Consider the following 52,139-nt stretch of genomic DNA (forward strand, 5'->3'; position numbering starts at 1 on the left):
CCGACCCGTCAGGAACCGACCCGATCTGGTGATCCGTCAGCGAGCTCATCAGTGTCTCCCTTGATCAGGGTGTCCACCTGATTCATGACACTCCCTGACCTAGCCGCAATGCCGGTGACTTTGTGGTCGGTGTCTCGTTGGTTGTGGTGTGGCGAGGGTGGGGCAGGTCAAGGCGCCTGCGAGTGAGCGGATATCGGACCGGATCGCGATCGGGGTACTGACCCGGGCGTTCCCGCCGGGACTGGTCGATGAGGTGATCGCCGAGACCGGGCGGGGTGAGAAACGCAGTCGTCTGCTGCCGGCGCGGGTGGTTGTGTACTTCGTGCTGGCGATGTGCCTGTTCTTCGGGCAGGGCTACGAGGAGGTCGCCCGGCTGCTGGGTGAGGGGCTCGGGGACGGTCGGCGGTCGTGGCGGGTGCCCACGACCGCCGCGATCGGCCGGGCCCGCCGACGGCTGGGGGTCGAGCCGTTGAAGGTGCTGTTCGCGCGGGTCTGCCGCCCGCTGGCCGTGCCCGAAACGACGGGCGCCTGGTACCGGCGGTGGCGTGTGGTGGCAGTGGACGGCACCTGCCTGGACCTGGCGGACACCGACGCCAACACCGAGTTCTTCGGCCGGCACGTGTCCGGCCGTGGAGCGAGTGCGTTTCCGCAGGCCAGGGTGGTGGGGCTGGCCGAGTGCGGCACTCATGCGATGTTCGGCGCGGCCATTGGCCCGCTGTCGGTCAGTGAGCAGTCTTTGTCCCGGCGGCTGTTCCCCCTTCTGCGGGAGGGGATGCTGCTGCTGGCCGACCGGGGCTTCTACGGCTTCGAGCTGTGGCAGGCCGCACGGGCGAACGGCGCGGACCTGCTGTGGCGGGTCCGCACCAACGCCGCCCTGCCCGTGCTGCGGGTCCTTTCCGACGGCTCCTACCTCAGCACTGTCCACGCCGAACCGGACCGAAAGAGCCGCCGCAACCCGGTGACCGTGCGGGTCGTCGAGTACACCCTGACCACGACCGGCGACCAGAGCGTCTACCGGCTGGTCACCACCGTCCTCGACCCCGAGGCGGCACCGGCAGCCGAGCTGGCCGCGCTCTACGTCCAGCGGTGGGAGATCGAGACCACGCTGGACGAGATCAAGACCCACCAGCGCGGCCCCAAACTCGTCCTGCGCTCGAAGTACCCGTGGGGCGTCGAGCAGGAGGTGTACGGACTCCTCCTGGTCCACCACGCCATCCGGCAGCTGATGCACCAGGCCGCCCTCAGCGAGGGCCTGGACCCCGACCGCCTGTCCTTCACCCGCAGCCTGCGGGTCGTACGCCGCCAGGTCCCCGCCCAGGCGGGACTTTCCCCCCGGCACACTCGCCAGCGCGCTGACCCGCACCCTGGCTGAGATCACCGAACGGCTCCTGCCACCACGGCGCCGGCGATCCTGCCCCCGCGTCATCAAACGCAAGATGTCCAACTGGCCCCTCAAACGCTCCCAACACCGCAACTGGCCGCCACCAGAACCGGCGACAGTCACCATCACCCAGCCAGGAGCAACCTAAAGTCACCGGCATTGGACCTAGCCGGCCCGCTGCTCGCGAAACCGGCCCGCGTCCGGCTTGTCCAGAGCCGGGCGCGGGCCGCCGGTCCCCACCCGGTGCCGATGCCCTCGGCGGCGGGTGAAGCCTCGTGTGCGGTGCGGTCAGACCGCGACCGCCTCCTCCATCTCCTCCTCGGCCTCCACCGGGCTCTCCACCGCCCGGCGCCCGCGCCCCTCGTAGAGCGCGGCGGCCACCAGCGCGGCCCCGCCCAGCAGCAGCCAGACCACCAGGGTCACGACGTGCCCGCCGAGGCCCGCGCCGCCGTCGAAGTACAGGATGCTGCGCGCGCCCTCCAGGAAGCCGGCGCCGGTCCAGAAGCCGTGCAGGGCGCCGAAGAAACCGTTCTGCAGCTCGGGCCGGAAGACGCCGCCGGAGCTGGTGAAGTTCAGCATCACGAACAGCACCATCAGGGCCAGGGTGGTCCACTTCTTCAGGAAGCTGTGCAGGCCGATGCCGATCAGGACGACGCCCGCCGAGTAGAGCCAGCCGAGCGCCCACACCGCGGCCAGGTCGTGGTCGACCACGTGGAAGACCGGTCCGGCGGTGACGATCCCGATCACGCTCACCACCAGCGACACCGCCACGCCGACCAGTGCCCGGATCCGCATGCTCAGCCCGGCGCCGGCCGCGCCGATCACGGCGACGCTGGCGTAGGAGCCGATGCTCAGCGCGACCAGCAGGAAGAACAGGCCCTGGCCGGTCGGGTCGCCCTCGGTCGGGGTGGTGAGGTCGGTGACGTGCAGCGGGACGCCCTGCCGGTCGGTGACGTTGGTGAACACCGCCGTGACGGCCACCGCCGAGGTGTCCGAGTTCCCCTTGGCGACGAGCAGTTCGGGGCTCCTGGCGTCCGGGAGGAACGCCCCCACCAGGTCGCGGTCGCGCAGCTGCTGCTCGGCGGTCGCCCGGTCGGGCAGGGCACGGACGTCGACCGCCGCCCCGGCCTTGGCCTGGATCGCCTGCGCCAGGCCCTGCGCCTGCGCGGTGGTGCCGACCACGGCGACCTTCAGGTGGTGCGGCTCGGGCTGGTGGAAGGCGCCCTGGTAGGCGAGCGCCATGCCGAGGCACATCAGCAGCGGGGTGATCAGGTGGATGGCGAGGTGCTTGAGCGAGTGCCCCAGGGTGGGCGCTGCGGCGGGGGGCTGGGGTGTGCTCATGGCGTTCGTACCGTCCTCCGGTGGCGTCGAGTCGAGATGGATGGCAAATGCAACCAGAGTGGGTGGCAAATGCAACCATCTATGGATGTAGCTTACAACCATCCGACGCCGATCGAAAGCCGGCCGCCCTCGGCAGGGGGGCTCAGGACAGCTCGAACACCCCGTACGAGAAGCCGTCCGCCCGCACTTCCCCGTCCGCCACCCGCACGCCCCTCACCTCCAGCGGGCGCACCACGCCGCCGTGCTCCAGCCGCGCCGCCCCCGGCTCCCGGCCCGGGTTCACCGCCACCAGGTACCGCCCGGCCCGGGTGTACACCAGCGGGTACCCGGCGTGCCGGACCTCCACCCCGCCTGCCGCACCCAGCCCCGGATGCGCCCGGCGCAGCGCGATCAGCCGCCGGACGGTGTGCAGCAGCGAGGTCGGGTCGGCCCGCTGGGAGAGCACGTCCGGGCGCCGCGGGTCCGGGTCGACGGGCAGGTAGAGGCGCTCGGGCGGCGCGCCGGAGAAGCCCGCCGTCGGCCCGGGCTCCCACTGCATCGGGGTCCGCGAGCCGGCCCGGTTGTACCGCGGGCCGAGCACACTGCCCTCGACGTCGGGCAGTCCGGGCAGGTAGCGCATGCCGATCTCGTCGCCGTAGTAGACGGCCGGCAGGGTGGGCCAGGTGAGCAGGAACGCGAAGGCGGCGGCCAGTTGCCCGTCGGTGCGCGGGCCGGTGGCCAGCCGGGAGAAGTCGTGGTTGGCGGTGGGGAGGGCGATGTGGCCGACACCCCCGGTCGCTTCGGCGGCGGCGCGCCAGGCGTCCAGGAACACCTGCGGGGTGCCGCGCCCCTCGGCCTCGAAGTAGCACGGGCCCTGCTGCCAGAACTCCTCGACGGTGCCGGCGCCGTTGTTCCACAGCGAGCGCAGCGGCAGGCCGTGGTCGGCGCCGCCGAACTGCAGGAAGAAGTCCGCGTGGAAGCCCGCCGCGACGGCGGCCGCCGGATCGCCCCACTCGGCGAACAGCGCGGCCTGCGGGTGGGTGCGGTCCAGCCAGTCCCGCAGCCCGGTCCACAGCCTGGCCGTCTCCACCAGGCCCGGATCGTCCTTGACCAGCGAGGAGGCCATGTCGACCCGGAAGCCGGCCAGGCCGAGGCCGAGCCAGTGCTCCATGATGTCGCGCAGGGCCGCCCGGTTGGCGCGCGGGCCCTCGGCGTCCACCGGCTGGCGCCAGGGCTCCTCGGAACTGGGGCGCGCGTAGCCGAAGTTGAGCGCCGGCTGGCAGTCGAAGAAGTTCGGCCGGTACCAGCCGGGGCGACTGCCGGGCGAGGCGACGAAGCCGTCCACCTGCTGGTCGGACCAGATGTACCGGTGGTCGGCCGGGTCCTCGGCGGCGGCCAGGAACCAGGGGTGGCGGTCGGAGGTGTGGCCGGCGACCAGGTCGAGCAGGATCCGGATGCCCTTGCGGCGGGCGGCCTCGACCAGCGCGACCAGGTCCTCGGTGCCGCCGTAGCGCGGGGCCGGGGCGAGGTAGTCGGCGACGTCGTAGCCGGCGTCGCGGAACGGGGAGGCGAAGCAGGGGTTGAGCCAGACGGTGTCGACGCCGAGCCAGGCGAGGTGGTCGAGGTGCGCGGCGATGCCGGCGAAGTCGCCGATGCCGTCGCCGTCGGAGTCCGCGAAGCTCTGCGGGTAGATCTGGTACAGGACGGCGTCGGCCAGCCAGTCGGGGCCGGGGCGGGTCGAGGTCATGGGGTGGGTCCTCCTGCCGGATCCGGGGGCCGGGGCTGAGGGCGGGGGTTGGGGCTGGGGTTGGGGTTGGGCCGGGGAGCACGATTCTCGCCCATCCCCGGCCGTCCCGACAGCCCGCCGACCGCCGACCGCCGACCGCCGACCGCCGACCGCTCAGGCTCGGGCTCGGGCCACCGCGCACGCCTCGGTGAACGCCCGGGCCCGCCGGGTGATCTCCGCCCAGTCCCCCGCCGCGACCGCGTCCGGCGGCACCACGTCCGTGCCCGCGCAGACCGCGAGCGCGCCGTGCGCCAGGAAGTCGGCGGCGTTGCCCGCGTTCACCCCGCCGGAGGCCACCAGGGGCACGTCCGGGTACGGGCCGCGCAGGTCCTTGAAGTAACCGGGGCCGAACGCCCGGGCCGGGAAGATCTTCACGGCGGCGGCCCCGAGGTCCACCGCCCGGGCCACCTCGGTCGGGGTGAGCGCCCCGAGCACCACCGGCACCCCGAGGGCCCGGGCGGCCTCCGCCACCTCGGGCCGGCAGCCGGGGGTGACCAGGAAGGACGCCCCGCTCGCGACCCCGCTCTCGGCCTGCTCGGCGGTCAGCACGGTGCCCACGCCGACCCGCCAGCCCGCGCCTGCGGCACGTCGCAGATGTGTCGTCACCTCCGGTGTGGTGTAGGTGAATTCGGTCCAGTTGATGCCGCCGTCGGCGAGCGCGGCGCACAGCGCGGCCGCGTCCGGGATCCGGGGCGCGCGGACCACGGCGATCACCGGGTCGGCGTGCAGTTCGGCGAGGGGGTTCACGGAGGGGGGATTCACAGGGATCGGGTTCCTCGGTCGGTGCGGCGCAGGGCGCGCCCGGGCCGGGCGCCCGTGGTGCGGCCCTGCCGGACGACGGCGGTGCCGTTGACGTACACGTGCTGGACGCCCTCGGCGGGCAGCCGGGGGTGCTCGAAGGTGGCGGCGTCCCGGACCTTCTCGGGGTCGAGGAGCACTAGGTCGGCGTGGTGGCCGGGGGCGATCAGGCCGCGCCGGTGCAGCCCGAGCCGGGCGGCGGGCCGACCGGTCATCCGGGCGATGGCCTCCTCCAGTGTCAGCACGCCCAACTCCCGGCTGTAGTGGCCGAGGTAGCGGGGGAAGGTGCCCCAGGCGCGCGGGTGCGGCCGGGCGCCGACCAGTAGTCCGTCGCTGCCGACGGTGTGCGCCGGGTGGCGCATGATCGCCCGGACGTTCTCCTCGTGCCCGACGTGCTGGAGGATGGTGGTGGCCAGTTCGTCGCGGCGCAGCAGGTCGAGGAAGACCTCCGTGCCGCTGCGGCCCCGCTCGGCGGCGAGTTCGGCGACGGTCCGGCCGACCGTCCGGGCCAGCTCGGCCGTACGGACGCCGGAGATCTGGATCGTCGCCCAGTCGGTGACGACGCCGTGGCAGCCGTCGCTGCCCTTCTCCTCCACCTCGTACCGGATCCGCTCGCGGGCGGCCGGGTCGGCGAGCCGGGTGAGCGTCGCCGCCGGGCCGCCCTCGGTGGCCCAACTGGGCAGCAGGGCGGCCAGGGTGGTGGAGCCGGGCAGGTAGGGGTAGCTGTCCAGGGTGAGGTCGACGCCGTCGGCGAGCGCCTGGTCGACCAGTTCCAGCAGTTCGCCGGCCCGGCCCCGGTTGACGCCGAAGTTCATCGTGGCGTGGGTCAGGTGCAGCGCGCAGCCGGTCCGCCGGGCGATCTCCACCATTTCCGCGTAGCCTTCCAACGCCCCTGCGCCGTACGAGCGTTGGTGCGGGGCGTGGAAGCCTCCGTAGGCCGCGACCACGGTGCACAGCTCGACCAGTTCGGCGGTGTCCGCGTACATCCCGGGGGTGTAGCTGAGGCCGCTGGACATGCCGACCGCGCCGTCCAGCAGGCCCTGCGCCAACTCCTGGCGCATCCGGTCGAGTTCGGCCGGGGTGGGCGCGCGGTTCGCCCAGCCCATGGCGAGCATCCGCAGCGAGCCGTGCGGGACGAGGTAGCAGGCGTTGACGGCGACGCCGGTGCGGTCGATCCGGTCCAGGTAGCCGGCGACGCCGCGCCAGTCCCAGTCGAAGCCGTCCGGATCGCCGTTCCAGCCGGCCAGTTGGCGGCGCAGCGCGGGCAGGGTGGTGTCGTCCACCGGGGCGTAGGACAGGCCGTCCTGACCGAGGACCTCGCAGGTGACGCCCTGGGTGACCTTGGCCGGGTGCTCGGGTTCGAGCAGCAGGGCGAGGTCGGAGTGGGCGTGCATGTCGATGAAGCCGGGGGCGAGGACCAGCCCGTCGGCGTCCACCACCGTCGGCGCGTCGAGGCCGTGGCCGATCCCGGTGATCAGGCCGTCGGCGATCCGTACGTCCGCCCGGTAGCGGTCCGCGCCGGTGCCGTCGACGACGGTGGCGCCCCGGAAGACGGTGGCCCCCGGGAGGGCACCGCCCGGTGCTCTGCCGCCCGCCATCAGAAGAACGTCCTGACCAGCCCGGTGACCTTCGGCTCGGCCGCGTCGGCGGAGTCCAGCACCGGGATCGCGGTCCACTTGTCGAAGGCCGTGCACGGGTGCGAGACGCCGAGCCGCAGCACCGCGCCGACCGGGGCGAGGTCGCCCGCGTCGCGCAGGAAGGCGTGCTGGTCGTTGAGTGCGGTGATCCGGGCCGCCGTCCCGGTCAACTCGGCTCCGCCGCGCACGCGTTGCGGCTCGGGCAGGCCCTCGTCGTAGGGCAGGTCGCGCTTGCCGGCGTCCAGCAGGGCCAGTTGCGGCTCGGGCCGGGACACCACCCGGGCCCAACCGTGCAGCGCGCTGCGGAACGGCGTGGCGCCGGCGCCCCGGGCCAGCGGCGAGATGCCCCGGTAGAAGCCGTCGTCGTGGGCGATGTACGCGCCCGAGCGCAGTACCACGAGGGCCTCCGGCAGTCCTGCCAACTCCTCGACGACCAGGTCGAAGTAGGCGCTGCCGCCGGCCGTCACCACCGGCCGGGCGTCGTCCGGGTAGGCCCGGGCGAGTCGGCCGTGCAGGTCGGCGAGCGCCTTGAGGTAGCCGCGGACGGTGGCCAGCCCGTCGGCGGTGGCGTCGTGGGCGAGCGCGCCCTCGTACCCGCCGACGCCCGCGAGGCGCAGGGTGGGGGCGCGCAGCACGGCGGCGGCGATCTCGACGGCCGCGTCCACGCCGCGGGCGCCGGTGCGCCCGCCGGGGCCGCCGAGCTCGACCAGGACCTCGACCGGCCGCTGGGCCCCGGCGGCGCGCAGCGCCTCGTCCATCAGCCGGACGCTCTCGGTGGAGTCCACCCAGGAGACGAAGGCGAAGGCCGGGTCGGCGGCCAGTTCGGCGGCGAGCCAGGCCAGTCCGGCCGGGTCGAGCAGGGTGTTGGCGAGCAGGATCCGTTCGACCCCGAAGGCCCGGGCGACCCGTACCTGCGGCAGGTTGGCGAGGGTGATGCCGTGGCTGCCGGCGGCGAGCTGCGCCTGCCAGAGGGCGGGCGCCATGGTGGTCTTGCCGTGCGGCACGAGCGCGACCCCGGCCTTGGCGCACCAGTCGGCCATCGTGCGCAGGTTGTGGTCGAGCGCGGCGCCGTCCAGGGTGAGCAGCGGGGTGCCGAGCCCGGCGAGGGTGGGCCCGGTGGCCAGCCAGTCGCGGACGGAGTGCCCCCAGGCGTCCGGCGGGGCGGCCTTGAACCGCCAGTCGAGCGTCTCGTCGGCGAGGGCCGCCACCGCGCCGTCGTCGATGCCCGGCCCGGTGCCGATGCTTGCGAAGGTCTGCTCCACCGTCTTCCTCCATCTGCCATGTTGCAACATGTGCAATGAGGGTTGCACATGTTGGCATGACGGTTCTAGCATCGGCGCCGGATCACGGTCAACGGAACGGCCGCCGCAGACGGAGGAGCCCAGCAGATGCCGCGACAGGACACCCCGGGCCCGACCCGACCCGGTCCTTCCCCGACGGCCGTGTGCGTGGGCGAGTCCATGGCGGTGCTGCTGCCGGACCGGCCGGGCCCGCTGGAGGCGGTGGAGAACTTCCGGCTGTCGGTCGGCGGCGCGGAGTCCAACGTGGCCGGCGCCCTGGCCGCGCTCGGTGTGCCGACCGCCTGGATCAGCCGGGTCGGCGACGACGGCTTCGGCCGCCGGCTGCTCGCCGAGGTCGCCGCCCGCGGCGTGGACGTCTCGGCGGTCGCCGTCGACCCGCACCGCCCCACCGGCCTCTACCTCAAGGAGGTCGGCGGCGCCACCGGCCACCACCACGACCTCGGTCCCGGCCGCAGCCGGCTGCACTACCACCGGCGCGGTTCCGCGGCCGCCGCGCTCTCCCCCGCCCTGCTGGCCGACCCGGCGGCCGTCCGGCTGCTGTCCGGCGCCCGCCTGCTGCACCTGTCCGGCATCACCGCCGCGCTCTCCGACGACTGCCTGGCACTGCTGCGCGCCCTGCTCGCCGACCGCCGCCCGGGGCGGACCGTCAGCTTCGACCTCAACTGGCGCCCCGCGCTCTGGCACGACCGCGACCCGGCCGTCCTGCCGCCGCTGCTGGACGCCGCCGACCTGCTGCTGATCGGCGCCGACGAGGCCGAGGCCGCCTTCGGCACCGGGGAACCGGCCGCGCTGCGCCGCCGCTTCGCCTCCCCCGCCACCGTCGTGGTCAAGGACGCCGCCCGCCTGGTCACCGCCCTGGAGCGGGACGGCACGGCGGTGAGCGAACCGGCCCTGGCCGTCGAGGTGGTCGAGGCCACCGGCGCGGGCGACGCCTTCGCCGCCGGCTACCTGGCCGGCACCGTCCGCGGCCTGGACCAGCGCCGCCGGCTGCGGCTCGGCCACCTGAGCGCCGCCTGCGCGCTGACCGCCCACGGCGACCAGGCCGAACTGCCGCCCGCCGCCGTGGTCGCCGCGCTGCTCGACGCCTCACCCGCCGACTGGGCCGCCACCCGGGTCTCGGCGGAGGGCATCACCGGCCCGGCCGTCCCCGCGGACCGGGCCCGCGGCACCCGCTCGGCCCGGGCACAATGAGCACGAACCCGAGCCCGAACGACCCCGGCGGAGCCCGATGAGCCAGACCGTCACCCGCGCCCTGCGCATCCTCGCCGAGCTCGGCGAGGGCGAACGCTCCCTCGACCAGCTGGCCGAGGTGCTCGGCGTCCACAAGACGACCGTGCTCCGACTGCTCCAGAGCCTGGAGGAGGAACGGTTCGTCTACCGGGACGCCGCCTACCGCTACCACCTGGGTGCCGGCCTGTTCGCCCTCTCCGGCCTCGCCCTCGAACAGCGCGGCGTCCGCCGGATCGCCGCCCCGCACCTGGCCGAGCTGAACGCCGCCACCGGCCAGACCGTGCACCTGGCCGCGTACGAGGGCGGCGAGGTCGTCTACATCGACAAGTTCGACTCCCGGCACCCGGTCAGGATGTACTCCCGGATCGGCCTGCGCGCCGCCCTGCACAGCGCCGCCGTCTCCAAGGTGCTGCTCGCCGACCTGCCGTTGCCCGAACGCCGCCGGGTGGTCGCCGGGATCGACTTCACCCCGCACACCCCGCGCACCCTCGGCACGCCCGAGGCGCTGCTCGCCGAGCTGGAGAAGGTCGCCGTCCAGGGCTGGGCGCAGGACCACGCCGAGCACGAGGCGTTCATCAACTGCGTGGCCGCGCCGATCCGGGACGCCAGCGGCCGGGTCGTCGCCGCCGCCTCCATCTCCGTCCCGGACGTCGTCCTGCCCTACGAGCAGGTGCTGGACCTCCTCCCGCAGCTGCTCGCCGCCACCCGCGCCATCTCGGCCGACTGCGGCCGCCCGGACCACAACTGATCAACCGTCAGAACGTAAGGAACCCCATGAGCGAGCAGCACCCGACCAGCGAGAAGACCGAAGTCCGCACCGACGGCGCCCCCGCCCCCGCCTGGATGTTCTCCCAGGGCGTCCGCAAGGGCCCGATCCTCCAGGTCTCCGGCCAGGGCCCGCAGGACCCGGCGACCGGCGAGTACCTCTACCACGGCGACGTGAAGGCGCAGACCCGGCGCACGCTGGAGAACGTCAAGGCGATCGTCGAGGCCGGCGGCGCGACCATCGAGGACGTGGTGATGTTCCGCGTCTACCTCACCAAGCGGGCGGACTTCCCGCTGATGAACGAGGTGTACGCCGAGTTCATCGACGAGAACATCAAGCCCGGCGGCGTGAAGCCCTGCCGCACCACGATCTTCGTCGAGCTGCCGCAGGAGCCGATGCTGGTCGAGATCGACGCCCAGGCCGTCGTCGCCTGAGCGCCCTGCGCGCCGCTGAGCACTGTGATCGCCGCGATCGCCGCTGAGACCACTGAGACCGCTGAGCAGCGTGATCACCGTGACCGCCCCTGAGCACCCCTGAGCACCGCCAGGCGCCCTGATCGCCGCAAGGGCCCGGACGCACACCAGGCGTCCGGGCCCTTCGCCACCCCCGCGCTCACCGCCCCGCGGGCACGCCCTGCTCGACCGGGGCGCCCGAGCGCGCCAGGACCCGCCCCTCACCCGCCGCGCCGCGCCGGTCCAGCGCCGCCGCGAACACCGTCACGCCGAGGGCGACGGCGGTGAGCAGCCCGCCCACCCAGTTCGGCGCGTCGTAGCCGAGGCCGCCCGAGATGACCAGCCCGCCGAGCCAGGCGGCCAGCGCGTTGCCCAGGTTGAACGCGGCGATGTTGGCGGCCGAGGCCAGCGTCGGCGCACCGGCCGCCTGGTCCATGACCCGCTTCTGCAGCGGCGCGACGGTCGCGAAGCCGAACAGCCCGATCAGCGGGATGAGGACGATCGCGGCCGGCTTGCTGTGCGCGGCGAAGGTGAAGGCGAACAGCAGCACCGCGAGCACCGCGAGGACCACGGTGAGGCTGCGCATCAGCGCGCGGTCGGCGAACCAGCCGCCCAGCAGGTTGCCGACGAACAGGCCGACGCCGAACAGGAAGAGCAGCCAGGTGACGCCGCTCGGGGCGAAGCCGGCCAGCTCGGTCATCATCGGCGTGATGTAGGTGAACATCGCGAAGATGCCGCCCCAGCCGAGCACGGTCATGGCGAGCGCCAGCCAGAGCCGCAGGGTCCGGAAGGCGGCCAGCTCGGGGCCGAGCCGGGCGGCCCCGGCCCGCGGCTGGACGGGCACCAGCGCCGCGATCCCGGCGAGGCCGAGCAGGCCGAGCCCGGCGACGACGTAGAAGGTGGAGCGCCAGCCGAAGTGCTGGCCGAGCAGGGTGCCCATCGGGACGCCGAGCACGTTGGCGGCGGTGAGGCCGGTGAACATCAGGGCGATCGCGCCGGCCCGCTTGTGCGGGGCGACCAGGTCGGCGGCGACGACCGAGCCGATGCCGAAGAACGCGCCGTGCGCGAAGGCGCTGACGATCCGTCCGACCATCAGCAGCCCGAAGGCGGGGGCGACGGCCGCGACCAGGTTGCCCACCACGAACAGGCCCATCAGCGTCAGCAGCATGCCCTTGCGGGGGGCCCGGGTGCCGAGGATGGTGAGCAGCGGGCCGCCGACCACGACGCCGAGCGCGTAGCCGGAGATCAGCAGGCCAGCGGTGGGGATGGAGACCGAGAAGTCGCCGGCGACCTCGGGCAGCAGGCCCATGATCACGAACTCGGTGGTGCCGATACCGAAGGCGCTGATCGCCAGCGCCAGGAGCGCGAGGGGCATGAGGGACCGCTTTCCAGAGAGAACCGTTGCGCATGCAACTACCAGCGTCGACAATACGAGACATCCGCAGGTACTTGCAAGCGCCGCCTATCCTCGGCGGCAGCGACACCGACCACGGCCACGCCACTTGCCACGCCCCCAAGTGGACATTAGGTTAGGCTTACCTAACTAACTGGAGGTCCGCGATGAGCCTGCCCGCCGGCGACGCCGAGGTGCCCGAACCCACCACCGCCGAGCGGGTCCAGAGCCTGCTCAGCGCGACCTCCTCGCTCACCGTCCGCGCCTGCGGCGAGCACCACGACCTCGACACCCCGGTCTCCGTCCACGGCTCCCGGCTGCGCCTGCGCGCCCCGCTGGGCGACCCGCTCACCACCGCCGCCGCCCGCACCACCGACGGGCTCGCCGTCGTCCTGGACGTCACCGACGTCTCCCCCGTCGCCGTCCGCGACCGGATCCGCGCCCGCCTCACCCTGGCCGGCCGGCTGCACCTGGCCCACCTCGCCGACGACGGCCTCAGCGTCCACCTGCGCGTGGACATCGCCCACGCCGTCCTCGCCACCCCGTACGGCACCGGCGCGCTCACCGCCGCCGACCTCGCGCTCGCCGCACCCGACCCGCTGGCCCGCTACGAGGCCACCCTGCTCACCCACCTCGCCGACGACCACGCCGACGCCCTCGCCGTCCTCACCCGGCTGCTCGACCCGGCGCTGCTCGCCCAGCACCCGGACGTCCGCCCGCTCGCCCTGGACCGCCACGGCCTGGTCCTGCGCCTGGACCACCAGCACGGCCACCGCGACGTCCGCCTGGTCTTCCCCGAACCGGCCGCCGACACCGAGGACTTCGGCCAGCGGATGCACGAGCTGCTGACCGCCGCCCAGCACGGCCTGCCCGCCCACAGGATCTGAACCGGCCGACCAGCGAGCCTTCCTGACTGATCGTCAATTCGCCTTGGGCGCAACCCTCCCCGACATCAGCCGGAAACGACACCAACCGGAAACGACAGCGGCCGGCCCGGCTCGCGAGAGAAGTCTCGCGAGCCGGGCCGGCCTGGGCGTGTCCCGCGCCCATGTCCACTGCTGCGGCGATCACCCGGTCGAGCGGTCACCCGACATGACCATCCCGGGAGGTCGATTCGCCCCGTAGCAGCGGTGGTTCCTCATGCGGCACGGGTCAGAGCGCGACGCCGTGGGCCCGCAGGTAGGCGACCGGGTTGATGTCCGAGCCGTACTCCGAACCGTTGCGGATCTCGAAGTGCAGGTGCGGGCCGGTCACGTTGCCGGTCGCGCCGGAGCGGCCGATCTGCTGGCCGGCGGTGACGGTCTGACCGATCTTCACGCCGATCGAGGAGAGGTGCGCGTACTCGGCGAAGTGACCGTCGGCGAGCTTGATCTCGACCTCGTTGCCGTAGGCGCCACCGTTGCCGGCCTTCACCACGACGCCCTTGGCGACGGCGCGCAGCGGGGTGCCGGTGGAGGCGACGAAGTCCTGGCCGGTGTGGTGGCCGGAGGCCCACATCGAGCCGGCCACGCCGTAGGCGGTGCCGAGCTTCGGGCTGGCCAGCGGGGCGACGAAGGCGGAGCCCGCCGCGACCGGGACGGTGGTGACCGCGGCGGTCGGCGCGGCGGTCTGCACCTGGGTCTGGAGCTGGGCGGACGGCTTCGCCGCCTCGGTCTGGACCTCCAGCTGGGCCTGCGGCTTGGCGGCGGTGGTGGCCGACGCGGCCGGGGCGGCCGGCTGGGCGGGCTTGGCCGGAGCAGCGGGCGCGGCAGCGGCGGCCTGGCCGGCGATCACGAGCTGCTGACCGGGGAAGATCAGGTTCGGGTTGCCGCCGATGACCTCGCGGTTGTGGTCGTACAGCGCCTGCCAGCCACCGTCGACGTGCTTGGCGTCGGCGATCTGGGACAGGGTGTCACCGCTGACGACGCGGTAGTTCTCCGGCGACTGCGACGGGGCCTGGGCCTGGGCCTGGGCCTGGTCGGCGGAAGCGGCGGCCGGGGCGGTGGTGACCGCGGCGGCCGGCGCGGGGTGGGCCTGGGCGCTCATCGCGGTGACGAGCGGCAGGGCGAAGGAGACACCGGTGACGGCGGTGGCGATCCCGATGCGGGCGGCGCGGGGCAGGGCGATACGACGAGCCTGTGCAGGCATGGAATTTTCCTCTCCGACGCCTGCGAGGTGAGCTGTCGGGTTCGGGCTGGAGTTGCCCGGCCGCACATGCGGCTTCACCCCTAGCCGGCCCTGGATCCGGGTACGCGAAAGCGTGCCGTTTCCGGTCCGGCGACTTACCTGTGGGTCCCCCGCTCCTGCCGTACAGAGTTCGGTGCGAGCCACCGGGCAGCGGCAGGACTCGGCGTTCCACCCGGTGGATCCGTCCGGACTGGCCGGGCGGTCGCTGAACTAAAACCCATCCGTTCGGGTGAAGCAATGTCGATCACTTGAACCGGCAACAACCCCCGGGGACGCCGTGACCCTCCGAATGATCGGCTGCACCGTACGTGCACAATCCATTCACCCGGCGCCACTGATCCACGACGCTGCGCCGATCCCGCCACCGCTGCGCACCCGTCCGCTCACGCACCGCACACCCCCCGACACGCCCCCCGGTGACCCTTGTCACGCACGCCCCACGGGCGCAGGATCGGCCCGTGGCCACCTCCCAAGCAGGAACATTGCGCCTGGGCACCTCGCAGGGACGCTGGGTCCTCCTGGCGACGGTGCTCGGCTCCAGCATGGCGATGCTCGACGGCACCGTGGTGAACGTCGCGCTCCCCCGCATCGGCGCCGATCTCGGCGCCTCCCTCGCCTCCCTGCAATGGACGCTCAACGCCTATCTGCTCACCCTGGCCGGGCTGATCCTGCTCGGCGGCGCGCTCGGCGACCGGTACGGCCGGCGCCGGGTCTTCCTGATCGGCGTGCTCTGGTTCGCCGCCGCCTCCGCGGCCTGCGCCGCCGCCCCCACCATCCACGTGCTGATCGCCGCCCGCGCCGTCCAGGGCATCGGCGGGGCGCTGCTCACCCCCGGCTCGCTCGCCATGCTGCAAGCCGTCTTCCACCCGGACGACCGCTCGGCGGCGGTCGGCCTGTGGTCGGGCCTCGGCGGGGTGTCGGCCGCGGTCGGCCCCTTCCTCGGCGGCTGGCTGGTGGACGGCCCCGGCTGGCGGTGGATCTTCCTGCTGAACCTGCCGCTCGCGGCCGCCGTGGTCGCGGTCACCTCCCGGTTCGTCCCCGAGAGCCGGGACGAGAGCGCCGCCGGCCGCTTCGACGTCACGGGCGCGCTGCTCGCCGCGCTCGCCCTCGGCGCGATCACCTACGCGCTGACCGCCGCCGGGGAGGGCCTGTCCCCCGCGGTCTGGCTCACCGGCGCGATCGGCCTGCTGCTCGGCGCGGCCTTCATCGCGGTCGAGCGCCGCGCCGCCGAGCCGATGCTGCCGCTCGGCCTCTTCTCCTCCCGGCTGTTCACCGCCGTCAACCTGGTCACCCTGTGCGTCTACGCGGCGTTCAGCGGGGTGTTCTTCCTGCTGGTGGTGCAGTTGCAGATCGTCTCCGGCTTCTCCCCGCTGGTCTCCGGCCTCGCCCTGGTCCCGATCACCGTGCTGATGCTGACCCTGTCGGCGCGCGCCGGGCGGCTGGGCAAGCGGATCGGCCCCCGGATCCCGCTCACCGTCGGCCCGCTGCTGTGCGCCGCCGGGGTGCTGCTGATGCTGCGCACCGGCCCCGACTCCTCCTACTGGGCGGACGTGCTGCCCGCCGTCACGGTGATGGGTTGCGGGATGACCCTGCTGGTCGCACCGCTGACGGCGACGGTGCTGGCCGCCGTCGAGGTCCGGCACGCGGGGATCGCCAGCGGCGTCAACAACGCCGCCGCCCGCGCGGCCGGGCTGCTCGCGGTCGCCGCGCTGCCCTCGCTCGCCGGGCTGAGCGGCGACGCCTACCGGGTGCCGTCCGCGGTGGACTCCGCCTTCCACACCGCGATGCTGATCTGCGCCGGACTGCTGGTCGCCGGCGGGCTGACGGCCTTCACGACCGTCCGCGGCAACGTGCTGGCGCCGGTGGACCGCCCGGTGGCCGAGCCGGACTGCGCGTGGGCCTGCGGCACCACCCCGCCGCTCGACCCGGGCCACGTCCCCACGGACGAGGGCCCCGCCACCGGATCGGCGGCGGGGCCCTCGACTGGCTGACGAACCGTCGGAGACGACTGGCCCGTCAGGGGATACTGGCCGTCAGGGGATACTGGCCGTCAGGGGATACTGGCCGTCAGAGGATACCGACCGTCAGAGGATGTCGGCCGGCGCGTACTTGGCGGCCTCGGGGTAGGCGGCGGCGACGGCCTCCACCTGGCGGACCACCTCGGCGACCTGGGCACCGGCCGCACCGGTGAAGGACAGCCGGTCGGCCAGCAGCGCGTCCAGCCCGGCCCGGTCCAGCGGGATCCGCTCGTCGGCGGCCAGCCGGTCCAGCAGCTCGTTCTCCCGGGCGCCCGCGCGCATCGCCAGCGCGGAGGCGACGGCGTGCTCCTTGATGACCTCGTGCCCGGTCTCCCGGCCGACGCCCGCGCGCACCGCGCCCATCAGCACCTTGGTGGTGGCGAGGAACGGCAGGTAGCGGTCCAGCTCGGCCTCGATCACGGCCGGGAAGGCGCCGAACTCGTCGAGGACGGTCAGGAAGGTCTCCAGCAGGCCGTCGAAGGCGAAGAAGGCGTCCGGCAGCGCGACCCGGCGCACCACCGAGCAGGAGACGTCGCCCTCGTTCCACTGGTCGCCGGCCAGCTCGCCGGTCATCGAGGCGTAGCCGCGCAGGATGACGGCCAGGCCGTTGACGCGCTCGCAGGAGCGGGTGTTCATCTTGTGCGGCATCGCCGAGGAGCCGACCTGGCCCTCCTTGAAGCCCTCCGTGACCAGCTCGTGGCCGGCCATCAGGCGGATGGTCTTGGCCAGGCTGGACGGCGCGGCGGCCAGCTGGACGAGGGCGGTGAGCACCTCGAAGTCCAGCGAGCGCGGGTAGACCTGGCCGACGCTGGTCAGCACGTTCTCGAAGCCGAGGTGCCCGGCGACCCGGCGCTCCAGCTCGGCGAGCTTGTCGGTGTCGCCACCGAGCAGGTCCAGCATGTCCTGGGCGGTGCCGACCGGGCCCTTGATCCCGCGCAGCGGGTAGCGGGCGATCAGCTCCTCCAGGCGGCGGAAGGCGACCAGCAGTTCGTCGGTGATCGACGCGAAGCGCTTGCCCAGGGTGGTGGCCTGCGCGGCCACGTTGTGCGAGCGGCCGGCCATGACCAGGTCGGAGTGCTGGGCGGCCAGGCGGGCCAGCCGGACCAGCACGGCCACCGTGCGGTCGCGCACGTGCTCCAGCGACTGGCGGATCTGCAACTGCTCGACGTTCTCGGTCAGATCCCGGGAGGTCATGCCCTTGTGGATCTGCTCGTGGCCGGCGAGCTCGCTGAACTCCTCGATCCGGGCCTTCACATCGTGGCGGGTGACCCGCTCACGGGCGGCGATCGAGCCGAGGTCGACCTGGTCGATCACCCGCTCGTAGTCGGCGACGGCGCTCGCCGGCACCTCGACACCGAGGTCCTGCTGGGCCTTCAGGACGGCGAGCCACAGGTGGCGCTCAAGGACCACCTTGTGCTCGGGGGACCACAGCTGGGCCAGGGTCGCCGAGGCGTACCGGGAGGCCAGGACATTGGGGATCTGGGGCTTCGCGCTCACGCTTCGCAAGCCTAACAGCCGAGGTCAGCCGGAGCGGCGGCGCACCGGGTAGCTCCGACCGGGACCGCCCGACGGCTCCCGTCCGGCGCGGCGCGGCCCGCTACTGGGCGGCGCCCGCCCGGCCGGCCAGCACCGGCAGGACCTGCGCGCAGATCGAGTGCAGGGCGATCCGCTGCTCGTCGGTCATCGCCTCGAAGGCCTGGTGGGTGCGGGCCATCTCGCCGCGGATGCGGTTCAGGATCTCCCGGCCCTCGTCCGTGATCACGACGATCTTCACCCGGCGGTCACCGGCCGCCGCCTCCCGGTGGGCCAGGCGCAGCGACTCCAGCCGGTCCACGATCCCGGTGACGTTGGACGCGTCGCAGCCCAGCCGCCCGGCCAGCGCCCGCATCGGCACCGGCTCCTGCACCGCGCCGAGCGCCTTGGCCTGCGAGGAGGAGAGCCCGTGCCGGGCCGCGGCCGCCGCGAAGTCCTGGAAATACGCGGCACCGACGGCGGCCAACGCCTCCATCAACTCGGCGTTGGTCGGTACGGTCGTCGTCGCTGTCGAACCCATGGGGCCAGCGTACGGCCGAGTGCTTCAGTAACTCAAGCTTTGACCACGGCAACCGTCGGCGGCTCGACCGGAAACGGAGCACCGGCCGGTCGACAGAGCTTAGAGCACCAGCTGATCGAACAGGTGCCGCAGCTCCGCCTCCGGGTCCGCGGTCAGCCCGGTGTGCACCGGCCCCGGCTGGACGATCGCGCTGCGCGGAGCGGTCAGCCAGCGGAACCGCTGCCCGGGGCTGTCCCCCGCCGCCGGACCGGCCTGCGGGCCCCCGGCGCACACCGCCTCGATCCCGTGCAGCGCCCGCCGCACCCCGTTCACGTCCGCCACCGGGTCCAGCGCCAGCAGCCGGGCCTGGTCCAGGTGCGTGCGCGCGGCCAGGTGCGCGTTCTGCCGGCAGTACAGCAGCACCCCGACGTTGACGCACTCGCCGCGCTCCACCCGCGGCACCGCGCGGATCACGGCGTACTCGTAGTCGTGCAGTTCGACGGCGACCGGCAGCGCCGACGTCCTCGGCTCGGTCATGCGGGCACCTCCGGCAGCCAGTCGCGCGGACCGGCCAGTCGGCCGGTCAGCTGGGCGCGGTACGCGGCGCGCACCGCCTCGGGCGAGTCGAAGCCGGGCTCGTCCAGCAGCCAGACCTCCGGGATCCGCGCCACCGCGCCCTCGATCGCGGCCTCCGCGAGCGGCGCGAGCGCCTTGTCGGCGGCCGCCAGGTCCGGCCGGGCGGACAGCAGCGCGTGGTCGGAGGCGTCGTACGGGCGGCGCACCCAGGCGGCGGCGCCCGCCCAGTGGTGGTGGAAGATCAGGCTCGCACCGTGGTCGATCAGCCGCAGCCCGCCGGTCGCCACCAGCAGGTTGGGATTGCGCCAGGAGCGGTCGACGTTGCCGATCAGCGCGTCGAACCAGAGCACCTGACCGGCCAGATCCGGATCCACCTCGAAGCAGAGCGGGTCGAAGTTGAGCGCGCCGCTGACGAAGGCCATCCCGAGGTTGGTCCCGCCACTGGCCCGCATCTGGTCCTGGACCTGCTGGTCCGGCTCGCTGCGGGCCAGCACCGGATCCAGGTCGACCGTCACCAGCTCCGGCACCGGCAGCCCGAGCCGCCGGCCCAACTCCCCGGCCAGCACCTCCGCCACCAACGCCTTCCGGCCCTGCGCCGCGCCGACCCATTTCAGCGCGTACAGCCGCCGGTCGTCGGCTTCGACCAGGCCCGGCATCGAGCCGCCTTCTCGCAGTGGCGTCACATAACGGACCGCCGTCACCTCGGGGAGCACGCCCGACAGCCTATCGGTGCCGACCCGTCACCTCCTCCCCTCCGTTCGCCCGCCACCCCTCCTCCGCGTTCGCCCCGAATCCCCCCTCCGCCATCCGCCCCGCCCCGGTGGCAGTTGCCCGCAGCCCCACACCACACACACCCTCACCCCACCACCCCCGTCACCTGCACCCACCCCTCCACCATCCGCCCCACCCCGGTGGCAGCCCCCGCTGCTCCGTGCGAGTGTGGCGGACAGCAATGGGGACCTTCGCGGTTACGACCTGCACGGCAAAGGGATGAGCGATGGAACGACCTCGGATCCTGATCGTGGGCGGCGGCTTCGCCGGCCTGGAGTGCGCCCGCCGACTCGAACACAAGCTCGCGCCGTCGGAGGCCGAGATCTCGCTGGTCACACCGTTCAGCTACCAGCTCTACCTGCCCCTGCTGCCGCACGTCGCGGCCGGCGTGCTGACCCCGCAGTCGGTGGCGGTCTCCCTGCGCCGCACGCTGCGCCGCACCCACATCGTTCCGGGCGGCGCGATCGGCGTGGACCCGGCCTCCAAGGTGTGCGTGGTCCGCAAGATCACCGACGAGGTGGTGGCGCAGAGGTACGACTACCTGGTCCTCGCCCCCGGCAGTGTCACCCGCACCTTCGACATCCCCGGCCTGCCCGACTACGCCCGCGGGATGAAGACGCTCGCCGAGGCGACCTACGTCCGCGACCACGTGATCGCCCAACTCGACCTCGCCTCGGCGACCTTGGACCAGCGGGAGCGCGAGTCCCGGCTTCAGTTCGTGGTCGTCGGCGGCGGCTACGCGGGCACCGAGACGGCCGCCTGCCTGCAACGCCTGACCACCGCCGCGGCCCGCCGCTACCCACGCCTGGACGCCCGGCAGATCAAGTGGCACCTGATCGACATCGCCCCGAAGCTGATGCCGGAGCTGGGCGACGCGCTGGGCCTGGCCGCCCTGGAGGTGCTGCGCGGCCGCGGGATCGAGGTGTCGCTCGGTGTCTCGGTGGCCGAAGTCGGCGCCGAGTCGGTCAAGTTCACCGACGGCCGAGTACTGCCCTGCCGCACGCTGATCTGGACCGCCGGGGTGGCCGCGAGCCCGCTGATCGGCACGCTGGACGCGGAGACGGTCCGCGGTCGGCTCGCGGTGACGGCGGAGATGCGGGTGCCGCAGTTCGAGAGCGTGTTCGCGCTGGGCGACGCAGCCGCCGTACCGGACCTCGCGAAGGGCGACGGCGCGGTCTGCCCGCCGACCGCCCAGCACTCCGCCCGGCAGGGCCGTGCGGTGGCCAACAACGTGATCGCCGCGCTCCGCAACCAGCCTCTGGAGCCCTACTACCACAAGGACTTGGGCCTGGTGGTCGACCTCGGCGGCAAGGACGCGGTGTCCAAGCCGCTCGGCGTGGAGCTGCACGGGGTGCCGGCCCAGCTGGTGGCCCGCGGCTACCACCTGATGGCGATGCGCACCAACGCGGCCAAGTTCCGGGTGGGCGCCAACTGGCTGCTCAACGCCACCGCCGGGGACGACTTCGTCCGGACCGGCTTCCTCGCCCGCCAACCCGCCCGGCTGCGCGATTTCGAGTACACCGACTCCTACTTGACGAAGGATCAGGTCCGGGCGCACGCCCAGGCCCTGCTCGCCAAAGGCTGAGCCACCCGGCGCCCGACTCCGGAACCGGTCCGGAGCCGGGCGCCGGGCATCGCGCCACGACGTCACCACGTCACAGCGTCACCACGCCGCGACGTCACAGCGCCACGACGTCACCGCGCCGTCAGGTACATCCCGCTCGCGTCCTGCCCCGCCGTGTTGCGGCACGCGTAGTCGCCGCTGCTCTGCCCCCACAGCAGGGTCAGGCAGCGCCCGAGCGCCTGCTGCCCGTAGTAGTTGGGGTGCATCGACTCCTGCAGCACGCCCTGCGTGGTGTTGAGGCCGCCGTCCAGGAAGCGCGCCCATTCGCTGGTGGTCGCGGACGGTCCGGCGGTGGCGGTCGGCTGCCGGGTGGCCGTCGAGCAGACCTCGCGGCCCTGCAGCATGTCGGAGAGGTCGAGGAACTGGGCGCCCTTGCTCGCCGCGACCGTGGCCAGCGACTTGGAGATCTGCGGCACCATCGAGTCGCGCGCCCAGTCGGCGTCACCGTCCCAGAACGGGCAGCCGCCGGTGTTCGAGCGGGTCCAGCCGCTCTCCGGGTAGCGCATCTCGGCGCTGCGCGGGATCGGCGAGGGGTAGGACTGCAGGACGAGGCGGTAGTCGCCCTGCGCGTAGCCGGCGTCGGCCATCACCGCGCGGATCTCGTCGATCGCCTTGCCGACCCCGGCCATCGCGGTGGGCATCTTCGAGTCGATCGAGGACTGCGCGGAGTCGTGGCAGTAGGAGTACCAGATGAGGTAGTCCTGGACGCAGTTGGAGATGATGCCGCTGAAGCCGAGGTCGTTGCCGCCGATCGACAGCGTGATCAGCTTGACGTTGTTCTGCCGTGCCACGGTGGCGAGTTGGTCGGCCTGCGGGGCTTCGCCCTTGAGCGTCTGGCCGCCGTTGACGGCGCGGAAGATGTTCGCGGTGACGGCGCCGGAGCAGGCCAGGTTGATCTCGTTCTGCGCGCCGGTGGAGGCGCTGAGCACCTCGGCGACGTCGGAGCGGTCGCAGCCGCTCGCGGCCGTGGGCCCGTAGATCCGGGAGGGGTCGGCGGAACTGCCGTTCCAGGCGCGGTCGGTGCCGGCCCGGCTGCCGCTGGTGCCGGCGGCGTTGCCCGTCCAGCGGCCGGCCTCGCCGGAGATGTAGCTGTCGCCGAGCGTGACGCTGGCGGTGGGGCCGCCCGGCGCGGCGAGGGGCGCGGGGGCGGCGGCGGCCGGCGCGGCGGCGGCGAGGCCGCCGGCCATCAGGCCGCCGGCGGCCAGCGGGAGGGCGAGGGCCGCGGTGAGCAGCCGTCGGTGGAGTCGAGGGGCGCTGCGGGTGATGCTCGAACTGTTTTCGGGCACGGCGGAACTCCTGCGGCTCGGTCTCCCCGTGCGGTGGGGACGGGAAGACGCGTAGGTGAGGGTGGGCCGCCGGCCGGTGGCGCGATGAACATGACATGCCCGCGCTGGTTACCGCTAGGTATCTGCACCAGGTTTCCCGCTTTGTTACCGCCGGGTTCAGACCAGTGGGGCCCCGGGTTCAGACCATCGGAGCGCCGGGTTCGAACCGGACCGGCGGAGCCCGGTTCACACCAGCCGCGAACCGCCCCCGGCCGCCCCCAGCACGGCCGCCAGGTCCTCGGCCAGCCGCTGTGCGTCCGCCGGTTCCAGCTGGGCCACGGTGAGCCGCAGCCCGGGCGGGGACTGGATGCGGTAGCGCGCGCCGGGCGCCGCGACCCAGCCGCGCTGCACCAGCGCCGCCAGCGCGGAGGTCTCGTCCGGCACCGGTACCCAGACGTTCAGTCCGCTCTCGCCGTGCGCCTCGATGCCGCGCGCGGCGAGTTCGCCGAGCAGCGCGTCCCGGCGGGCCCGGTAGACGCCGGCCACCCGGGCGACCGGCACCGCGTCGGTGCGCCACAGTTCGGCGACGGCCCGCTGGAGCAGGTGGCTGACCCAGCCGGCGCCCAGGCGCAGCCGTCCGGTGACCCGCCCGATGGTGTCCTGGTCGCCGACCGCCACCGAGAGCCGCAGGTCCGGACCGTACGCCTTGGCCGCCGAGCGCACCACGGCCCAGTGCCGCGCGTCGGCGCCCACCAGTGGGTGGTAGGGCTGGTCGACCATGCCGTGCCCGTGGTCGTCCTCGATCAGCAGCACGCCGGGGTGCTCGGCCAGGACGGCCCGCAGTTCCTCGGCCCGGCGGGCGGTGAGCGCGGCGCCGGTCGGGTTCTGCGCCCGGCTGGTGACCACCACCGCGCGGGCGCCCTCGGCCAGCGCGGCGGCGAGCGAGTCGGGCAGCGGGCCCTCGTCGTCCAGCCGGACGGGCGCGGGCCGCAGGCCCAGCGCGGGCAGCAGGTCGAGCAGGCTGCCCCAGCCCGGGTCCTCGACGGCGACGGCGTCGCCGGGGCGCAGCCGGGTGGCGAGGATGCGCTCGATGGTGTCGAGCGAGCCGGAGGCGACGGCGATCGGGCCGCCGGGCAGGCCGTCGGCCTCGAAGGAGGCGCGGGCGAGCGCGAGCAGCCCGGGGTCGATGGCCGGGTGCCCGTACAGGACGGGCTCGGCGTGGGCGGCCCCGGCGGCGGCCGCGAGGACCGGGGCGAGGTCCGGCAGCAGCGCCGGGTCGGGGTTGCCGGCGGACAGGTCGCGGGCGTGCGGGGGGACGGGGACGCGGATCTGGTCGCGCGGGGTGAGCGCGGGCCTGGGCAGGATCCGGCTGCCCTTGCGGCCGGCGGTCTCGATCACTCCGCGGTCGCGGAGCAGCCGGTAGGCGGCGGCGACGGTGTTGGGGTTGACGCCGAGTTCGGCGGCGAGGTCGCGCAGCGGGGGCAGCGCGGTTCCGGGGGCGAGGCGTCCGGTGCTGACGCCCTGTTCGATGTGGGACGCGATTTCGCTGGCGCGTCGCCCTTTCAGCGGATAGTCTCCTAGCACAAAGTAAATTATGCACTAGTACATAGAGGTTGTCATGTCGGCTCCTTCAGAAGGCTCCGCCAGCTACTCCCGCACCCCCCGCACCACCCCCACCCGCTACAAGGACCGCGCCACCTGGGAGCAGGAGGCGATCCACGACATCCTCGACCACGCGTACCTCTGCCACCTCGGCTTCGTCGCCGACGGCGCCCCCGTCGTCCTGCCGACCATCTACGCCCGCGTCGGCGGCCGGCTGTACGTCCACGGCTCCACCGGCAGCCGTCCGCTGCGCAGCGCCTCCGGCGACCAGGGCCTGCCGGTCTGCCTCACCGTCACCCTGGTCGACGCGCTGGTGCTGACCAAGTCCGCGTTCAACCACTCGGTCAACTTCCGCTCGGTCATCGCGCACGGCACCGCCCACCAGGTCACCGACCCCGAGGAGCTGGACGTCGCGCTGGCCGCGCTGGTCGACCACGCGATCCCCGGCCGCTCCGCCGAGGTCCGCCCGCCCAACGCCAGGGAACTCGCCGCCACCGCCGTCCTCCGTCTCGACCTGGACGAGGTCTCGGCCAAGACCCGCGAGGACGGCGCCGACGACGACCCGGAGGACCTCGACCTGCCCCACTGGTCCGGCCTGATCCCGGTCACCACCGTGCACGGCACCCCCGAGCCGGCCGCCTCCACCACCGTCCCGCTGCCCGCGCACCTGCGCGGCTACCTCCGCTGACGGAGTCCCGCCGATGCTGATCAGATCCTGGGACCGCGGCGACGAACAGGAGTGGCGCGCCTGGCTGGCCGAGGGCCGCGACTTCGGCCTGCTCGCCGCCAACGGCGGACCGGGCGAGGGCCCGGTGCTCGTCCCGACACACTTCCTGCTGGACGCCGGGCGCGGCGAGATCCTGCTCCACCTCGCCGCGCCCAACCCGCTGCTGGCCGCCGTCCGGGCCGACCCTCAGGTCACCCTCGCGGTCACCGACGGCTACGCCTTCGCGCCCGGCCACTGGCGCGGCGAGCCGGGCACGCCCACCAGCTACTACGCCTCCGTCCACTTCCACTGCACCGCCGAGCTCGTCGAGTCCGCGGCGGGCAAGGCGGAGATCCTCAACCGCCAGCTGGCGCACTTCCAGCCGGAGACGCCGGACACCCGGGTGGTGCCCGGTGAGGGCGAGTTCTCCCGGCTGCTCCCCGGCCTGCGCGGGCTCCGTCTGACGGTCCGCGAGGTGCGCGCCAAGTTCAAGTACGACGACAAGAAGCCGGCCGACGCCCAGTACGCGATCGCCGACCGGCTGGCCGAGCGCGAGGCCGGCCGGGCGAGCGCCCCGCACCCCCGGCGCGACCAGGACGCCGCCGCCCGCACCCAGTTGCTGCGCCGCCACCAGCGGCGGGTCGACTGAACCGGGAGTGCGTCGGCCGGCCCCGGTACGGCAGCCGACCCTGGGACGCGTCAGCCGGCCCCGGGGGCGCACCGACTGACCCGAGGGCGCGCCAGTCAGCTCGCACGCCCGGCGTGAACTGCCCGACACGCCCCGAGTGACTGACCCCCGATCACCCGATCGGTCCCCAATTCGGGCAGGGCGGCCGCGCCGCTGCTCGAATGTGAGACGAGTCCTGCCCACTCGGCCGTCAGAGCGGGCCCGTCCACCTCGGGGAGCGCGCTTGTCCACAGTCAACGGCCATCGGGCGGGCGAGGCCCACCTCGGGCACGTCATCTTCATCTCCGCCGCCGCCGCGATGGGCGGGTTCCTGTTCGGCTACGACAGCGCGGTGATCAACGGCGCGGTGACGGGCATCCAGAGGCACTTCGCCGTGGGCAACGGCGAAACGGCCTTCGTGGTGGCCATCGCCCTGCTCGGCTCGGCGGCCGGCGCGGTGGCCGCCGGCCGGCTCGCCGACCACCTCGGCCGGGTCCGCACCATGCTGTTGGCCGCCACCCTGTTCGCGATCAGCGGCATCGGCTCGATGTTCCCGCCGAGCATCCAGGTGCTGGCCACCTGGCGCGTGGTCGGCGGCATCGCGATCGGCATCGCCTCGGTGATCGCGCCCACCTACATCGCCGAGGTGGCGCCGACCGCCTACCGCGGCCGGCTCGCCTCCTTCCAGCAGATGGCGATCGTGCTCGGCATCACCGTCTCCCAGCTCGCCAACTGGGCGATCAACCAGGCCGCCGGCGGCGAGTCCACCGGCCACCTGGGCGGCATCCAGGCCTGGCAGTGGATGCTCGGCGTGGAGACCATCCCGGCCCTGGTGTACGGGCTGATGGCGCTCGCCATCCCGGAGTCGCCGCGCTACCTGATCGCCGACCACCGGGAGGATCAGGCCCGCAAGGTCCTGCGCGAGGTGGAGGGCGAGGACGTCGACCTGGACGCCCGGGTCGCGGAGATCCGCGCCGTGCTGGAGTCCTCGCACAAGCCCCGGATCAAGGACCTGCTCGGCGGGCGGTTCGGCCTGCTGCCGATCGTCTGGGTCGGCATCGGGGCCTCGGTGTTCCAGCAGTTCGTCGGCATCAACGTGATCTTCTACTACTCCTCCTTCCTCTGGCAGTCGGTCGGCATCAACGAGTCCAACTCGCTGCTGATCAGCCTCTCCACCTCGATCATCAACGTGATCGGCACGGTGATCGCGATGGTGCTGGTGGACCGGATCGGCCGCAAGCCGCTCGCGCTGGCCGGCTCGATCGGCATGGCGCTCGCGCTGGCCACCGCCGCCTGGGCGTTCTCGTACCGGCACGGCACCGGCGACACCGCCACCCTCGACAACACCCACGCCACCGTCGCCCTGATCGCGGCGCACGTCTTCGTGCTCTGCTTCGCCTTCTCCTGGGGCGTGGTGGTCTGGGTCCTGCTCGGCGAGATGTTCCCCAACCGGATCCGCGCGCTCGCGCTGTCCGTCGCCGCCTCGGCCCAGTGGATCGCCAACTGGGCGATCACCGTCAGCTTCCCCGACCTCGCCGACTGGAACCTGTCGGCGACGTACGTCATCTACACGGCCTTCGCGCTGCTCTCCATCCCGTTCGTGGCCTTCTGCATCAGGGAGACCAAGGGCCGCGCCCTGGAGGAGATGGGCTGAGCCCGCCCCCCGTCCAGTCCCCGTCGAGTCCCCGCCGCATCCGGCCCGACCCCCCGCGAGGAACCCATGCCTGACCAGGGCGGCTCCCAGCAGAACGTCGCCTTCCCGAGCAACGGCCGTACCGCGCACGGGTACCTGGCCCGCCCGCCCCGGGGCCTCGGGCCGGGCCTGGTGGTGGTGCAGGAGTGGTGGGGCCTCACCTCGCACGTCGCGACGATGGCCGACCGCTTCGCCGCCGAGGGCTTCACCGTGCTGGCCCCCGACCTGTTCGGCGGCGCCACCACCCACGACCGCACCGAGGCGGCCCGGCTCACCCGCGAACTCCCGGTCGAGCGGGCCGTCGAGGACCTCTCCGGAGCCGTCGACCACCTGCTCGCACTGGACGGCGTGGTCGGCGACGCCGTCGGCGTGGTCGGCTTCTGCATGGGCGGCGGCTTCGCCCTGCTGCTGGCCGCCCGGGAGGGCGACCGGGTCGCCGCGGTGGTGCCCTTCTACGGCCTCCCGCCCGACCCGGACTTCGACTACCGGGGCCTGACCGCCCACGTCCTGGGGCACTTCGGCGAACTCGACGGCTCGATCCCGATGGCCGTCGTCGACGAGGCCGCGATCCGGATCGGCGAGGCCACCGACGTCCGCCCCGAGATCCACTTCTACCCGGCCGGCCACGCCTTCATGAACGACGAGAACCCGCTCGGCACCTACGACCCGTTCCAGGCCGCGACGGCCTGGCGCCGCACCCTCACCTTCCTCCGGGGCCACCTCGGCTAGGACCGGTCCAGTTGTGAAAACCCGATAGACACCTGTACGCACCGCGGCCATAGTCACCAGGTGCCGACCCGACCTCCACGCCCCAGCCGCCTCGCCTGGGCGAGCCGCAACTTCCGCATCCAGACCGCCGCCACCGTGGTCAGCGGCCTCGGCAATGCCGGCGCCCCCATCGCCACCGCCTTCGCCGTGCTCGGCCACGGCGGCACCACGTCCGAGGTCGGCTACGTCACCGCCGCCCGGCTGCTGCCCACCGTCCTGCTCCTGGTGGTCGGCGGCGCCCTCGCCGACCGGATGCCCCGGCACCACCTCATGGTCGCCGCCAACCTGTTCAGCGGCCTGTCCCAGGTCGTCCTGGCGGCACTGGTGCTGGCCGGGGACATCCGGCTCTGGCAGCTGATGCTGCTCTCCGCCGCCGGCGGCGCCGGGTACGCGCTCTACTCCCCCGCCTCCGGCGGCATGATGCTGCAGGCCGTCGCCCCGGAGCACGCCGCCCGGGCCTTCTCGGTGTTCCGGATGGGCCAGAACGCCTCCCAGATCGGCGGCGCCGCGCTCGGCGGCGCGCTCACCGCCGCCGTCGGCCCCGGCTGGGTGCTCGCCCTGGACGGCGCCTGCTTCCTGGTCGCCGCCTCGCTCCGGTTCTTCCTGGAGGCCGAGCAGGCGCCCGCCCCGCAGGGCCACAGCATGCTGCGCGATCTGCGGGAGGGCTGGCGGGAGTTCGCCTCCCGCCGCTGGCTCTGGGTGATCGTGGCGCAGTTCTCCGTCCTGGTCGCCTGCATCGGCGCCGTCGAGTCGGTGTACGGGCCGACGGTCGCCAAGGAGCGCCTCGGCGGGGCGTCCGACTGGGGCCTGGCGATGGCCGCCTACGGCGTCGGGCTGGTGGTCACCGGGGTGCTGATGGTCCGCTGGCGGCCCCGCCGGATCCTGCTGGTCGGCAACTGGGGGGTGTTCCTGTTCGGCGTACCCGCCCTGGCCTTGGCCGCGGGCGCGCCGCTGCCGCTGCTCGCGCTCGCGATGTTCCTGTCCGGGGTCGGCGTCACCGTCTTCGGCGTCAACTGGATGATCGCGCTCCAGCAGGAGATCCCCGAGGAGATGTTCTCCCGGGTCGCCGCGTACGACGAGCTCGGTTCCTTCTCGCTGTCCCCGATCGGCATCGCGCTGGCCGGCCCGGCGGCCACGGTGCTCGGCCTCTCGGGCGCGCTGTGGGCCTGCGCCGTGGTCTGCCTGGTGCTCAGCGCGGTCGTGCTGCTGGAACCTCAGGTCCGCCGGCTGGCCCGCAGGAGCACCGCCGACGCACCGGTGGCCGCCCCCGAGCCGGCGGCCGCGCCGTGAGCGCCCCGTGCGCCCCGCGTGCGCCCGGCCGTACGCAACCACCGGTACGCCCGGTTCGTCCGACCAGGTAAGTCCCACCACCGTCTCCGGAGGACCACTGGTGCCGAAGCCGCTGTTGTTCCTGGACGTCGACGGGGTGCTCAACCCGGTCTGCCCGCACCCGGACGCCGGGTTCGACACCCACACCCTGTTCGGCTACGCGGTGCTCCTCTCCGCCCGGCACGGCGCCTGGCTGCGCGAACTGGCCGGCACCTACGAACTTGTGTGGGCCACCAGCTGGGAGGAGCACGCCAATGCGCACATCGCCCCGGCGATCGGCCTGCCCACCCTCCCGCTGGTCCGCTTCACCGGCGACGTCCCGCAACCCGGTGACCCGCGTGTCCCGCTGATGGAGCTGTTCTCGGCCCGCAAGTGGGCCCCGCTGCTGCGCTACGCCGCAGGCCGCCCGTTCGCCTGGGTGGACGACGTCATCCCGCCGCGGCTGGTCCGCAACTCCCTCTGGCGCCGCGACCGCCTGCTGCTGCCGATCGACCCGGGCCAGGGCCTGGAGCGCCGGCACGTCGACCGCCTGCTCGCCCGGCCGCCACGCACCCCGGCCGGCGGCCTCCCGCTCAAGGGGTCGGCAGCCAGCTGACGTGCCCGGCGAGCAGCGCGTACCCGACGAAGGCCACCGTGTCGATCAGCGCGTGCGCCGCGACCAGCGGCATCACCCGCCCCCAGCGCCGGTACAGCAGGCAGAACACCGCCCCCATCACCATGTTGCCGACCAGCCCGCCGACCCCCTGGTACAGGTGGTACGAGCCGCGCAGCACCGAGCTCGCCACCACCGCCGCCGGCCACGACCAGCCCGACTGCCCGAGCCGGCGCAGCAGGTAGCCGAGGACGACGACCTCCTCCAGGGCGGCGTTCTGCCACGCGGAGAGCACCAGCACGGGGACCCGCCACCACACGTCCGGCAGCCCGGACGGCGCCACCGTCAGGTTGTAGCCGGCCGCCTGCGAGGCCAGGTACAGCACCAGCCCGGAGCCGCCGATCGCGGCCGCCACGGCGGCGCCCCGGCCGAGGTCGCGCAGCTTCTGCCCGAGGTCGAAACCGAGCACCCGCAGCGCGGCGCCCTCGCGCACCAGCAGGTACCCGACCAGCACCACCGGCATCAGGCCGCGCCCGATGTAGTACAGCTGCCACACCAGGTCCAGCCAGGGCCGCCCGGGCGCGCGCGAGCCGTTCAACGTGGCGACCTGCTGGCCGAGTCGGACCGGTTCGGTGAGCGAGGCCGCGAAGCTGATCAGCGCGCTGACGCCGCTGGCCCCGAGGGAGAGGCCGAGGACGATCAGCAGTTCCACGCCGAGCAGCCGGCGCGTGGGCTTCGCGGTCTCCGGTGCGGTCGGGACGGTGGTCACGGGGGCTCCAGCGGGGCGGGCGTCGCTCCGGCCGTCGGCCGACCGCCGGAGCGATCATCCTGACACAGCGGTCCGGCTACCCGACCGGCCAGGTGTGCACCGGTTCGCCGGTGCGCATGTGCTCGATGTAGCGCCTGGTCATCGCGGCGAGCGCGGCCGGGCGGTCCATCCCGTACTGCTCGCGCAGCCGGTGGAAGGTCGCGCTCTGCCAGGCCGCGCCGTTGGTGCGGCGCAGGCAGCGCTGTTCGATGATCCCCAGGTAGCGGTCCCGGTCGGCGGGCTCCACGCCCCACTCGTCCAGTCCCTGGTGGGCCATCGGCAGCAGTTCGTTGAGCACCAGGTCGACGGCGGACACGGTGGTCAGCCCGCCGCCGCGGCCCGCCCGGCCCGGGCGCGGCCACTGGAACACCGCGTCGATGCCGTAGCGGGCGCCCTGCCGGAAGTTCTCGTCGGCCCGCTCGAACGGCAGCCGGGTCCAGACCGGTCGGGGCTGCCCGGCGAGCACCCGGACCAGCCCGTAGTAGAAGGCGGCGTTCGCCAGCGTGTCGGCCACCGTCGGCCCGGCCGGCAGCGCCCGGTTCTCCACCCGCAGGTGCGCGATCCCGCCCGCGATGTCGTACACCGGCCGGTTCCAGCGGTAGATCGTGCCGTTGTGGAGCCGCATCTCGGCGAGCCGGGGCGCGCCGCCGGAGGCGAGCACCTTCATCGGGTCCTCGTCGTCGCAGATCGGCAGCAGCGCGGGGAAGTACCGCAGGTTCTCCTCGAACAGGTCGTACGCCGAGTCCACCCAGCGCTCGCCGAACCAGGTGATCGGCCGCACGCCCTGCGCCTTGAGCTCCGCCGTACGGGTGTCACAGGCCTGCTGGAACAGCACCGGACGGGTCTCCCGCCACAGCTCCCGCCCGAACAGGAACGGCGAGTTGGCGCCGAGCGCGAGCTGCGCCCCGCAGATCGCCTGGGCCGCGTTCCACACCGAGGAGAAGCGTTCCGGGGTCACCTGCAGGTGCAGTTGCAGGGAGGTCGCGGCGGCCTCGGCCACCATGGTGATCGTCTCCAGCTGGAGGTGTTCGACCCCCTCGATGTCCAGCGCGATGTCCTCGCCGCGGGCGGCCAGGATCTGGTCGCTGAGCAGGCTGTAGCGCGGGTTGTGGGAGATCGCGTCCAGGCCGGTGTGGCCGTGTTCCAGGGTCGGCAGGATCCCCACCATGACGATCCGGGCGCCGGCCTCGGCCGCCCGGCGGTCGGCGTAGCGCAGCCCGGTGTCGATCTCCTCGCGCAGGTCCTCGAAGACGTGCCCGCACAGCCGGTGCGGCACGATGTTCACCTCGACGTTGAACCGGCCCAGTTCGGTCTGGAAGTCACTGGAGCCGATCGCGCTCAGCACCTGCGCGTTGCGCAGCGCCGGCAGGCCGTCCTCGTCGGCCAGGTTGAGCTCGATCTCCAGGCCCATGACCGCCCGCGGCCGGTCGAACCGGTCCTCGCGCAGCATCCGCCCGAGCGCGTCGAGGCAGGCCTGGAGCTTGCGCCGGTACAGCTGCCGGTCCGCCAGGTCAGCCCGAGTCGCCACGACCTTCTCGCCCACGGTCCCCTCCTCCTGAGACACCGGCCGACTCGACCGTGCAAGCATCATGCCCACCTCGAAGATCGATACCCGAATGCTTGTACTGGCTTGCAATGCAAGGAAACTGACGGAGAATCAGCACATCTGCCGACTTGCCCGACGCCACCGCCTGTGATAAACAGGTCACCCTGCGCACCTGTTCGATAGAATTCGCACTGCGCTCCGGCCGGCCCGCTCCGCCTCGAAGCCCTCGTCGACGGCGGCGACCGCGCCGGCACCGCGATCATGCACAACCGGACACGGCCAGGTCCCGTCACCGATGACACACCGCGCCACGCCGGTATGCCGCACTCGCACGCCGATCTCGCACGGAGAGGCGGACCCCGCCATGACTCTGCAGACCCCCCAGCCCCCGCCGAGCGCCCTGCGCGCCGTCCTGGCCGCACTCGACTCGGAGACCGCGCTGCGCCAACCCGCCGCCGCAGCACTGCGCCATCCGATCGGCCCACTGCTCCCCGCGCACCCGCTCGCCGTCCACGTCCTGGACGGGCCGCGCCCGGAGCTCCCCGCCGCCCGCCGGACGGGCTGGCGCTTCCTGATCAAGGACGGCACCGAGGTCGCCGCCGCCGCAGAGGTGGTCCAGGCCGTCGAGGGCCACACCTTCTCGCACTTCACCGCCGGCCCCTACCTCGACTCGACGGTCCGGGCGCTGCGCCATGCCTGGCAGCTCGCCCAGGGCTCCCGGTCCCGCCAGCAGCCCCGGCTACTGACCTTCCCCGGGCAGTACGCGACGGCGCTGTGGCTGCACAGCCCCGACGCCGGCCCGGGCGCCGACCAGCTGATCCCGCTGGCCCCGGCCCCGCTCGGCGTCACCGCGCACCGCGCCTACCCGGCCGGAGAGCTGCTGCCGCTGCTCGCCCGGGCGCCGCTCGCCAAGCCGCTGCTGCTCGGCTCCTCCTGAGTCGGCCCCACGCCGCCGGGCCACCGGGTCGCCACCCGGCGGCCCGGCGGCGTGCGCGTCGCCTTCACCCGCCCGAGCCATCCGGACGGGCCATCCGCCATGACCTCCTCGGGCCATGCCGCAGCTGACCCATCGGTGCGCCTTTTCCCGCCGGACCCACCTGAACGGGTGATCTCTGCCCGGGAGTTGTGGCGCATGTCACGAAATCCCTGCGCGCGCGTCCGCAGATGCCGACACTGGGAACCAGCGTGGAAGGACCCCCTGTCCTACCCACTTGAGCGCCGGTCCACACCTGGTCGGCGCGCGGACAGGATCCGGCTACCGCGGCGGCTCCCGGCGGCTCCGCCGGCGGCCGCACCACGGGGGAGGATCGCAGAGCGAAGCGAGGGTACGCGTATGTGCCAGCACCGTCCTGAGTGCCCGTCGGCCGAGTCCGAGGACCGCGAGGCGGCCGTCACGGTGGCCTGCCACCCGGAGCAGGGCTGGAGCCTGCTCTGCAACGGCGTCGTGATGTTCGAGGACACCGGAGAACTGCTGCCCGACGGCCGGGTGATCGCGCCGCGCCGCCCCGTCGCCCGCGCGGCCTGACCGCACCGGCGGGGGCAGCCGCCGTACGACGACGACGCACGGCAGGGCCCCGACGGTCCGTACCGTCGGGGCCCTGCCGTGCGTCCGGTCCGGCTCAGACGCCGTACTCCTCCAGCGGCGGGCAGGAGCAGACCAGGTTGCGGTCGCCGTACGCGCCGTCGATCCGGCTCACCGGCGGCCAGTACTTGTCCGCCGGGTTCACGCCCGCCGGGAAGACCGCCTCCTGCCGCGAGTAGCCGTGCGCCCAGTCGCCGGCCAGCGCGGCGGCGGTGTGCGGGGCGTTGCGCAGCGGGTTGTCCGCGGCCGCCCACTCGCCCGAGCCGACCTTGTCGATCTCGGCCCGGATCTCGATCATCGCGTCGCAGAACCGGTCGATCTCGTGCAGGTCCTCGGACTCGGTCGGCTCGATCATCAGCGTGCCGGCCACCGGGAAGGACATCGTCGGCGCGTGGAAGCCGTAGTCGATCAGGCGCTTGGCGATGTCGTCCACCGTCACGCCCGTCTCCTTGGTCAGCGGGCGCAGGTCGATGATGCACTCGTGCGCGACCAGCCCGCCGGGGCCGGTGTAGAGCACCGGGAAGTGCGGCGCCAGCCGCTTGGCGATGTAGTTGGCGTTCAGCACCGCGACCTGGGTCGCGCGCTTGAGGCCCTCGCCGCCCATCAGCCGGACGTACGCCCAGGAGATCGGCAGGATGGCCGCCGAGCCCCACGGCGCCGCCGAGATCGGGCCGACCCCGGTGGCCGGGCCGGCCTCCGGCTGCAGCGGGTGGTTCGGCAGGTACGGCGCCAGGTGGGCGCGCACCGCGACCGGGCCGACGCCCGGGCCGCCGCCGCCGTGCGGGATGCAGAAGGTCTTGTGCAGGTTCAGGTGCGAGACGTCCGCGCCGAACTTGCCCGGCTTGGCGAGGCCGACCAGGGCGTTCAGGTTGGCGCCGTCCACGTACACCTGGCCGCCGGCCTCGTGCACCAGGGCGCAGATGTCGGTGATCTGGGTCTCGTACACGCCGTGGGTGGACGGGTAGGTGACCATCAGCACCGAGAGGCTGTCACGGTGCTGCTCGATCTTGGCCTTCAGGTCCTCGACGTCCACGTCGCCGTCGACCAGGGTCTTCACCACGACCACGCGCATGCCGGCCATCACCGCGGAGGCCGCGTTGGTGCCGTGCGCGGAGGACGGGATCAGGCAGATGTCGCGCTGGGTGTCGCCGTTGGCGTGGTGGTAGGCGCGGACGGCCAGCAGGCCGGCCAGCTCGCCCTGCGAGCCCGCGTTCGGCTGGATCGAGACGGCGTCGTAGCCGGTCACCTCGACCAGCTGGCGCTCCAGCTCGCGGATCAGGGTGAGGTAGCCCTGGGCCTGCTCGATCGGGGCGAAGGGGTGCAGCTGGCCGAACTCCGGCCAGGTGACGGCCTCCATCTCGGTGGTCGCGTTGAGCTTCATGGTGCAGGAGCCCAGCGGGATCATGCCGCGGTCCAGCGCGTAGTCCCGGTCCGACAGGCGGCGCAGGTAGCGCAGCATGGCGGTCTCCGAGCGGTGGCTGTGGAAGACCGGGTGGGTCAGGTACTCGTCCTGGCGCAGCAGCGCGCCGGGCAGCGCGTCGGCGGCCTCGGCGACCTCGACCGCGGGGACGCCGAACGCGGCCCAGACGGCGGCCAGGTGCTCGCGGGTGGTGGTCTCGTCGGTGGAGACCGAGATCCGGTCCGCGCCGTCCTCGTGGACGTTGACGCCGTTGGCGCGGGCGGCGGACGCGATCTCGGCGGCGCGGCCCGGGACGACGGCGGTGACGGTGTCGAAGAACTCGCCGTGCAGCAGCTCGACGCCGCCGGCCCGCAGGCCCTCGGCGAGGGCGGCGGCGTAGCGGTGGGTGCGGCGGGCGATGTCGGCCAGACCGTCCGGACCGTGGTACACGGCGTACATCGAGGCCATGACGGCGAGCAGCACCTGGGCGGTGCAGATGTTGCTGGTGGCCTTCTCCCGGCGGATGTGCTGCTCGCGGGTCTGCAGCGCCAGGCGGTAGGCGCGGTTGCCGTCGGCGTCGACCGAGACGCCGACCAGGCGGCCGGGCAGCGAGCGGGCGTACTCGGCGCGCACCGACAGGTAGCCGGCGTGCGGGCCGCCGAAGCCCATCGGCACGCCGAAGCGCTGCGAGGTGCCGCAGGCGATGTCGGCGCCGAGCGAGCCCGGCGAGGCGAGCAGGGTCAGCGCCAGCAGGTCGGCGGCGACCGCGACGATCGCGCCGAGGCCGTGCGCCTGCTCGATGACCGGGGTGAGGTCGCGGACCACACCGGTGGCGCCCGGGTACTGGAGCAGCACGCCGAAGACGCCGCGCTCGGCGATCTCGGCCGGGATGCCCTCGGACAGGTCGGCGACGACGACCTCGACACCGGTCGGCACCGCGCGGGTGTTGATCACCGCGATGGTCTGCGGCAGGGTCTCGACGTCGACCAGGAAGACGCCGCCCTTGACCTTGGTGACGCGGCGGGCGAGCGCCATCGCCTCGGCGGCCGCGGTGCCCTCGTCGAGCAGCGAGGAGCCGGAGGTCGGCAGGCCGGTCAGGTCGGAGACCAGGGTCTGGAAGTTGAGCAGCGCCTCCAGGCGGCCCTGGGAGATCTCCGGCTGGTACGGCGTGTAGGCGGTGTACCAGGCCGGGTTCTCCATGACGTTGCGCAGGATCACCGGCGGGGTGAAGGTGCCGTAGTAGCCCAGGCCGATCATCGGCTGGAGCACCTGGTTGCGGCTCGCCAGCTCGCGGAGTTCGGCGAGCACCTGCGCCTCGCTGCGGCCGCCGGGCAGGTCCAGGCCGGTGATGGAGCGGATCGCCTCGGGAACGGCGGTGGCGGCGAGTTCGTCCAGCGAGCCGTAGCCGATGGACGCCAGCATCTTCTGCTGCGCGGCGTCGTCGGGGCCGATGTGGCGGTTCTCGAAGGGGCTGGCCAGCTCAAGCTCGGTGAGGGTCGAGGCGCCGGTGGGGCGTCCCGCGTTCGGCTGGGCGTTCATGGTGGTCGAGGCCTCCTGGTCACGGACCGGCGGGGGTACGCACGCCGTCCGGCCGGAGCCGCTGCGGACAGCGGTTCGACCCGGGCGGGCGAACCCGACAGGCCTCCCCCTCTGTCATCGGGACCTGAGAGCTTCACCCGCACGGTGCGCTGTGGGCGCGCCGCCGGCTTGCACCGTCGGTGAGGGTGGTGGCCGTCGGCTCCCTCGCCGACGGTCCTGCCCTGCTTTCCAGAGTGACCTACCCCACACGGTACGGATGCCTGAGAGATTCCGGGGAGGAGTTGCTCCTTCGGCGCCCCGACCAGTGCTTTCCGTGGTCGGGGACTCTCCCGAGCGGGCTCGGCGGTCGCGGCCCAGGGTACCAGCGGGAGGCCGTCCGAACACGGGTGCGTCAGGACACTGACCCGGTTCGGTCGTGACCGGCACGTGACCCGGACGGCCCAGCCCCCGGCCCGTCCGGCCCCACCCCGGTCGCGGCCGTCCGATTCATGGCTTTTGGTGTGAAGTGGCGGACGGAACGGGTGCTCCGACCGCCTTCCTGCGGGAGTTCCGCAGGCGCAGCGCACTGGAGGAAAGAGTGCAAACCGATATCGACCCCCGGGACCTCATCGGCCACAAGGCGGTCGACCGCAACGGAGACAAGATCGGCACGGTCGACGAGGTCTACCTGGACGACGCCACCGGCCGGCCGGAGTGGGCCGCCGTCCGGACCGGCATCTTCGGCCGGGACGCCTTCGTCCCGCTCACCACGAGCGAGTTCTCCGGTGACGAGCTCCGGGTGCCGTACGACAAGTCGCTGGTGAAGGAGTCGCCGGACTTCGGCGTGGGCCAGCACCTGTCGCCCGCCCAGGAACTCCAGCTCTACCGCTACTACGGCCTGGACACCCCGGTGGACGGCCGGCCGGTCGGCCCCGACGGCGACCAGCCCGCGCGGCCCGACCTCGACTTCGGCACCACCTCGGCGGCCGGGCCCGTGAAGCCCATCGCCTTCCACTCCCTCGACCCCGTCCCGACCACCACTCCTGCCAGCACCGCCACGGAGGCCGACGTGCGGACCCTCGGCACCCCCGCGCCCGCGCCCGCAGCCGCCGCCACGGCGACCGAGCCCAAGCCCCAGCCCGCCCCGGCCGTGACGCCCACCGCGACCCCGGCCACGGGCTCGCCCGTCCCGGGGCACTCGACCGGCCCGGCCTCTTCGCCCCCCAACGGCCCGGTGGAGATCACCTGCCGCGAGGAGCGCCTGGACATCACCACGGACTGGCACGCCGTGGGCACCGCGAAGCTGCGCAAGTACGTGACCAGCGAGCAGGTCGAGCGCCGCGTCCCGGTGGTCCGCGAGCGCGTCCGGGTGGAGCGGATGCCGGTGAGCGAGGCCGAGCGCGCCTCCCTGACCGAGAAGGAGATCGCCGAGGCGGTGGAGGAGGTCACCCTGCGCGAGGAGCGCCCGGTGGTCCGCAAGTACCTCGCCCCGGTCGAACGGGTCCGCCTGGTGGTGGAGCGCTACACCGCCGAGGAGGTGATCCGGGAGGAGTTGCGCCGCGAGCACGTCGAGATCCACGACAACACCACCGCCGCCGTCCCGACGCCCCCGGTGGCCAACCGGGCAGCCGAGGCCCCCCGCCCGGCCGTGCTGCGCCCGCTCGCCTGACCCCTCGCCCGAGGACCCCGGACCCCATCGGTCCGGGGTCCTCGGCATGCCCCGCCCCGTTCGCCGCCCGGCCGGAATCCTTCGATTTTGCCAAAGCGTCACCACTGGATATTTGACACTCTGAAGTATCTCCCGGCATGGTTACTTCAGTTCATTCACTATGTACGGGAGGAAGCAACCGTGAGTGAGGCACCACAGCCCACCACCGCGGCCGAGAAGCAGAGCAGCGCCCGGGTCCTGCCGGCCCTCATCCTGGCGATGCTGTCGTTCAGCGTGGTGCAGACCGCGGTCGTCCCGATCCTGCCCTCGCTGGCCAAGGAACTGAGCGTCTCCGCGTCCAGCATCACCTGGCTGATGACCGCCAACCTGCTCTCCGCCGCCGTGCTGACTCCCCTGCTGGGCCGCTTCGGCGACCTCCGGGGCCGTAAGCCGATGCTGCTGATCTCGCTGGCCGGTCTGGTCGCCGGTTCGGCGCTGGCGGTCAGCACCCACTCCTTCACCTGGCTGGTCGTCGCCCGTGTCCTGCAGGGCGCCGGCGGTGGCGTGCTCCCGCTGGCGATCAGCATCGTCCGCGACGAGCTGCCCAAGCGGAAGGTGACCGGCGGCGTCGCCGCCATCAGCGCCTCGATGGGTGTCGGCTCCGGCCTCGGCCTGGTCGCGACCGGTCTCCTGCTGGAGCACTGGAGCTACAAGTCGATCTTCTGGATGGGCCTGGTCTTCGGTCTGATCGCGATCGCCCTGGTCGCGTTCCGCGTCCCGTCCGACCCGGTCACCGACAAGGAGGGCGGCGCCGACCCGCTCGGCGCCCTCACCCTGGCCGGCTGGCTCTCCGCCCTGCTCGTCGCGGTCAGCCAGGGCAACCACTGGGGCTGGACCTCGACCAAGACCCTCGGCCTGTTCGCCGTGGCCGCCGTCGTCGCCCTGATCTGGGGGGTCATCGAGACCAAGGTCGCGCACCCCCTGGTGGACATGAAGATGATGTCCCGTCCGGCCGTCGCCTTCACCAACCTGGCCGGCCTGCTGATCGGCTTCGGCATGTACGGCTCGTTCATGGTGATCAGCAACTTCGCCCAGACCCCGGAGAAGCTCACCCACTACGGCTTCACCGCGACCGTCCTGCACGCCGGTCTGCTGCTGCTGCCGTCCGCGATCGGCTCGATGGTGGCGGCCCCGGTCGGCGCGATCCTGATCGCCCGCCGCGGCCCGCGCCTGCCGCTGGTCCTCGGTGGCGTCCTGGGTGCCGTCGCGATGGCCTACCTGGCCGTGCGGCACAGCCACGAGGGCGACATCTACATCTCCTCGGCGATCTTCGGTCTGGGCATCGGCCTGGCGTTCTCCGCGATGCCGGCCTACATCAACGGCGCCGTCCCGGTGGAGCAGAGCGGCATCGCCAACGGCATGAACGCCGTGCTGCGCACCGTCGGTGGCGCGATCGGCACCGCCGTGATGGCCGCCATCCTGACCGGCGACACCATGAAGCTGCCGCCGCAGATCCCGCTGGTGCTGCCCACCCTGGACGCCTACAAGCACGCGTTCTGGGCCGCGGCCGTCGTCTGCGCCGTCGCCGGCGTCGTCCCGTTCCTGATCCGCGGCGTCAAGCCGGCCGCCACCGTCGTCGCCTCGGGCAACGCGGAAGACCGGAACTCCAGCCCCGCGCTGGCCAAGACCGACGCCTGACCAGGCGTCCGGCCGCCGCGCTCAGGGACAGGGCGCGGCGACCCGGCCTTCGGACGGTCATGAGGGCATCACGACCGCACGAAGTCCGGCACGGTATGCGGCCCCAACCGGTACTCCCCCCACCGGTTGGGGCCGCTTCGCGTTTCACGGCCCCGTCTCCCCCGTCTCCCCCGTCTCGCCCGGACCCTCGGCCCCACGCAGCGGCAGCGGACGGGCCGGTTCCAGCGCCGGATCGTCCACCGCGAAGGTCCGGATGCGCCCCGGCCCGCTCCACGGCGTCTCGAACCGCACGGTGACCCGCCCGACACCGCTGCCCTGCACCCACCCGGGCCCGAGCTCGGCGTGGCGGACGTCCTGCCCGGGCATCCAGCGGCGCGGCGCGGCCGCCTCCGGCTCCTCCTCGGCCTCTTCGTCCTCCGCCTCCGCGTGCTCGGCCGCCTCCTCCCGGAGGGCCTGCGCGAACAGGTCCTCCTGGGTGTAGTCGGCCAGTTGGGCGACACCCACCCCGAGCAGCCGCACCCCGCCGGTGATGTCCACCTGGGCGGCCAGCCGGCGCGCCGTCTCGATGACCACCGCCTCGTCGTCGGTGGGTCCGCGCAGCGTCTCCGAGCGGGTCAGCGTCGAGAAGTCGAACCGCCGGACCTTGAGCACCACCGTCCGCCCCGAACGCCCGGCCGCGCGCAGCCGCCGCACGCACCGGGCGGCCAACACCTCCACCTCGCGCAGCACCCGCTCCCGGTCGGCGAGGTCCACCTCGAAGGTGTCCTCCACCGAGACCGACTTGGCGTCCTGATCGGCCACCACCGGCCGGTCGTCCAGCCCTATCGACATCTGGTGCACGCCAGCGCCGTGCGCCCGCCCGAGCAACTGCACCAGTTCGCCCTCCCCCGCCTCGGCGAGGTCGGCCACGGTGTTCAGCCCGGCCCGCCGCAGCACCTGTTCGGTGGCCGGCCCGATCCCGGGCAGCGCCCGGACCGGCATCGGGCCGAGCACGGCCCGCTCCTGCCCGGGCTCGATCAGCACCAGCCCGTCCGGTTTGGCCTGCTCGGAGGCGATCTTCGCCATCAGCTTGGACCCGGCGGCCCCGACCGACCCGGTCAGCCCGGTGCGCCGCTGGATGTCCGCCCGCAGGTCCTCCGCCAGGGCGATCACCAGCCGCTCCCCGGTCTCGTGGTCGGCCTCCGCCAGCACCGGACCGTAGGGGCCGGCCTCCAGGTCGACGAAGGCCTCGTCCAGGCTGAGCGGCTGCACCAGCGGCGACAGCTCGCGCAGCAGGCGCATCACGATCTCGCTGACCTGCCGGTAGGCCTCGAAGCGGCCGCTCAGAAAGGCCGCGTTGGGGCAGAGCCGGCGCGCCTGCGCCATCGGCATCGCCGAGTGCACCCCGAACTTCCGCGCCTCGTACGAGGCGGTGGAGACCACCCCGCGCCCGCCGAGCCCGCCGACGACCACCGGCTTGCCGCGCAGGCTCGGCTTGGCCGCCTGCTCCACCGCCGCGAAGAAGGCGTCCATGTCGAGGTGGATGATGCTCGGCAGTGATCGCACCCGCCGATCATCGCGCACGGGTCCGACAATGCGGACGAACCCGGGGAGCGCCGGACAGGCCCTAGCGCCTCGCGGCGTCCGCCAGGGCCTTCGGGATGCCGTCCTCCTCGGGGCCGAGGAACAGCGGGTCCGGCCGCAGCCAGGCGTTGACCGCCGCCTTGCCCGCCCCGGGGATCTCCCGCAGCCCGCCGTACAACCAGGTACTGTCGTGCAGCTCCGGCACCCCGACCGCGTACGCGTCGATGCCCGCCGCCTCGCACAGGGCCAGCGCCCGGCGGACGTGGAAGTCCTGGCTGACCAGCACCGCCCGCTCCACCCCGAAGACCCGCCGGGCCCGGGTGCAGGAGTTCCAGGTGTCGAAGCCCGCGTAGTCGCCCACCACCCGGACCGCCGGCACCCCGTGCTCGATCAGGTAGGTCCGCATCGCGTCCGGCTCGTCATAGCTGTCCCGACCGTTGTCGCCGGTCACCAGGATCGCCTGCACCTTCCCCGCCCGGTACAGGTCCAGCGCCGCGACCAGCCGGTGCTCCAGGTACGGCGACGGCTTGCCCTGGTCCAGCCCGGCGCCGAAGACCACCGCGACCGGCGCGGACGGCACGCTGGCGACCGTGCCGATCCGGTCCCCGGCCGAGCACCACAACCAGGCACTCGGCGCCAGCGCCAACGAGCAGAGCACCGTCGCCGCTTGGAAGGCCCTGCGCTGCACGGGCCGCCGCCGAAGCCGGACCTTCAGCAGCCCGCCCCGACGCCGCAGCAGCTCCGCTATCCCGGTGCCGAACCTCACGTGCCCTCCCTCGATCGCCCCTCACCAGGCGCAACGACGAGGCCGCGGGGCCCGCCCGGTGCCCCCCCCGGCCCCCCGCCCCCCCCCCCCCCCCCCCGCCCCCCCGCGGGGGCGGGGGCCCGGGCGGGTCCCCGGCCGGGCCCCGCGGCCTCGTCAGTTCTGCGTTCAGACCGCCCGGTTGCGCCGCTGGGCCAGCTCGTCCGACGGGTCGTGGCCGACCAGCGTCTCGCCGGTGTCGGTGCGCTCCCCGTGCAGCCGCCCGAGCGTGAGCTCCAGCTCCTGCCAGACCGCTCCCACCGCGATGCCGAACACCCCCTGACCACCCTTCAGCAGGTTCATCACCTGTTGCGGCGTGGTGCACTCGTACACCGTCGCGCCGTCGCACATCAGCGTCATCCCGGCCAGGTCGCCCTGCTCGGCGGCCTGCAGATGGGCGACGGCCACCCGGATGTTCTGCAACGAGACGCCCGCGTCGAGCAGCCGCTTCACGATCTTCAGCAGCAGGATGTCGCGGAAGCTGTAGAGCCGCTGGCTGGTGGCCGGGTACGCCGAACGGACGCTGGGCTCCAGCAGTCCGGTCCGGGCCCAGTAGTCCAGCTGGCGGTACGTGATGCCGGCCGCCGCGCAGGCCGTCGGACCGCGGTAGCCGATCAGTTCGGACGTCGGGGCCAGCCGCTCGATCGCGGGCTGACCCGGCTGCACGGCCGGGAACCTGCCCACCCGGGGCAGGTCCGTCACGGTGCGAGCGGTGCGCGGCAGGTGCACGGCGCACAGGCCTCCCACGGCCGCGTCATCGCCGGTGCTGCTCATGCCTACCTCCGTCCACTGGTGCTGCGGGCAACCCGAACTGCGGGCATCGGTCACCCGGACAGCCACTCCTGACGGTAGGCAGTCCCCTATGACCCGTCAACGATCGCCACGCCGGGCCAGACAAACCACATCACTCAGGAGAGTGGTTTTTCGTGCCCCTAGTGTGGGTAGGTCGACGGTTTTTGGCAAAACGGCAAGCCAAACAACGGCCCGACCTGTACGGAAATCCGGTCCGCGCTACTGCGGACCGCTGCCCCCGAAGTCCTCGGGCGACACCTGGTCGAGGAACTCGCGGAACTTCTCGACCTCGTCCTCCTGCTCGTCCGGGATCGCGATGCCCGCCTCGGCGAGCACCTCCTCGCTCCCGTAGATCGGCGTGCCGGTGCGCAGGGCCAGCGCTATCGCGTCGGACGGCCGGGCGCTCACCTCGACCCCGCCGGTGAAGACCAGCTCGGCGTAGAAGACGCCCTCCCGCAGGTCGGTGATCCGGACCTCGGTGAGCTGCTGCCCGAGCGCCTCCAGGACGTCCTTGAAGAGGTCGTGCGTCAGCGGGCGGACCGGCGTCATGCCCTGCTGGGCGAAGGCGATCGCGGTCGCCTCGCCGGGACCGATCCAGATCGGCAGGTACCGATCGCCCCCGACCTCCCGCAGCAGCACGATCGGCTGGTTGGAAGGCATCTCCACTCGGACACCCACGACGTCGAGCTCATTCACACAGGCAACCCTATGGCTCAGGCCCCGGATATGAAAGCGCAGGGCCGACGCCGCTGGTCAGCGCGGTGCACCCCGGCCGCCCGGGGTCTGGACGGCCACCCCGCAGGAGCCCCGCGGGAATCCCACGGGGACGCTATCCGCGGCTGCGCAGACCGGCCTGGACCATCGCCGCGTGCAGCCGCACGGACAGTGTCGCCAGCTCCCGAGCGGTAGCCTCGGCATGGGCCCTGGTCTGCGGGTTCCGGTGTCGGCGCAGTGGCGCCACCACCTGTTCCACCAGCGCGATCTCCCGATCCGCCGCGGCCTTCATCGCCCGCAGGTGCCGCGGTTCCAGCCCGTACCGGCCGAGTTCCGCGACCAGCCGGGCCACCTGCAGCGCCTCGCCGTCGTACCCGCCGTCCGGACCGGGCGCGACCAGCCCGTAGGCCTCCCACTCGGACAGCTCGCGCTCCCCGGACTCGGCGGCCGCCAGCAGTTCGGCACGCCCCAGCCGGACTCCGGACGGGACGTCGGCCGAGGCGACCAGCTCCCGGTCCGCCTCCTCCAGCGGCCCGGGCCGGGTGTCGGCGGAGGGGGGCAGCGCGGGCGGTGCCTCACCGCGCTCGATGGCGTCGAGGTGCTCGCGGATCACCCGCAGCGGCAGGTAGTGGTCACGCTGCATCCGCAGGACGTAGGCCAGCCGCTCGACGTCGGCCGGGCTGAACTTGCGGTACCCCGAGGGCGTGCGCTGCGGCTCGACCAGCCCCTCCGCCTCCAGGAACCTGATCTTGGAGATGGTGACCTCGGGGAAGTCGTCGCGCAGGAAGGTCAGCACCGCGCCGATGCTCAGCAGTTCGTCGCCGCGCCGCCGCCCACCCGGCCGGTCCGGACGGACCGGCTGCCTGGGGCCCGCGACCACCCCGCGCCCGCCGCGGCCCGCCTGCGGACCGGACGGTGCGGGGGTGGCCGCCCCGAGAGAAGATGAAGGGGTATTCGTACTCACTCGGGCTCCTACCGACGTTGGGTTCAGTACCCCCGGTTGTGGCCGGCGAAGAACACCAGCCGGTACTTCCCGATCTGCACCTCGTCGCCGTTGTTCAGCGACACCTCGTCGATCCGCTCCCGGTTGACGTAGGTGCCGTTGAGGCTGCCGACGTCCGCGACGCTGAACCCGGCCGGCGTCCGGCGGAACTCCACGTGACGCCGCGAGACCGTGACGTCGTCCAGGAAGATGTCGCCCTGCGGGTGACGGCCGGCCGTGGTGACGTCGGAGTCCAGCAGGAAGCGGCTGCCCGAGTTCGGACCGCGCTGGACGATCAGCAGGGCCGAGCCCGGCGGCAGTGCGTCGATCGCCGACAGCACCTCGGCCGACAGGGCCGGCGTGGCGCCGGTGCCCGTCGTGGTGTTGGGGTCGTACGACTCCAGGCCGGAGATGGAGATGGTCGACGTGGTCTCCGCCGCCCCCTCCGGAAGCAGGCCGCCGCGCAGCGCCGTACCGCAGTTGGAACAGAACCGGGCCGAGGCCGGGTTCTGGTTACCGCACCTGGGGCACGGAGTGGGGCCAGCCATGTTCACAGCCTCCTGGCGCGGCACACCCGACGGGTTGTGCCCGGCGTACGGGTCGGGGGCAAACCCTCCACCAGAGGTTGAGGGTCCTGACGGGAAACCTATGCGCGGGTCGCCGGAAGGGTCAACCGACGCGCCGTAGCCCGCCGGATTCCCGGCGTACTGGGCGGCGCCGCCGCCCCGGAACAGCTGCTGCTCGGCGTACGGCGCCGCCTCGGGGGCGGGGCGCATGCCCGGCACGGCGGCCTCGTCCTCGGGCCTGCGGTGCCGCGCGGTGGGCGCCTCGACGCCGGCCGCGCCACGACCCTTGTTACGACCGAACAACTTCGAGAAGAAACTCACGGGCGAATCCCCTTGCGTGTGACAGACCCGCCCGCGGGGCAGGGTGAGAACCTCGGACAGGTCGCGGGCCCGGTTGCGGATCGGGCCTGCTGGAGTGGTACTCCGATGGTTGGTACTGCGGTTGGTGCTCCGGTGCGTACTGGTACGACCCAGTCTCGCCCACGCGACGGCGGCGCCCCGCACCGGGTGCCGCCCGCAGGTGACGGGCCGTTCGTCGGGCGCCCCGTCACTTCGAAGCCGGCTTGGCGTACTGCGGCGTCTTCAGATCCACGAGGGCGTCCACGACCACCTTCTGCTGCTGGGTGATCGTCGCCCGCGCCTGGTGGCTCTCCAGGGTGCGGACGACACCTCCCGGGATGTTCAGCGCGGGTGTCAGATCCTGCGGGTTCCCCACGACGGTGAACCGATAGGGCTGCGAGACCTTCTTCCCGTCGATCTGCACCCCGCCGCCCGACACGTCGGTGAAGTAGGTGTTGACCACCACGCGCACATCGTTGATCTGAATCGCCTCCGCCCCCGCCGCTCGAAGTTCCTGCAGGGTGTCCAGCAGCATATCTGCCTTCACCTGCCCTTGGGGATCATCGACCGTGAGTACGATGCCCGGACCAGTGGCTTTGACGGTGCCGGCGAGCACGCCGAGCTCCGTCGCCTTCTTCCTGGTCTGCTCCTGGGCCTCCTTGGCCTGGTTGGAACTGTTCTCCAACTTGGCCAGGGACTGCTCCAACTCCGCCTTCTCCTGCTGAAGACGCTGCTGACGGCTGTCCAGTTCGTCGAGGATGCGCACCAGGTCCTCCTGGCGGGCTCCGCGGAGCTGGCTGTGGTGGTCGTTGGTCGACCGCACCTGGATCGCCAGCCCCAGGCCCAGCGAGAACAGCAGTAGCGCCACCACCAGCTGCCCGCGCGACATCCGCGGCGGCCACAGGGCTGCCTTGAGGCGCCGCCGCCCCGCGCTGCGGTCCACCGCGACCGGCTCCACAGCGGGCTCGGGCTCAGGCTCAGGCTCGCACTCCGGCTCCACGGCCTTCGCGAGCCGCACCACGGGCTCGGGCGCCGCCTCGGCCTCAAGCTCAGGCTTAGCATCAGACTTCGCCGCAGCCCGCTCCTCGGGCTCCTCCGCCGCCGCAGCGGGCCCCTCGGCCTTCTCGGGCTTCTCCGGCTTCCCGGCGTCCTGGACCTCCCCGGCGCCGTCCGCCGGCTCGACGGGGCCCGCCTCGACCACCGGCTCCGGCCCTGGCACCTCGGTAGCCCGCTCCAGCGCCTTCCCGCCGCCGTCCGCGCGCTCCTCCGCCGCCCCGCGGCCCGACTCAGGCGCGGAAGACATGGCGCCGGATCGCGGCCGCGTTGGAGAAGATGCGGATGCCGAGGACGACGACGACACCCGTGGACAGCTGCGAGCCGACGCCCAGCTGGTCACCGAGGAAGACGATCAGTGCCGCGACCACCACGTTCGACAGGAACGAGACGATGAACACCTTGTCGTTGAAGATCCCGTCCAGCATCGCCCGGACGCCGCCGAACACGGCGTCCAGCGCCGCCACCACCGCGATCGGCAGGTACGGCACGACGGCGTCCGGCACCTCGGGCTGGACGAAGAGTCCGACGACCACCCCGATCACGAGACCCAGTACGGCAATCACGGTCTAGCTGCTCCTGTCCCTGCGGACGACGACCCGGTCGGGGCCGTCGTGGACGAGTGGGCTGTCGTGGTCTTCGCGGATCCGCTCGGCGTGCGCCGCCCGGTGCCCGCGGACGGTGAAACGGACGCGCTCGGGCTCCCGGAGGTTCCGGCCGTGGGTGACGGCGTCGGGGTCGGGGTGACCTGGACCGCCGCCGGGGACGCCGAGGACGAGGCCTCCGGTGTGACCGGCTGGGCGGTCCGCAGCGTCACGCCCACCGCGGCCGGCAGCGTCAGGGTCTTCTGCGCGGACATGGTCGACTTGATGCCGTACTTCTCCTGGAGCAACCGCAGGTACTGCCCGGCCATGTCGCTCTCGAAGGCGGTGAGGAGCTTCGGCCCGTCCCCGATCGCCTGGATGTTGTACGGCGGGACGAGCGGCCGGTTGTCCACCAGCACCGCCTCGCCCGCGGCCCGGATCGCGGAGAGCGCGGTGAGCCGCTGACCGTTGATCGCCACGGCCTCCGCGCCGGATCCCCACAGGCCGTTCACCACCAGTTGCAGGTCGCGGTCCCGCAGCCGGCCACTGTTGGAGAAGCCCTGCCCGGCCCGCGGGTCGACGTTCCCCCCGCTGCCGGTCCCCGCCGCGTCCTCCAGGACCAGCTTGACGCCCGGCCCCGTGACCTCCCCCAGGCCCACCGCGCCGGTCAGGTCGCCCTGGTCTCCGTCACCCGTGGCGAGCGCCTGCTGCTGCGTGCTCTCCACCCTGCGCCGCAGCTCCTGGACCTCCTGCTGGAGGCGGTCGGCCGAGCCGTTGGTGTCATTGATCCGGTGGATCAGCGCGTCCCGCTCCTTGGCCAGCGTCGGCTCCGCCTTGTGCGCGTTCACCGCGCCGACCGTCACCACGGCCCCGGCCAGGGCCAGCCCGGCGCCCAGCGTGAGCAGACCGCGGGCCGTCCTGGGTATCCGGCTGTCGTGGTCTCCGCCCCGCGCCGCGGCCGCCTCCGCGTAGCCCTCGTCCAGGCTGTGGTCCATCACGTTGGTCAGCAGGGACATCGAGGCGTCCGGGCGGTCGTACCGTCCGTTCGGGGCACTCGGCGTCGGCGTCGCTGGCATGCGGACCATCGTCCCACGTCGGCGAAGGGGCCCGCGCACACCCCTTGAGCTGCACACACGACACAAAGTGACGGATCACTGCGAACAGTGTGAAAACGGACAGCGGGGCGCGCGGACCACACCGCGCGCCCCGACCGTCAGCACCGTCGGACGATCAGGCCGGTGTCATCACCGCCCGGCCCCGTCGACCACCGCCGCCCACTCGTCCAGCAGTGCCTCGGTGGCCTCGTCGTCCGGGCCCTCCGCCCACAGGTGGGTGGTCGCCTCGGCCGGGTCCGGCAGCACCAGCGTCCAACGCCCGTCCGCCTCGACGACCCGGACGCCGTCGGTGGTGTCCAGCCGCCGGCTGCCGGCCGCCTCGACCACCGAGCGCATCACCATCCCCTTGGCCGCCCACGGCGTCGCGAGGTCCCGGCGACGGATGTGCGCCTGCGGGATGCGCGCGTCGATCTGGCTCAGCGTGAGCTGGGTCCGCGCCACCAGGCCGACCAGCCGCACGAAGGCGGCGGCCCCGTCCAGCACCCCGCTGAACTCCGGCACCACGAAACCGCCGCGTCCGTCCCCGCCGAACACCGTGCCCTCGGTGGCGGCCGCCTTCGCCAGGTCGTCCGGCGTCGTCGTGGTCCAGATGACCTGGGTGCCGTGGTACGCGGCGACCTGTTCGGCGATCCGGGTCGTGGTCACCGGCAGCGCCACCTGCCCGCTGCGCCGCTCGGCCGCGACCAGGTCCAGCAGCACCAGCAGCGCCCGGTCGTCGTCGATCACCCGGCCCAGTTCGTCGACGAACGCAACCCGCTCGCCGACCGGGTCGAAGCGGACGCCGAAGGCCGCCCTGGAGGAGGCCACCAGCTCACCGAGCCTGGCCAGCCCGGCCCGCCGCTCCTCCGCGTCCTCCGTCGGCCGCGCCTCGTCCAGCCCGCTGGAGACGGTCAGCGCCTCCACCCCGAGCCGCCCGAGGATGCTCGGCAGAACCAGGCCGGCGCTGCCGTGCGCGGTGTCCACGACCACCTTCAGCCCGGCCTCCCGGACCCCGGTGGTGTCGACGGCCCGCAGCAGGTTGCCCGCGTAGGAGTCGAAGACGCTGGACGGGAAGGTCAGGTCCCCGATCTCACCGGGGAAGGCCCGCCGGTACTCCTGGCGCGCGTACACGCGGTCCAGCTTGCGCTGCCCGGCCTGCGAGAGGTCGGCCCCGCGCTCGTCGAAGAAGAGGATGTCCAGCGAGTCCGGCACCCCCGGCGTGGTCCGCAGGAAGATCCCTCCCGCGCTCCCCCGCGCGGTGTGCTGCCGGGCCACCGGCATCGGCACGTTCTCCAGGTCGCGGACGTCTATGGCGGACGTCTGCAGCGCCGAAATCATCGCCCGTTTGAGCGCACGCGCACCACGCGAGTGGTCACGCGCAATGGTGACGGTCGCCCCCTTCTTCAACGTCGTGGCGTACGCGCCGGCCAGCCGAACGGCCAGCTCCGGGGTGATCTCGACGTTCAGGATCCCCGACACGCCGCGGACACCGAACAGGTGCTCCTGGCCGCGGGACTCCCAGATCACCGACGTGTTGACGACGGCGCCGGCCTCGATGGTCTTGAACGGGTAGACGCGGACGTTCGCCCCGATGATCGACTCCTCGCCGATCAGGCACTCGTCCCCGATCACCGCACCGTCCTCGATCCGGGCCGCCCGCATCACGTCGGTGTTCTTGCCGACCACGCAGCCGCGCAGATTGCTCTGCGGCCCGATGTACACGTTGTCGTGCACGACCGCCTTGTGGAGGAACGCACCACGCTTGACCACCACGTTGCTGCCGAGCACGGTGTGCTCACGGATCTCGACGCCGGCCTCGACCTTGGCGTAGTCCCCGATGTACAGCGGCCCGCGGAGCACGGCCTCCGGGTCCACCTCCGCGCCCTCGGCCACCCAGACGCCCGGCGAGATCTCGAATCCGTCGATCTCGACGTCGACCTTGCCCTCCAGGACGTCCGCCTGGGCCTTGCCGTAGCTCTCGTGGGTGCCCACGTCCTCCCAGTAACCCTCGGCGACGTAGCCGTAGACCCGCTTGCCCTCCTTCAACAATTGCGGGAAGACGTCACTCGACCAGTCGACGGACTCACCCGCTGCGACGTAGTCGAAGACCTCGGGTTCCATCACGTAGATACCGGTGTTCACGGTGTCGGAGAAGACCTGCCCCCAGGTCGGCTTCTCCAGGAAGCGCTCGACCCGCCCGTCGTCGTCCGTGATCGTGATACCGAACTCGAGGGGATTCGGCACCCTGGTGAGACAGACGGTGACCAGCGCGTTCTTGCTGCGGTGAAAGTCGATCAATTCCGAGAGGTCGAAGTCGGTCAGTGCGTCACCGGAGATCACCAGAAAGGAGTCGTCCTTCAACGCGTCCTCGGCGTTCTTGACACTCCCCGCGGTGCCTAGCGGCGTCTCCTCGTGGGCATAGGTCAGATGCATGCCCAAGTCCTCGCCGTCACCGAAGTAGTTCTTGACCAGTGAGGCCAGGAACTGGACGGTGACGACGGTGTCGGAGAGGCCGTGCCGCTTCAGCAGCCGAAGCACGTGCTCCATGATCGGCCTGTTGGCGACCGGAAGCAGCGGCTTCGGCATGCTGGAGGTCATCGGGCGGAGTCGGGTTCCTTCGCCCCCTGCCATGACAACGGCTTTCATTACGGGTGCGTCCTCCTTTGCGGTGGTGGACCTACAGAGGTCCATCAAACCGTTCCAGAGGGATCCCTACCCGGAAGGTATCGTCCGACGCACCGATACGGCGTGGGACTTCTCTCAGATCACGTCTCAGACTGCGGACGCGGAGCCCGTCGAGCCCGCACGGGTGATCCGCCGGGCCTGAACCGCGTAAAGAATACCGGCCCACCAGTACAATGTGGTCCCCCACCAGATGAAGGCCCAGCTCACCACCTCGGCCGGCCGCGCGATCCAGCTGTCCACGCTGCCGAGCAGGAGAAGCGGAAACGCGTACATCAGATTGAAGGTCGCGGCCTTCCCCAGAAAACTCACCTGAAGCGGCCCGTAACCGTGCCGGTTCAAAATGGGCAGCAGCGCGCCGAGAAACACTTCCCGGGCCAGCAGAATCGCCGTCACCCACCACGGAAGAATCTCACGCCAGGTCAAACCGACCAACGTGGACAGCACGTAGAGCCGGTCCGCCAGCGGATCGAGCAGCTGCCCCACCCGGCTGACCTGCCCCCATCGCCGCGCGAGTTTCCCGTCGAGGTAGTCGCTGACACCGCTCAGCATCAGGATCAGCAGCGCCCAACCATTGTTGTTGGGGCCGTCGAAAACCGGCCAGAGAATCAGCCAGAGAAAAAGCGGAACACCGACCAGCCGGCCCATGCTGAGCAGGTTGGGGATGGTGAGGACGCGATCGGTCTGGACCCGCGTCTCCTGGACCTCCACCCGGGGGCCTCCTGTCCCGTGTGACGACAATGCACGTTGACCCTACAACAGAAAAGCCCCCGCCAGGTTCACCCGGCGGGGGCTTCTCTCGAATGATTGTTCGGCGGCGTCCTACTCTCCCACAGGGTCCCCCCTGCAGTACCATCGGCGCTGTAAGGCTTAGCTTCCGGGTTCGGAATGTAACC

The 52,139-nt window shown here is 72.9% G+C and carries 44 protein-coding genes, 1 rRNA gene and 2 riboswitches; of the genes, 17 read left to right on the plus strand and 28 right to left on the minus strand.

The genetic code is table 11. The features are described from left to right. Positions 1-148 precede the first annotated feature (148 nt). Positions 149-1,372, plus strand: coding sequence for an IS4 family transposase (locus ACIPLC_RS33410; protein ID WP_400476787.1), 1,224 nt, complete (start codon positions 149-151; stop codon positions 1,370-1,372). 297 nt (positions 1,373-1,669) lie between these two features. Here the strand turns inward: ACIPLC_RS33410 and ACIPLC_RS33415 are convergent, their stop codons facing one another. The 5 genes from ACIPLC_RS33415 to ACIPLC_RS33435 form a co-directional block, all read right to left on the minus strand. Beyond that, positions 1,670-2,722, minus strand: a complete 1,053-nt coding sequence (locus ACIPLC_RS33415) for a hypothetical protein (RefSeq protein WP_400476788.1) — start codon at positions 2,720-2,722, stop codon at positions 1,670-1,672. A gap of 142 nt (positions 2,723-2,864) precedes the next feature. Beyond that, entirely contained in the window at positions 2,865-4,448 is a 1,584-nt protein-coding gene (locus tag ACIPLC_RS33420; RefSeq protein ID WP_400476789.1) for an alpha-amylase family glycosyl hydrolase, read from the minus strand. Between the two features lie 153 nt (positions 4,449-4,601). After that, positions 4,602-5,249 carry a bifunctional 4-hydroxy-2-oxoglutarate aldolase/2-dehydro-3-deoxy-phosphogluconate aldolase gene (locus tag ACIPLC_RS33425; RefSeq protein ID WP_400476790.1) on the minus strand — a complete coding sequence of 216 codons (648 nt, stop codon included), beginning with the start codon at positions 5,247-5,249 and terminating at the stop codon, positions 4,602-4,604. After that, on the minus strand, positions 5,246-6,883 hold the full coding sequence (locus ACIPLC_RS33430) for an amidohydrolase family protein (protein WP_400476791.1): 1,638 nt from the start codon (positions 6,881-6,883) through the stop codon (positions 5,246-5,248). The genes ACIPLC_RS33425 and ACIPLC_RS33430 overlap by 4 nt, the downstream gene beginning before the upstream one ends. Further along, on the minus strand, positions 6,883-8,184 hold the full coding sequence (locus ACIPLC_RS33435; RefSeq protein ID WP_400476792.1) for an amino acid deaminase: 1,302 nt from the start codon (positions 8,182-8,184) through the stop codon (positions 6,883-6,885). Before ACIPLC_RS33435 ends, ACIPLC_RS33430 begins: the two co-directional genes overlap by 1 nt. A 126-nt stretch (positions 8,185-8,310) precedes the next feature. On the opposite strand from ACIPLC_RS33435, the gene ACIPLC_RS33440 reads away from it, so the two are divergent. From ACIPLC_RS33440 to ACIPLC_RS33450, 3 genes are read left to right on the plus strand one after another with little or no spacing between them, the layout of a single operon-like run. Continuing rightward, a complete protein-coding gene (locus ACIPLC_RS33440; protein ID WP_400476793.1) occupies positions 8,311-9,414 on the plus strand; it encodes a sugar kinase in 1,104 nt (367 codons plus the stop codon). 37 nt (positions 9,415-9,451) lie between these two features. Continuing rightward, entirely contained in the window at positions 9,452-10,201 is a 750-nt protein-coding gene (locus tag ACIPLC_RS33445) for an IclR family transcriptional regulator (RefSeq protein WP_400476794.1), read from the plus strand. Positions 10,202-10,227: 26 nt separating this feature from the next. Beyond that, complete coding sequence (locus ACIPLC_RS33450) at positions 10,228-10,653, plus strand: RidA family protein (RefSeq protein ID WP_400476795.1); 426 nt, start codon at positions 10,228-10,230, stop codon at positions 10,651-10,653. 178 nt (positions 10,654-10,831) lie between these two features. Here the strand turns inward: ACIPLC_RS33450 and ACIPLC_RS33455 are convergent, their stop codons facing one another. Continuing rightward, positions 10,832-12,046: an MFS transporter gene (locus ACIPLC_RS33455; RefSeq protein WP_400476796.1), complete on the minus strand. Its 1,215-nt coding sequence runs from the start codon at positions 12,044-12,046 to the stop codon at positions 10,832-10,834. 185 nt (positions 12,047-12,231) lie between these two features. On the opposite strand from ACIPLC_RS33455, the gene ACIPLC_RS33460 reads away from it, so the two are divergent. After that, entirely contained in the window at positions 12,232-12,951 is a 720-nt protein-coding gene (locus ACIPLC_RS33460; RefSeq protein ID WP_400476797.1) for a DUF2470 domain-containing protein, read from the plus strand. A gap of 265 nt (positions 12,952-13,216) precedes the next feature. Here the strand turns inward: ACIPLC_RS33460 and ACIPLC_RS33465 are convergent, their stop codons facing one another. After that, entirely contained in the window at positions 13,217-14,191 is a 975-nt protein-coding gene (locus ACIPLC_RS33465) for a peptidoglycan DD-metalloendopeptidase family protein (protein ID WP_400476798.1), read from the minus strand. Positions 14,192-14,193: 2 nt separating this feature from the next. After that, positions 14,194-14,376: riboswitch (cyclic di-AMP (ydaO/yuaA leader) on the minus strand. A gap of 312 nt (positions 14,377-14,688) precedes the next feature. Between ACIPLC_RS33465 and ACIPLC_RS33470 the strand changes: the two genes are divergently transcribed. Continuing rightward, complete coding sequence (locus ACIPLC_RS33470) at positions 14,689-16,221, plus strand: MFS transporter (RefSeq protein ID WP_400476799.1); 1,533 nt, start codon at positions 14,689-14,691, stop codon at positions 16,219-16,221. Between the two features lie 93 nt (positions 16,222-16,314). Here ACIPLC_RS33470 and purB read toward each other — a convergent pair whose 3' ends face one another. From purB to ACIPLC_RS33490, 4 genes are all read right to left on the minus strand, one after another. Continuing rightward, a complete protein-coding gene (gene purB, locus ACIPLC_RS33475) occupies positions 16,315-17,745 on the minus strand; it encodes an adenylosuccinate lyase (protein WP_400476800.1) in 1,431 nt (476 codons plus the stop codon). A gap of 100 nt (positions 17,746-17,845) precedes the next feature. Further along, positions 17,846-18,301 carry a MarR family winged helix-turn-helix transcriptional regulator gene (locus ACIPLC_RS33480; RefSeq protein ID WP_400476801.1) on the minus strand — a complete coding sequence of 152 codons (456 nt, stop codon included), beginning with the start codon at positions 18,299-18,301 and terminating at the stop codon, positions 17,846-17,848. Between the two features lie 99 nt (positions 18,302-18,400). After that, positions 18,401-18,817, minus strand: a complete 417-nt coding sequence (locus tag ACIPLC_RS33485) for a DUF3037 domain-containing protein (RefSeq protein ID WP_400476802.1) — start codon at positions 18,815-18,817, stop codon at positions 18,401-18,403. Then, on the minus strand, positions 18,814-19,569 hold the full coding sequence (locus ACIPLC_RS33490; protein ID WP_400476803.1) for a HipA family kinase: 756 nt from the start codon (positions 19,567-19,569) through the stop codon (positions 18,814-18,816). Before ACIPLC_RS33490 ends, ACIPLC_RS33485 begins: the two co-directional genes overlap by 4 nt. Positions 19,570-19,853: 284 nt before the next feature. Between ACIPLC_RS33490 and ACIPLC_RS33495 the strand changes: the two genes are divergently transcribed. Further along, complete coding sequence (locus ACIPLC_RS33495; protein WP_400476804.1) at positions 19,854-21,212, plus strand: NAD(P)/FAD-dependent oxidoreductase; 1,359 nt, start codon at positions 19,854-19,856, stop codon at positions 21,210-21,212. A gap of 110 nt (positions 21,213-21,322) precedes the next feature. Here ACIPLC_RS33495 and ACIPLC_RS33500 read toward each other — a convergent pair whose 3' ends face one another. Both ACIPLC_RS33500 and ACIPLC_RS33505 read right to left on the minus strand, forming a co-directional pair. After that, a complete protein-coding gene (locus ACIPLC_RS33500) occupies positions 21,323-22,537 on the minus strand; it encodes a GDSL-type esterase/lipase family protein (protein WP_400476805.1) in 1,215 nt (404 codons plus the stop codon). A gap of 225 nt (positions 22,538-22,762) precedes the next feature. Beyond that, a complete protein-coding gene (locus ACIPLC_RS33505) occupies positions 22,763-24,100 on the minus strand; it encodes an aminotransferase class I/II-fold pyridoxal phosphate-dependent enzyme (protein WP_400476806.1) in 1,338 nt (445 codons plus the stop codon). A 34-nt stretch (positions 24,101-24,134) separates the two neighbouring features. On the opposite strand from ACIPLC_RS33505, the gene ACIPLC_RS33510 reads away from it, so the two are divergent. The 6 genes from ACIPLC_RS33510 (at position 24,135) to ACIPLC_RS33535 (ending at position 29,876) form a co-directional block, all read left to right on the plus strand. Next, the gene (locus ACIPLC_RS33510) at positions 24,135-24,806 is read left to right on the plus strand and encodes a pyridoxamine 5'-phosphate oxidase family protein (RefSeq protein WP_400476807.1); all 672 of its coding nucleotides are present in this window, start codon (positions 24,135-24,137) and stop codon (positions 24,804-24,806) included. Between the two features lie 13 nt (positions 24,807-24,819). Next, complete coding sequence (locus ACIPLC_RS33515) at positions 24,820-25,473, plus strand: FMN-binding negative transcriptional regulator (protein WP_400476808.1); 654 nt, start codon at positions 24,820-24,822, stop codon at positions 25,471-25,473. 262 nt (positions 25,474-25,735) lie between these two features. Next, positions 25,736-27,145, plus strand: coding sequence for a sugar porter family MFS transporter (locus ACIPLC_RS33520; RefSeq protein WP_400476809.1), 1,410 nt, complete (start codon positions 25,736-25,738; stop codon positions 27,143-27,145). Positions 27,146-27,211: 66 nt separating this feature from the next. Continuing rightward, entirely contained in the window at positions 27,212-27,913 is a 702-nt protein-coding gene (locus tag ACIPLC_RS33525) for a dienelactone hydrolase family protein (RefSeq protein ID WP_400476810.1), read from the plus strand. 60 nt (positions 27,914-27,973) lie between these two features. Continuing rightward, positions 27,974-29,242, plus strand: a complete 1,269-nt coding sequence (locus ACIPLC_RS33530) for an MFS transporter (RefSeq protein ID WP_400476811.1) — start codon at positions 27,974-27,976, stop codon at positions 29,240-29,242. Positions 29,243-29,342: 100 nt separating this feature from the next. Then, positions 29,343-29,876: an HAD domain-containing protein gene (locus ACIPLC_RS33535; protein ID WP_400476812.1), complete on the plus strand. Its 534-nt coding sequence runs from the start codon at positions 29,343-29,345 to the stop codon at positions 29,874-29,876. Here the strand turns inward: ACIPLC_RS33535 and ACIPLC_RS33540 are convergent. Further along, positions 29,854-30,642, minus strand: coding sequence for a CPBP family intramembrane glutamic endopeptidase (locus ACIPLC_RS33540; RefSeq protein WP_400476813.1), 789 nt, complete (start codon positions 30,640-30,642; stop codon positions 29,854-29,856). The two genes, ACIPLC_RS33535 and ACIPLC_RS33540, sit on opposite strands and share 23 nt — an antisense overlap. A 76-nt stretch (positions 30,643-30,718) precedes the next feature. Then, positions 30,719-32,224 (minus strand): glutamate--cysteine ligase, encoded by a 1,506-nt coding sequence (locus ACIPLC_RS33545; protein WP_400476814.1) that lies wholly within the window; start codon positions 32,222-32,224, stop codon positions 30,719-30,721. 367 nt (positions 32,225-32,591) lie between these two features. Between ACIPLC_RS33545 and ACIPLC_RS33550 the strand changes: the two genes are divergently transcribed. Beyond that, complete coding sequence (locus ACIPLC_RS33550) at positions 32,592-33,164, plus strand: hypothetical protein (protein ID WP_400476815.1); 573 nt, start codon at positions 32,592-32,594, stop codon at positions 33,162-33,164. Between the two features lie 396 nt (positions 33,165-33,560). Further along, complete coding sequence (locus ACIPLC_RS33555) at positions 33,561-33,752, plus strand: DUF5999 family protein (protein ID WP_400476816.1); 192 nt, start codon at positions 33,561-33,563, stop codon at positions 33,750-33,752. A gap of 94 nt (positions 33,753-33,846) precedes the next feature. Here the strand turns inward: ACIPLC_RS33555 and gcvP are convergent, their stop codons facing one another. Further along, complete coding sequence (gene gcvP / locus ACIPLC_RS33560) at positions 33,847-36,747, minus strand: aminomethyl-transferring glycine dehydrogenase (RefSeq protein ID WP_400476817.1); 2,901 nt, start codon at positions 36,745-36,747, stop codon at positions 33,847-33,849. A 238-nt stretch (positions 36,748-36,985) separates the two neighbouring features. Next, positions 36,986-37,089, minus strand: a riboswitch (glycine riboswitch). Between the two features lie 235 nt (positions 37,090-37,324). Here gcvP and ACIPLC_RS33565 point away from each other — a divergent pair. Both ACIPLC_RS33565 and ACIPLC_RS33570 read left to right on the plus strand, forming a co-directional pair. Next, positions 37,325-38,395 (plus strand): DUF2382 domain-containing protein, encoded by a 1,071-nt coding sequence (locus tag ACIPLC_RS33565; RefSeq protein ID WP_400476818.1) that lies wholly within the window; start codon positions 37,325-37,327, stop codon positions 38,393-38,395. A 180-nt stretch (positions 38,396-38,575) separates the two neighbouring features. Next, positions 38,576-40,072: an MFS transporter gene (locus tag ACIPLC_RS33570; protein ID WP_400476819.1), complete on the plus strand. Its 1,497-nt coding sequence runs from the start codon at positions 38,576-38,578 to the stop codon at positions 40,070-40,072. A 144-nt stretch (positions 40,073-40,216) separates the two neighbouring features. Here ACIPLC_RS33570 and ACIPLC_RS33575 read toward each other — a convergent pair whose 3' ends face one another. The 12 genes from ACIPLC_RS33575 to rrf form a co-directional block, all read right to left on the minus strand. Continuing rightward, positions 40,217-41,617, minus strand: a complete 1,401-nt coding sequence (locus tag ACIPLC_RS33575) for a DNA polymerase IV (protein ID WP_400476820.1) — start codon at positions 41,615-41,617, stop codon at positions 40,217-40,219. Positions 41,618-41,678: 61 nt separating this feature from the next. After that, positions 41,679-42,371, minus strand: a complete 693-nt coding sequence (locus tag ACIPLC_RS33580; RefSeq protein WP_400476827.1) for a vancomycin high temperature exclusion protein — start codon at positions 42,369-42,371, stop codon at positions 41,679-41,681. A 195-nt stretch (positions 42,372-42,566) separates the two neighbouring features. Further along, entirely contained in the window at positions 42,567-43,211 is a 645-nt protein-coding gene (locus tag ACIPLC_RS33585) for a MerR family transcriptional regulator (protein ID WP_400476821.1), read from the minus strand. 237 nt (positions 43,212-43,448) lie between these two features. Further along, entirely contained in the window at positions 43,449-43,925 is a 477-nt protein-coding gene (locus ACIPLC_RS33590) for a bifunctional nuclease family protein (protein WP_063350203.1), read from the minus strand. 133 nt (positions 43,926-44,058) lie between these two features. Further along, positions 44,059-44,754, minus strand: coding sequence for a MerR family transcriptional regulator (locus ACIPLC_RS33595; RefSeq protein WP_400476828.1), 696 nt, complete (start codon positions 44,752-44,754; stop codon positions 44,059-44,061). A 176-nt stretch (positions 44,755-44,930) separates the two neighbouring features. Beyond that, positions 44,931-45,812 carry an FHA domain-containing protein gene (locus ACIPLC_RS33600; protein WP_400476822.1) on the minus strand — a complete coding sequence of 294 codons (882 nt, stop codon included), beginning with the start codon at positions 45,810-45,812 and terminating at the stop codon, positions 44,931-44,933. Positions 45,813-46,038: 226 nt separating this feature from the next. Next, the gene (locus ACIPLC_RS33605) at positions 46,039-47,031 is read right to left on the minus strand and encodes a DUF881 domain-containing protein (RefSeq protein ID WP_400476823.1); all 993 of its coding nucleotides are present in this window, start codon (positions 47,029-47,031) and stop codon (positions 46,039-46,041) included. An 85-nt stretch (positions 47,032-47,116) separates the two neighbouring features. Next, complete coding sequence (locus ACIPLC_RS33610) at positions 47,117-47,449, minus strand: small basic family protein (protein ID WP_030062488.1); 333 nt, start codon at positions 47,447-47,449, stop codon at positions 47,117-47,119. Continuing rightward, complete coding sequence (locus tag ACIPLC_RS33615; RefSeq protein WP_400476824.1) at positions 47,446-48,543, minus strand: DUF881 domain-containing protein; 1,098 nt, start codon at positions 48,541-48,543, stop codon at positions 47,446-47,448. The genes ACIPLC_RS33610 and ACIPLC_RS33615 overlap by 4 nt, the downstream gene beginning before the upstream one ends. Positions 48,544-48,711: 168 nt before the next feature. After that, complete coding sequence (locus ACIPLC_RS33620) at positions 48,712-51,207, minus strand: sugar phosphate nucleotidyltransferase (RefSeq protein ID WP_400476825.1); 2,496 nt, start codon at positions 51,205-51,207, stop codon at positions 48,712-48,714. 126 nt (positions 51,208-51,333) lie between these two features. Then, positions 51,334-51,954, minus strand: coding sequence for a CDP-diacylglycerol--glycerol-3-phosphate 3-phosphatidyltransferase (gene pgsA / locus ACIPLC_RS33625; protein ID WP_400476826.1), 621 nt, complete (start codon positions 51,952-51,954; stop codon positions 51,334-51,336). A gap of 98 nt (positions 51,955-52,052) precedes the next feature. Then, a 5S ribosomal RNA gene (gene rrf / locus ACIPLC_RS33630) occupies positions 52,053-52,139 on the minus strand; the annotation flags it as partial.

The sequence above is a fragment of the Kitasatospora sp. NPDC086801 genome, from assembly GCF_044745805.1.
Taxonomy (GTDB): Bacteria; Actinomycetota; Actinomycetes; order Streptomycetales; family Streptomycetaceae; genus Kitasatospora.

What these genes read in the sequence shown, in the direction of transcription:
- ACIPLC_RS33510 (WP_400476807.1), top strand. Translation starts at nt 24,135, where the DNA reads ATGTCGGCTCCTTCAGAAGGCTCCGCCAGCTACTCCCGCACCCCCCGC.
- ACIPLC_RS33585 (WP_400476821.1), bottom strand. Translation starts at nt 43,211, where the DNA reads ATGAGCAGCACCGGCGATGACGCGGCCGTGGGAGGCCTGTGCGCCGTG.
- ACIPLC_RS33525 (WP_400476810.1), top strand. Translation starts at nt 27,212, where the DNA reads ATGCCTGACCAGGGCGGCTCCCAGCAGAACGTCGCCTTCCCGAGCAAC.
- ACIPLC_RS33465 (WP_400476798.1), bottom strand. Translation starts at nt 14,191, where the DNA reads ATGCCTGCACAGGCTCGTCGTATCGCCCTGCCCCGCGCCGCCCGCATC.
- ACIPLC_RS33555 (WP_400476816.1), top strand. Translation starts at nt 33,561, where the DNA reads ATGTGCCAGCACCGTCCTGAGTGCCCGTCGGCCGAGTCCGAGGACCGC.
- ACIPLC_RS33450 (WP_400476795.1), top strand. Translation starts at nt 10,228, where the DNA reads ATGAGCGAGCAGCACCCGACCAGCGAGAAGACCGAAGTCCGCACCGAC.
- ACIPLC_RS33515 (WP_400476808.1), top strand. Translation starts at nt 24,820, where the DNA reads ATGCTGATCAGATCCTGGGACCGCGGCGACGAACAGGAGTGGCGCGCC.
- ACIPLC_RS33455 (WP_400476796.1), bottom strand. Translation starts at nt 12,046, where the DNA reads ATGCCCCTCGCGCTCCTGGCGCTGGCGATCAGCGCCTTCGGTATCGGC.
- ACIPLC_RS33440 (WP_400476793.1), top strand. Translation starts at nt 8,311, where the DNA reads ATGCCGCGACAGGACACCCCGGGCCCGACCCGACCCGGTCCTTCCCCG.
- ACIPLC_RS33495 (WP_400476804.1), top strand. Translation starts at nt 19,854, where the DNA reads ATGGAACGACCTCGGATCCTGATCGTGGGCGGCGGCTTCGCCGGCCTG.
- ACIPLC_RS33480 (WP_400476801.1), bottom strand. Translation starts at nt 18,301, where the DNA reads ATGGGTTCGACAGCGACGACGACCGTACCGACCAACGCCGAGTTGATG.
- ACIPLC_RS33620 (WP_400476825.1), bottom strand. Translation starts at nt 51,207, where the DNA reads ATGAAAGCCGTTGTCATGGCAGGGGGCGAAGGAACCCGACTCCGCCCG.
- ACIPLC_RS33420 (WP_400476789.1), bottom strand. Translation starts at nt 4,448, where the DNA reads ATGACCTCGACCCGCCCCGGCCCCGACTGGCTGGCCGACGCCGTCCTG.
- ACIPLC_RS33485 (WP_400476802.1), bottom strand. Translation starts at nt 18,817, where the DNA reads ATGACCGAGCCGAGGACGTCGGCGCTGCCGGTCGCCGTCGAACTGCAC.
- ACIPLC_RS33430 (WP_400476791.1), bottom strand. Translation starts at nt 6,883, where the DNA reads ATGGCGGGCGGCAGAGCACCGGGCGGTGCCCTCCCGGGGGCCACCGTC.
- ACIPLC_RS33445 (WP_400476794.1), top strand. Translation starts at nt 9,452, where the DNA reads ATGAGCCAGACCGTCACCCGCGCCCTGCGCATCCTCGCCGAGCTCGGC.
- ACIPLC_RS33415 (WP_400476788.1), bottom strand. Translation starts at nt 2,722, where the DNA reads ATGAGCACACCCCAGCCCCCCGCCGCAGCGCCCACCCTGGGGCACTCG.
- ACIPLC_RS33460 (WP_400476797.1), top strand. Translation starts at nt 12,232, where the DNA reads ATGAGCCTGCCCGCCGGCGACGCCGAGGTGCCCGAACCCACCACCGCC.
- ACIPLC_RS33550 (WP_400476815.1), top strand. Translation starts at nt 32,592, where the DNA reads ATGACTCTGCAGACCCCCCAGCCCCCGCCGAGCGCCCTGCGCGCCGTC.
- ACIPLC_RS33615 (WP_400476824.1), bottom strand. Translation starts at nt 48,543, where the DNA reads ATGCCAGCGACGCCGACGCCGAGTGCCCCGAACGGACGGTACGACCGC.
- gcvP (WP_400476817.1), bottom strand. Translation starts at nt 36,747, where the DNA reads ATGAACGCCCAGCCGAACGCGGGACGCCCCACCGGCGCCTCGACCCTC.